This is a genomic window from Amycolatopsis sp. TRM77291, from assembly GCF_054166285.1.
On record NZ_JBSZHF010000001.1, the window covers coordinates 5,817,619 to 5,873,836 of the forward strand.

At 68.7% G+C, this 56,218-nt stretch carries 56 protein-coding genes and 1 pseudogene (2 of these 57 running past the window's edge); 21 read left to right on the forward strand and 36 right to left on the reverse strand.

Annotation, left to right across the window (positions count from 1 at the left end; genetic code table 11):
• Positions 1–833, reverse strand: the 5' portion of a protein-coding gene (locus tag ACXIZN_RS26635; RefSeq protein ID WP_457957613.1) for a glycosyltransferase family 4 protein. The gene continues 262 nt to the left of window position 1, outside the view; only the first 833 of its 1,095 coding nucleotides appear in the window; the start codon lies at positions 831–833; its stop codon lies off the left edge, out of view.
• A 78-nt stretch (positions 834–911) separates the two neighbouring features.
• Complete coding sequence (locus ACXIZN_RS26640; protein ID WP_457957614.1) at positions 912–1,700, reverse strand: inositol monophosphatase family protein; 789 nt, start codon at positions 1,698–1,700, stop codon at positions 912–914.
• 18 nt (positions 1,701–1,718) lie between these two features.
• Here ACXIZN_RS26640 and ACXIZN_RS26645 point away from each other — a divergent pair, with 18 nt between their 5' ends.
• The gene (locus tag ACXIZN_RS26645; protein WP_457957615.1) at positions 1,719–2,414 is read left to right on the forward strand and encodes a creatininase family protein; all 696 of its coding nucleotides are present in this window, start codon (positions 1,719–1,721) and stop codon (positions 2,412–2,414) included.
• On the opposite strand, the pseudogene ribA reads toward ACXIZN_RS26645, so the two are convergent.
• The 6 genes and pseudogenes from ribA to ACXIZN_RS26675 form a co-directional block, all read right to left on the reverse strand.
• Positions 2,370–2,954 (reverse strand): annotated as a pseudogene (ribA, locus tag ACXIZN_RS26650) (GTP cyclohydrolase II); the annotation flags it as partial. The gene ACXIZN_RS26645 and the pseudogene ribA overlap by 45 nt on opposite strands.
• The gene (locus ACXIZN_RS26655) at positions 2,848–3,960 is read right to left on the reverse strand and encodes a lysylphosphatidylglycerol synthase transmembrane domain-containing protein (RefSeq protein ID WP_457957617.1); all 1,113 of its coding nucleotides are present in this window, start codon (positions 3,958–3,960) and stop codon (positions 2,848–2,850) included. The pseudogene ribA and the gene ACXIZN_RS26655, both read right to left, overlap by 107 nt.
• A complete protein-coding gene (locus ACXIZN_RS26660) occupies positions 3,957–4,775 on the reverse strand; it encodes a methyltransferase domain-containing protein (RefSeq protein WP_457957619.1) in 819 nt (272 codons plus the stop codon). The genes ACXIZN_RS26655 and ACXIZN_RS26660 overlap by 4 nt, the downstream gene beginning before the upstream one ends.
• A complete protein-coding gene (locus ACXIZN_RS26665) occupies positions 4,772–5,839 on the reverse strand; it encodes a glycosyltransferase family 4 protein (RefSeq protein ID WP_457957621.1) in 1,068 nt (355 codons plus the stop codon). Before ACXIZN_RS26665 ends, ACXIZN_RS26660 begins: the two co-directional genes overlap by 4 nt.
• A complete protein-coding gene (locus tag ACXIZN_RS26670; RefSeq protein ID WP_457957623.1) occupies positions 5,836–6,234 on the reverse strand; it encodes a 6-pyruvoyl trahydropterin synthase family protein in 399 nt (132 codons plus the stop codon). The genes ACXIZN_RS26665 and ACXIZN_RS26670 overlap by 4 nt, the downstream gene beginning before the upstream one ends.
• Positions 6,235–6,255: 21 nt before the next feature.
• Entirely contained in the window at positions 6,256–7,236 is a 981-nt protein-coding gene (locus tag ACXIZN_RS26675; RefSeq protein ID WP_457957625.1) for a zinc-dependent alcohol dehydrogenase, read from the reverse strand.
• Positions 7,237–7,296: 60 nt separating this feature from the next.
• Between ACXIZN_RS26675 and ACXIZN_RS26680 the strand changes: the two genes are divergently transcribed.
• Positions 7,297–7,992 carry a CDP-alcohol phosphatidyltransferase family protein gene (locus tag ACXIZN_RS26680; RefSeq protein WP_457957627.1) on the forward strand — a complete coding sequence of 232 codons (696 nt, stop codon included), beginning with the start codon at positions 7,297–7,299 and terminating at the stop codon, positions 7,990–7,992.
• Here ACXIZN_RS26680 and ACXIZN_RS26685 read toward each other — a convergent pair whose 3' ends face one another.
• From ACXIZN_RS26685 to ACXIZN_RS26700, 4 genes are all read right to left on the reverse strand, one after another.
• Positions 7,993–8,355, reverse strand: coding sequence for a tautomerase family protein (locus tag ACXIZN_RS26685; RefSeq protein WP_457957628.1), 363 nt, complete (start codon positions 8,353–8,355; stop codon positions 7,993–7,995).
• A gap of 1 nt (position 8,356) precedes the next feature.
• The gene (locus tag ACXIZN_RS26690) at positions 8,357–8,920 is read right to left on the reverse strand and encodes a TetR/AcrR family transcriptional regulator (RefSeq protein ID WP_457957630.1); all 564 of its coding nucleotides are present in this window, start codon (positions 8,918–8,920) and stop codon (positions 8,357–8,359) included.
• 418 nt (positions 8,921–9,338) lie between these two features.
• Positions 9,339–9,920, reverse strand: a complete 582-nt coding sequence (locus ACXIZN_RS26695) for an Rv1733c family protein (RefSeq protein WP_457957631.1) — start codon at positions 9,918–9,920, stop codon at positions 9,339–9,341.
• Positions 9,921–10,020: 100 nt separating this feature from the next.
• Positions 10,021–12,597, reverse strand: coding sequence for an EAL domain-containing protein (locus ACXIZN_RS26700; RefSeq protein ID WP_457957633.1), 2,577 nt, complete (start codon positions 12,595–12,597; stop codon positions 10,021–10,023).
• A 134-nt stretch (positions 12,598–12,731) separates the two neighbouring features.
• Here ACXIZN_RS26700 and ACXIZN_RS26705 point away from each other — a divergent pair, with 134 nt between their 5' ends.
• The 3 genes from ACXIZN_RS26705 (at position 12,732) to ACXIZN_RS26715 (ending at position 15,312) form a co-directional block, all read left to right on the forward strand.
• Entirely contained in the window at positions 12,732–13,883 is a 1,152-nt protein-coding gene (locus tag ACXIZN_RS26705; protein ID WP_457957634.1) for a beta-ketoacyl synthase N-terminal-like domain-containing protein, read from the forward strand.
• 81 nt (positions 13,884–13,964) lie between these two features.
• Entirely contained in the window at positions 13,965–14,630 is a 666-nt protein-coding gene (locus tag ACXIZN_RS26710) for a DUF998 domain-containing protein (RefSeq protein WP_257488889.1), read from the forward strand.
• Positions 14,631–14,685: 55 nt separating this feature from the next.
• Complete coding sequence (locus ACXIZN_RS26715) at positions 14,686–15,312, forward strand: AAA family ATPase (RefSeq protein WP_457957636.1); 627 nt, start codon at positions 14,686–14,688, stop codon at positions 15,310–15,312.
• Between the two features lie 134 nt (positions 15,313–15,446).
• On the opposite strand, the gene ACXIZN_RS26720 is transcribed toward ACXIZN_RS26715, so the two are convergent.
• From ACXIZN_RS26720 to ACXIZN_RS26740, 5 genes are all read right to left on the reverse strand, one after another.
• Complete coding sequence (locus tag ACXIZN_RS26720; RefSeq protein ID WP_457957638.1) at positions 15,447–16,601, reverse strand: 4-hydroxybenzoate 3-monooxygenase; 1,155 nt, start codon at positions 16,599–16,601, stop codon at positions 15,447–15,449.
• A 72-nt stretch (positions 16,602–16,673) separates the two neighbouring features.
• The gene (ligD, locus tag ACXIZN_RS26725) at positions 16,674–17,621 is read right to left on the reverse strand and encodes a non-homologous end-joining DNA ligase (RefSeq protein ID WP_457957639.1); all 948 of its coding nucleotides are present in this window, start codon (positions 17,619–17,621) and stop codon (positions 16,674–16,676) included.
• A gap of 71 nt (positions 17,622–17,692) precedes the next feature.
• Positions 17,693–18,208: a lytic polysaccharide monooxygenase auxiliary activity family 9 protein gene (locus tag ACXIZN_RS26730; RefSeq protein ID WP_034317732.1), complete on the reverse strand. Its 516-nt coding sequence runs from the start codon at positions 18,206–18,208 to the stop codon at positions 17,693–17,695.
• 211 nt (positions 18,209–18,419) lie between these two features.
• Positions 18,420–21,026, reverse strand: coding sequence for a CHAT domain-containing protein (locus tag ACXIZN_RS26735; protein WP_457960599.1), 2,607 nt, complete (start codon positions 21,024–21,026; stop codon positions 18,420–18,422).
• A gap of 87 nt (positions 21,027–21,113) precedes the next feature.
• Positions 21,114–21,287, reverse strand: coding sequence for a hypothetical protein (locus tag ACXIZN_RS26740; protein ID WP_457957641.1), 174 nt, complete (start codon positions 21,285–21,287; stop codon positions 21,114–21,116).
• A gap of 367 nt (positions 21,288–21,654) precedes the next feature.
• Here ACXIZN_RS26740 and ACXIZN_RS26745 point away from each other — a divergent pair, with 367 nt between their 5' ends.
• Positions 21,655–22,287, forward strand: coding sequence for a hypothetical protein (locus ACXIZN_RS26745; RefSeq protein ID WP_034317729.1), 633 nt, complete (start codon positions 21,655–21,657; stop codon positions 22,285–22,287).
• 37 nt (positions 22,288–22,324) lie between these two features.
• Positions 22,325–22,627, forward strand: coding sequence for a hypothetical protein (locus ACXIZN_RS26750; RefSeq protein ID WP_457957643.1), 303 nt, complete (start codon positions 22,325–22,327; stop codon positions 22,625–22,627).
• Positions 22,628–22,685: 58 nt separating this feature from the next.
• On the opposite strand, the gene ACXIZN_RS26755 is transcribed toward ACXIZN_RS26750, so the two are convergent.
• The gene (locus tag ACXIZN_RS26755) at positions 22,686–23,144 is read right to left on the reverse strand and encodes a hypothetical protein (RefSeq protein WP_457957645.1); all 459 of its coding nucleotides are present in this window, start codon (positions 23,142–23,144) and stop codon (positions 22,686–22,688) included.
• Between the two features lie 156 nt (positions 23,145–23,300).
• On the opposite strand from ACXIZN_RS26755, the gene ACXIZN_RS26760 reads away from it, so the two are divergent.
• Both ACXIZN_RS26760 and ACXIZN_RS26765 read left to right on the forward strand, forming a co-directional pair.
• Complete coding sequence (locus ACXIZN_RS26760; protein WP_457957647.1) at positions 23,301–24,197, forward strand: ABC transporter ATP-binding protein; 897 nt, start codon at positions 23,301–23,303, stop codon at positions 24,195–24,197.
• Complete coding sequence (locus ACXIZN_RS26765; RefSeq protein ID WP_457957649.1) at positions 24,187–25,011, forward strand: ABC transporter permease; 825 nt, start codon at positions 24,187–24,189, stop codon at positions 25,009–25,011. Before ACXIZN_RS26760 ends, ACXIZN_RS26765 begins: the two co-directional genes overlap by 11 nt.
• Before the next feature lie 59 nt (positions 25,012–25,070).
• On the opposite strand, the gene ACXIZN_RS26770 is transcribed toward ACXIZN_RS26765, so the two are convergent.
• The 3 genes from ACXIZN_RS26770 to ACXIZN_RS26780 all read right to left on the reverse strand — a co-directional run bounded on the left by ACXIZN_RS26770 (position 25,071) and on the right by ACXIZN_RS26780 (position 27,126).
• Complete coding sequence (locus ACXIZN_RS26770) at positions 25,071–25,928, reverse strand: aldo/keto reductase family oxidoreductase (protein ID WP_457957651.1); 858 nt, start codon at positions 25,926–25,928, stop codon at positions 25,071–25,073.
• Between the two features lie 86 nt (positions 25,929–26,014).
• Positions 26,015–26,683 (reverse strand): TetR family transcriptional regulator, encoded by a 669-nt coding sequence (locus ACXIZN_RS26775; RefSeq protein WP_457957653.1) that lies wholly within the window; start codon positions 26,681–26,683, stop codon positions 26,015–26,017.
• A 29-nt stretch (positions 26,684–26,712) separates the two neighbouring features.
• Entirely contained in the window at positions 26,713–27,126 is a 414-nt protein-coding gene (locus ACXIZN_RS26780; protein ID WP_034317710.1) for a PGPGW domain-containing protein, read from the reverse strand.
• A gap of 142 nt (positions 27,127–27,268) precedes the next feature.
• Here ACXIZN_RS26780 and ACXIZN_RS26785 point away from each other — a divergent pair, with 142 nt between their 5' ends.
• Entirely contained in the window at positions 27,269–27,610 is a 342-nt protein-coding gene (locus ACXIZN_RS26785) for a YciI family protein (protein WP_457957654.1), read from the forward strand.
• Between the two features lie 270 nt (positions 27,611–27,880).
• On the opposite strand, the gene ACXIZN_RS26790 is transcribed toward ACXIZN_RS26785, so the two are convergent.
• Both ACXIZN_RS26790 and ACXIZN_RS26795 read right to left on the reverse strand, forming a co-directional pair.
• A complete protein-coding gene (locus tag ACXIZN_RS26790; protein ID WP_457957656.1) occupies positions 27,881–28,465 on the reverse strand; it encodes an FMN reductase in 585 nt (194 codons plus the stop codon).
• On the reverse strand, positions 28,462–29,535 hold the full coding sequence (locus ACXIZN_RS26795) for an LLM class flavin-dependent oxidoreductase (RefSeq protein WP_457957658.1): 1,074 nt from the start codon (positions 29,533–29,535) through the stop codon (positions 28,462–28,464). Before ACXIZN_RS26795 ends, ACXIZN_RS26790 begins: the two co-directional genes overlap by 4 nt.
• A gap of 135 nt (positions 29,536–29,670) precedes the next feature.
• Here ACXIZN_RS26795 and ACXIZN_RS26800 point away from each other — a divergent pair, with 135 nt between their 5' ends.
• Positions 29,671–31,095 (forward strand): glycoside hydrolase family 76 protein, encoded by a 1,425-nt coding sequence (locus ACXIZN_RS26800; RefSeq protein ID WP_457957659.1) that lies wholly within the window; start codon positions 29,671–29,673, stop codon positions 31,093–31,095.
• Here the strand turns inward: ACXIZN_RS26800 and ACXIZN_RS26805 are convergent.
• Positions 31,079–31,972, reverse strand: coding sequence for a hypothetical protein (locus ACXIZN_RS26805; protein ID WP_457957660.1), 894 nt, complete (start codon positions 31,970–31,972; stop codon positions 31,079–31,081). The two genes, ACXIZN_RS26800 and ACXIZN_RS26805, sit on opposite strands and share 17 nt — an antisense overlap.
• Positions 31,973–32,250: 278 nt before the next feature.
• Here ACXIZN_RS26805 and ACXIZN_RS26810 point away from each other — a divergent pair, with 278 nt between their 5' ends.
• Both ACXIZN_RS26810 and ACXIZN_RS26815 read left to right on the forward strand, forming a co-directional pair.
• Positions 32,251–34,302: a DNA gyrase/topoisomerase IV subunit B gene (locus ACXIZN_RS26810; protein WP_457957661.1), complete on the forward strand. Its 2,052-nt coding sequence runs from the start codon at positions 32,251–32,253 to the stop codon at positions 34,300–34,302.
• Positions 34,303–34,331: 29 nt separating this feature from the next.
• Positions 34,332–36,818: a DNA gyrase/topoisomerase IV subunit A gene (locus tag ACXIZN_RS26815; protein WP_457957663.1), complete on the forward strand. Its 2,487-nt coding sequence runs from the start codon at positions 34,332–34,334 to the stop codon at positions 36,816–36,818.
• A gap of 419 nt (positions 36,819–37,237) precedes the next feature.
• Here ACXIZN_RS26815 and ACXIZN_RS26820 read toward each other — a convergent pair whose 3' ends face one another.
• Genes ACXIZN_RS26820 through ACXIZN_RS26840 form a run of 5 tightly spaced genes read right to left on the reverse strand, consistent with a single transcriptional unit; the run spans position 37,238 to position 41,814 of the window.
• Positions 37,238–38,455 (reverse strand): acyl-CoA dehydrogenase family protein, encoded by a 1,218-nt coding sequence (locus ACXIZN_RS26820; protein ID WP_457957664.1) that lies wholly within the window; start codon positions 38,453–38,455, stop codon positions 37,238–37,240.
• The gene (locus ACXIZN_RS26825) at positions 38,452–39,321 is read right to left on the reverse strand and encodes an SDR family oxidoreductase (protein ID WP_126737102.1); all 870 of its coding nucleotides are present in this window, start codon (positions 39,319–39,321) and stop codon (positions 38,452–38,454) included. The genes ACXIZN_RS26820 and ACXIZN_RS26825 overlap by 4 nt, the downstream gene beginning before the upstream one ends.
• Positions 39,322–39,332: 11 nt before the next feature.
• Positions 39,333–40,175: a MaoC/PaaZ C-terminal domain-containing protein gene (locus ACXIZN_RS26830; protein WP_457957666.1), complete on the reverse strand. Its 843-nt coding sequence runs from the start codon at positions 40,173–40,175 to the stop codon at positions 39,333–39,335.
• Positions 40,172–40,603, reverse strand: a complete 432-nt coding sequence (locus ACXIZN_RS26835) for a type II toxin-antitoxin system Rv0910 family toxin (protein ID WP_219145707.1) — start codon at positions 40,601–40,603, stop codon at positions 40,172–40,174. The genes ACXIZN_RS26830 and ACXIZN_RS26835 overlap by 4 nt, the downstream gene beginning before the upstream one ends.
• 17 nt (positions 40,604–40,620) lie before the next feature.
• A complete protein-coding gene (locus ACXIZN_RS26840; RefSeq protein ID WP_306856045.1) occupies positions 40,621–41,814 on the reverse strand; it encodes a lipid-transfer protein in 1,194 nt (397 codons plus the stop codon).
• 116 nt (positions 41,815–41,930) lie between these two features.
• Between ACXIZN_RS26840 and ACXIZN_RS26845 the strand changes: the two genes are divergently transcribed.
• Positions 41,931–42,638 carry an RraA family protein gene (locus ACXIZN_RS26845; protein WP_457957668.1) on the forward strand — a complete coding sequence of 236 codons (708 nt, stop codon included), beginning with the start codon at positions 41,931–41,933 and terminating at the stop codon, positions 42,636–42,638.
• 72 nt (positions 42,639–42,710) lie between these two features.
• Here ACXIZN_RS26845 and ACXIZN_RS26850 read toward each other — a convergent pair whose 3' ends face one another.
• Positions 42,711–43,526, reverse strand: coding sequence for a ThuA domain-containing protein (locus ACXIZN_RS26850; RefSeq protein WP_457957669.1), 816 nt, complete (start codon positions 43,524–43,526; stop codon positions 42,711–42,713).
• Between the two features lie 124 nt (positions 43,527–43,650).
• Here ACXIZN_RS26850 and ACXIZN_RS26855 point away from each other — a divergent pair, with 124 nt between their 5' ends.
• Positions 43,651–44,535, forward strand: a complete 885-nt coding sequence (locus tag ACXIZN_RS26855; RefSeq protein ID WP_457957671.1) for a LysR family transcriptional regulator — start codon at positions 43,651–43,653, stop codon at positions 44,533–44,535.
• 260 nt (positions 44,536–44,795) lie between these two features.
• Here ACXIZN_RS26855 and ACXIZN_RS26860 read toward each other — a convergent pair whose 3' ends face one another.
• Together ACXIZN_RS26860 and ACXIZN_RS26865 are read right to left on the reverse strand one after the other, a co-directional pair.
• Positions 44,796–45,590 carry a DsbA family protein gene (locus ACXIZN_RS26860; RefSeq protein WP_457957673.1) on the reverse strand — a complete coding sequence of 265 codons (795 nt, stop codon included), beginning with the start codon at positions 45,588–45,590 and terminating at the stop codon, positions 44,796–44,798.
• A 2-nt stretch (positions 45,591–45,592) separates the two neighbouring features.
• Positions 45,593–46,081 (reverse strand): MauE/DoxX family redox-associated membrane protein, encoded by a 489-nt coding sequence (locus ACXIZN_RS26865; protein ID WP_257489770.1) that lies wholly within the window; start codon positions 46,079–46,081, stop codon positions 45,593–45,595.
• Between the two features lie 91 nt (positions 46,082–46,172).
• Here ACXIZN_RS26865 and ACXIZN_RS26870 point away from each other — a divergent pair, with 91 nt between their 5' ends.
• Together ACXIZN_RS26870 and hrpB are read left to right on the forward strand one after the other, a co-directional pair.
• Positions 46,173–47,000, forward strand: a complete 828-nt coding sequence (locus ACXIZN_RS26870) for a glutamate ABC transporter substrate-binding protein (RefSeq protein WP_457957674.1) — start codon at positions 46,173–46,175, stop codon at positions 46,998–47,000.
• Positions 46,997–49,390 (forward strand): ATP-dependent helicase HrpB, encoded by a 2,394-nt coding sequence (gene hrpB / locus ACXIZN_RS26875; protein ID WP_457957676.1) that lies wholly within the window; start codon positions 46,997–46,999, stop codon positions 49,388–49,390. Before ACXIZN_RS26870 ends, hrpB begins: the two co-directional genes overlap by 4 nt.
• Here the strand turns inward: hrpB and ACXIZN_RS26880 are convergent.
• On the reverse strand, positions 49,375–50,163 hold the full coding sequence (locus ACXIZN_RS26880; RefSeq protein WP_457957677.1) for an ion transporter: 789 nt from the start codon (positions 50,161–50,163) through the stop codon (positions 49,375–49,377). The two genes, hrpB and ACXIZN_RS26880, sit on opposite strands and share 16 nt — an antisense overlap.
• A 135-nt stretch (positions 50,164–50,298) precedes the next feature.
• Between ACXIZN_RS26880 and ACXIZN_RS26885 the strand changes: the two genes are divergently transcribed.
• From ACXIZN_RS26885 to ACXIZN_RS26895, 3 genes are read left to right on the forward strand one after another with little or no spacing between them, the layout of a single operon-like run.
• Positions 50,299–51,216: an ABC transporter ATP-binding protein gene (locus ACXIZN_RS26885; RefSeq protein WP_257488917.1), complete on the forward strand. Its 918-nt coding sequence runs from the start codon at positions 50,299–50,301 to the stop codon at positions 51,214–51,216.
• A complete protein-coding gene (locus ACXIZN_RS26890; protein WP_457957679.1) occupies positions 51,213–52,247 on the forward strand; it encodes an alpha/beta hydrolase family protein in 1,035 nt (344 codons plus the stop codon). The genes ACXIZN_RS26885 and ACXIZN_RS26890 overlap by 4 nt, the downstream gene beginning before the upstream one ends.
• The gene (locus ACXIZN_RS26895; protein ID WP_457957680.1) at positions 52,244–52,990 is read left to right on the forward strand and encodes an ABC transporter permease; all 747 of its coding nucleotides are present in this window, start codon (positions 52,244–52,246) and stop codon (positions 52,988–52,990) included. The genes ACXIZN_RS26890 and ACXIZN_RS26895 overlap by 4 nt, the downstream gene beginning before the upstream one ends.
• Positions 52,991–53,200: 210 nt before the next feature.
• Here the strand turns inward: ACXIZN_RS26895 and ACXIZN_RS26900 are convergent, their stop codons facing one another.
• Positions 53,201–53,746 carry a TetR/AcrR family transcriptional regulator gene (locus tag ACXIZN_RS26900; protein ID WP_457957682.1) on the reverse strand — a complete coding sequence of 182 codons (546 nt, stop codon included), beginning with the start codon at positions 53,744–53,746 and terminating at the stop codon, positions 53,201–53,203.
• 43 nt (positions 53,747–53,789) lie between these two features.
• On the opposite strand from ACXIZN_RS26900, the gene ACXIZN_RS26905 reads away from it, so the two are divergent.
• Complete coding sequence (locus ACXIZN_RS26905; RefSeq protein WP_457957684.1) at positions 53,790–54,911, forward strand: FAD-dependent monooxygenase; 1,122 nt, start codon at positions 53,790–53,792, stop codon at positions 54,909–54,911.
• On the opposite strand, the gene ACXIZN_RS26910 is transcribed toward ACXIZN_RS26905, so the two are convergent.
• Positions 54,856–55,530 carry a response regulator gene (locus ACXIZN_RS26910; RefSeq protein WP_457957686.1) on the reverse strand — a complete coding sequence of 225 codons (675 nt, stop codon included), beginning with the start codon at positions 55,528–55,530 and terminating at the stop codon, positions 54,856–54,858. The genes ACXIZN_RS26905 and ACXIZN_RS26910 overlap by 56 nt on opposite strands.
• A protein-coding gene (locus tag ACXIZN_RS26915; RefSeq protein ID WP_457960600.1) for a histidine kinase crosses the window boundary here: on the reverse strand, positions 55,505–56,218 show its final stretch. The gene runs 891 nt beyond the window's last position; 714 of the gene's 1,605 nt are visible here — the last part of the coding sequence; the start codon falls outside the window, past its right edge; its stop codon occupies positions 55,505–55,507. The genes ACXIZN_RS26910 and ACXIZN_RS26915 overlap by 26 nt, the downstream gene beginning before the upstream one ends.

Genomic DNA, 56,218 nt, shown 5'->3' on the forward strand with positions numbered 1-56,218 from the left:
ACGGGGATCCCGCGCGCGAGCGCCTCGGCGACGACCAGCCCGGACGTGCCGCCGCGTGCGGGCAGCACGAGCAGATCCGCGCCGTCGTAGACCAGGTCGAGGTCGTCCGGCGGCTGGATGAGGCTGATCCGGGAACCGAGCCCGAGCCGTTCGACCGTCCAGCGCAGCTCGTCGACATACGCGGGATCGTGCTGTGTCGCACCGGCGAACACGCATTTGAACGCCAGTTCGTCGACCATCGAAAGCGCGCGGATGAGCACGTCCTGGCCGTGGCGCGCGGTCATGGGGGCGAGACACAGCAGCCGGGAGACGCCGTCGGCCCCGGCGGCGAGCGGCGCCGCGTCCGTGCCGGGTGTCGCGACGTAGACCCGTGTCGGGTCGAGTTCGTGCCGGTCGATCAGCTGCCGCGCGAGCCACGGCCCGGTGGCGACGATCATCCCCGTCAGTCGCAGGGTTTCCCGTTCGCACGCATCGAGTTCGGCGGCCTGCGCCGGATCGAGCGCGGGGTCGTCGGCGAGCGGCCGGTGGACCAGGACGGCCAGCCGCAGCCGCCGCGCGTGCGGGACCACGATCTCCGGTACCCCGCAGGCGACCGTGCCGTCGATCAGGACGACGGTGTCGTCGGGCAGCGCGGCGAGCGAACGGGCCAGTCTCGACCGGGACAGCGGACCCGGCATCGGCCATTCGCCCGCGATCGGCAGTTCCAGCAGCGGAAGACCGGTGGCCGGGAGGTTCTGGCACATCCGGCGGTCGTATTCACCGCTGACGTCCTCGGTCTCACCCGGCAGGACGAAGACGACCGGTTCGGTCACGCGGACATTCGAGGTGAACACGGTTACCTCCAGATGCGGGCGCCTTACCGGTAGACACGGATGCGGCGCCCGTCCGGTTCAATTCCCGCGTGACGAAGTTCAGCCCGCCGCGCGCGCCATCGCGGCGACGATCTCGTCACGCAGCCCGGCACCGACCGCGATGGTGGCCGCCGAACGCACCGTGTGGTCGCCGCCGTCGGTGTCGACGACCACTCCCCCGGCCTCCCGTACCAGCAGGACACCCGCCATCGTGTCCCACGGCTGGTTGGAGAGGATGACGCTCGCGTCGAGTTTGCCGTCCGCGACCCAGGCCAGGTCGATCGCCGCGGAGCCGAGGAAGCGGACCCGCTGCACGCGGCCGCCGAGTTCCGCCAGCAGCGCCATCCGGACGCGGTTCTTGGCCTCCGCGCCCTCGCCGAGCGCGAAGTCGCCGATACTCACGATCGCGTCGGACAGCTCCGTCGCCGTCGACGCCCCGAGACGCTCTTCGCCCGCGTACGCGCCTTGCCCCTCGACAGCGGTGTACGTGACGTCGAGGAACGGCAATGAGATCGCCGCGACCGTGCTCTTGAGACCGTCCACGAGCCCGAGCGAAACGCCGCACAGCGGGATGCCGCGCGCGAAATTCGCCGTGCCGTCGACCGGGTCGAGCGCCCACCAGAGGTCCTTGTCGCCCTCGTGCCCGCGTTCCTCGCCGAGGATGCCGATCTCCGGCGTCTCGCTGGCCAGGAACTCGCGGACGGCGTCCTCGACGGCGAGGTCGACGTCGGTCACCATATCGCGATCACCTTTGGCGGCAACGGAAAACGACGTCATCGAGCGGATGATCCCGGTCGCCTTGGCAACGGCCTCGCTGGCGACGGACAACAATGCGGCGTGGTCGGTCATATGGGTACCGTAGCCGGAATGGACCTGTTCCCGACGGCCACGACGGCCGACGAAAGCGCCCGCGGCGCCGAGGTCGCGGTGCTGCCCGTCGGCAGTTTCGAACAGCACGGCGCGCATCTCCCGCTCGCCACCGACGCCCTGATCGCGACGACGATCGCCGGCGCCATCGCCGCGGCGTACCCGGTATTGCGGCTCCCGCCGATCACCATCGGCTGCTCGCACGAACACGCGGACTGGGCGGGCACGGTCAGCGTTTCGGCCGCGACCCTGTACGCCGTGGTGAACGACGTCGCGGCCTCCCTGCACCGTTCCGGCGTGCCGAAACTGGTGCTGGTGAACGCGCACGGCGGCAACTACGTGCTGTCCAACGTGGTCCAGGAGTCGACGTCGCCGATGGCGCTCTTCCCCGGTGTCGAAGGCTGGCAGGCGGCGCACGACGCGGCCGGGCTGGAGACGTCACTGGACAGCGACATGCACGCCGGGGAGCTGGAGACCTCCCTACTGCTGCACGCGCACCCCTCGCTGGTCCGGCCCGGTTTCCCCGAGGCGGATCACCTCGCCGACGACAGGCGGCACCTGCTCACGGTGGGCCTGCGCCCGTATTCGGAATCCGGGGTCGTCGGGCGGCCTTCGCTGGCGACGGCGGAGAAGGGACGGCTGGTGCTGGAGTCACTGGTGGAGAGCTTCGGGGACACCCTGGCCGCTCTCGGCTGACTCGATCAGGTCCAGATGCGGCAGGAAGTGGTGCATCCGCTCCTGTTTCGTCCGCAGGTACCGCAGGTTCTCGTCGTTCGGCGTGACCAGCAGCGGCACCCGTTCGCTGATCCGCACCCCGTGCCGTTTCAGCTGGTCGACCTTCGCCGGGTTGTTGGACAGCAACCGCACGGACCGCACCCCGAGGTCGTTCAGGATCTCCGCCGCGGCACGGTAGTCGCGCGCGTCCACCGGCAGGCCCAGCGCGATGTTCGCTTCGACGGTGTCGAGCCCTTCGTCCTGTAGCCGCATCGCCTTCAGCTTCGCGAGCAGGCCGATCCCGCGCCCTTCGTGTCCTTGGGCGTACACGAGGACCCCGGCCCCCTCGTCCACGATCGCCTGCAGCGCGGCGGCCAGCTGGTCGCCGCATTCGCAGTGCATCGAGCTGAAGACGTCACCGGTGAGGCACTCCGAATGGACCCGCGCCAGCGGGCCGGAGGTCGCGATGTCGCCGTGCACCAGCGCCATCTGTTCGGTGCCGTCGGCGTCCAGATACCCATACGCGCGGAAGACGCCGTATCGGGTGGGCAGCCTGGTCTCCACGACCCGCTCTACGGTCATCGGGTTTCTCCTCTGTTCGGTGACTCCTGACGGAACGCACGAGCAGGACGCCCGCACCGGGAAGGCTGGAGAAGAGCGCGAGCACGCCGTAGACGACGGCCACGGTGACGCCCTGCGCCGAACCGAGCCCCGCCGCGCCGAACAGCAGCGCGCAGACCCCTTCGCGCGGGCCCCAGCCGCCGATGTTCAGCGGCAGGCCCATCGCGAGCAGGGCGAGGATCATCAACGGCAGCAGGTCGACGGCCGGCGCGGTGACCCCGGCCGCGCGCGCGGCGACGACGAACAGCGCGAGATGCCCGGCCAGGGTTGCGGCCGAAAGCAGGCTCACCCCGGGCCAGGTCTCCTTGGTCAGCAGACCGAGCCGGACGTCGGCGAGGGTGACGGCGAAGCCGCGGCGCCACTTCGATCCACTGTGGATCCACCGTTTCCCGGCCGTCATCCCGGTGACGATCAGGGTGAGCGCGAGGGCGAGCACGACGATCCCGGCGCCCGTGACGACTCCGTCGATCGGCGGGGGCACCACGGAAGGCGCGCTGAGCACGACGGCGACCGAAGCGCCGATGACCGCGATCTGCCCGGCCGTGCGCTCCAGCACCACCGCGCGGACGCCGCGCGGGACGTCACCGGTTTCGCGGCCGTGCTGCACGGCCCGGTCGACGTCGCCGAGGACGCCCGCCGGCAGGACACCGTTGAGGAACAACGCGCGGTAGTACTCGCCGACCGCGCTCGGCAGCGACAACCGCAGGCTGAGCCGCCGCGCGACCAGGCACCAGCGCCAGGCGCTGAAAACCGTGGTGGCGAAACCGATCCCGAGCGCGGCGGCGATCCCGCCCGCGTCGACCTCGCGCAGCCCGGCCAGGAACGCGCCGGTGCCCAGTTGCCAGACGAGCGCCCCGAGGATGCCGAGCGCGCCGAGGATCCGCAGCCACGGCCAGAACCGTTTCACGCGGGCACCACCAGCAGATCCTCGTGCTGGATCACCGCGTCCAGCTCGCCGGCCGCGCACTGCGCGAGCCGCCACCGCAGGTAGGCGTCCCCGTCCGCCGCCAGCTCCGGCCGCTGTTCGCAGGCGGCGCCGACCCAGCCGGTGAGCCATTCCGCGGTCAGCGCGGCCTGGTCGGCCCCGAGCCGCCATGGGCTGGGAGCGCGCCGCACGGTGGCGCCGAGCCGTTCGAAGACGCCGAACGCGACATCCACCGCGTCGGGACCGAGCAGCCACCGCCCGTCGGTCACCCGGCGCTGGTGCGCGTTGAAGGCGTCGGAGATCTCGATGTCGAACTTGTCCTTGGGCGACAGCACCACCCGGCCCGAAACGCTCAGCGTGAACAGGACCGCGCAGCCCGCTTCGACGCAGGCCTCCGCCAGCCGGGACAGCTCCTCGGCGGTGAGCAGGTCGAGCAGCGCCGACGCCGCCACGAGCGAGGTCCCGGCGAGGTCCTCCGCGCGCAACCCGGTGATGTCACGCTGTTCGGTGACGACCGTGACCTCGCTGCCGTCCAAAGCGTGGTCCGGACGGCTGGTGCGCGCCTGCGCGTGGGTGAGCAGATCGGGGTCGCGGTCGTGCAGGATCCAGCGCTGGCGGCCGGGCAGCCGCAGCGCCAGCCAGCGGCCGAGCGAACCGGTGCCGCAGCCCAGATCCCGGATGACGACCTCTTCCTTTTCGCGCAGGAACGCACGCACCGGCTCGATCAGCTCGGACGCGCGGGCGGCGGCGTCGGCGTCCTCACGCAATTGGAGCCAGCTGGGGGCGTATTTGGTCATGCCGCCGTCCTTTCCCTCAGCAGTACGGCGGCGACACCGCGGGCCGTCTCGTCCCAGCCGGTCAGCGTCTCGCGGCGAAGGCGGGCGGAGGCGCGAAGCCGGTCACGCAGTTCGGGTTCGGTGAGCCAGCTGCGGAGGGCCGCGGCCAGCGCGTTGACGTCCTCGCCGGGGACGAGCATCCCGGGCACACTGCCGTCGGAGGCCTGGCCGAGAGTGTCCGGCAGTGCGTCGACGGCGGTCGTCAGCACGGGAACACCGTGGGCGAGCGCCTCGGTGACGACCATCCCGTAGGTCTCCGCGCGTGACGGCAGCACGAGAAGGTCCGCGGCCGCGTACGTCGCTTCGAGAGCTTCGCCCGATCGCGGGCCGACAAGGGTGAATCGATCGCCGAGCGCATGTCGCCGCAGGCGTTCGACGTAGCGGGTCTCACGGGGAATGGCACCGACGCACTCACAGGTCCACGGTAGATCTTTGAGCGACTTCAACGCGTCCGCTAGCGTGCCCTGTCCTTTGCGCGGAGTCACGTTGGCGACGCAGACCAGCCGCGTGCCATCCAGGCTCCCGGAAGCGACTTCGGCCTTGTCCACCCCGGGCGGCACCACATGCACACGGTGCGGGTCGAGGTCGTGGTGCTCGATCAGCCGTCGCGCCGCCCAGGCGCTGGTCACGACCACGGCCTCGACCGCGGTGAGCGTCTCCCGTTCCAGCCGGTCCAGCTCGGCGGCGCGCGAAGGCGACAGCCCCGTCTCGTCGGCCAGCGGGAGATGCACCAGCACGGCGATCGACAGCCGCCGCGCGGCGGGCGCGATCACCTCGGGCACCCCGCAGGCGACCAGCCCGTCGAGCAGGACGGCCGAACCGTCGGGCAGTCCGGCGAGTTTCCGCGCCAGCACGGTGCGCGCCTCGGTGTCGGGCCGCGGCCAGTTCCCGCGCACGGCGATCTCGTGGACCTCCATCCCCGCCGCGAAGAGGCCGTCGCACAGCCGCCGGTCGTAGACGTTGCCGCCGCTGGGCGCGCTCAGGTCGTCGATGTCGTTGGGCAGGACGACGTGGAGGCCGGTCACAGCGCACGCTCGTAACTGGCCCACGCGATATGGGATTCGTGCAGCGAGACGGTGAGGCTTTCGAGCCCGCGCGCCCCCTCGCCGAGCGCTCCCGTGTGGACGCGGTCGGCGATCCGGTCCGCGATGACCTTGGCGAGGAACTCGGTCGAGGTGTTGATCCCGGCGAACTCGGGCACGTCGTCCAGGTTGCGATAGTTCAGGTCGGCGAGCACCGCTTTGAGCTCTTCGGTCGCCTTTCCGATGTCGACGACGATGTTGTCGGCGTCCAGTTCGGACCGGCGGAACGTCGCGTCCACCAGGAAGGTCGCCCCGTGCAGCCGCTGTGCGGGGCCGAAGACCTCGCCGCGGAAGCTGTGGGCGACCATGACGTGGTCGCGGACGGTGATACTGAACAACGGACCTCCCGGATCGAGCCTTTAACGCGTGTCCTCCATCTGATAGGTCACACGGAGGCAGAGCGTTCCTGGTTCATTCGCGGCCAGACGCGGCAAGACGTCCGGTAGTTCGCGGAACTGACATTCCCCGCTGACCAGCACTTCGAATCCTGGATCGGCGAGAAGACGCAAAGCGAGCGCCAAGCGGTCGGCGTAGCCCCGGTTCAGCCGCCGGGACGGCGAGACCATGCCGACCTGGCTGCTGCGGATCGTCAACCGTCGCGAATGGAAGTTCTCGCCGAGCGGCACACTGACGCGGCGGTCGCCGTACCAGCTCAGCTCGATGACCTCGCCTTCCGGCGCGAGCAGCTCCAGTGACCGCGCGAGCCCCGCTTCGCTCGCGCTCGCGTGCACGACGAGATCACAGTCGCCCAGCGCGTCCTCCGGTGTCGAGAAGTCGACACCGAGCGCTTCGGCGATCTTCGCGCGCTCCGGATCGACGTCGATCAGCTGGACCCTGGCCGCAGGGAAACCGGAGAGCAGTTTCGCGACGCTGCTGCCGACCATGCCGGCACCGACCACGGCGATCCGGTCGCCGAGTTTCGGAGAGGCGTCCCAGACGGCGTTGACCGCGGTCTCGATCGTCCCCGCGAGGATCGCGCGCTCCGGCGGGACCCCGGGCGGCACCGGCGTGACGGCCGACGCCGGGACGACGTAACGCGTCTGGTGCGGGTAGAGGCAGAAGACCACCTGCCCGACCAGTTCTTCCGGACCACGTTCGACCACGCCGACATTGAGGTATCCGTACTTCACGGGCCCCGGGAAGTCGCCTTCTTGGAACGGCGCGCGCATGGCCGCGTGCTGACTCGGCGGGACCTCGCCGCGGAAGACGAGCGTCTCGGTGCCCCGGCTCACGCCCGTGCACAGGGTGCGGACCAGCACTTCGCCGTCGCCGACCGGAGGGAGCGAGACCGGCCTGAGCTCACCGTCACCGGAACCACTGAACCAGAAGGCGCGTTCCATCGTGTCCTCTCATGTCGGACCCTGGAAGCGGGGTCACCGCCACCATAACGAGGAGGCCTCGTGATCAACCCCGGAGTTTTCCTGGGGGTCCTCGTCCAGCTGGCGCTGCTGGGGACGCTGGACGCCGTCGCCGGGCTCGGCCCGCTGGGCTGGCTCGCCGGTGCGGCCTACGGCCTCGCCGTGGGCGGATTCCTGACCTACGGCCTGAACCGGAGCACCGCGCGCTCCCTCGGCCCGGCCGACGCCGTCACGCTCGCCCGGTCCGGGCTGGTCGGCTGCGTGACCGCGCTCGTCGTCGACACCGCGGGCCGGGAGATCGTCGCGATGGTCGTCCTCGCGTCGGTCGCGCTCGCCCTGGACGCCGTCGACGGCCAGGTCGCGCGCCGCACCGGGACGGCGTCGCCGCTGGGCGCGCGGTTCGACATGGAGGTCGACGCCTATCTGATCCTGATCCTGAGCGTGGTCGTCGCGCAGTCGCTGGGCCCGTGGGTGCTCACGATCGGCGCGATGCGCTACGTCTTCGTCGTCGCGGGCAGGCTGTGGCCGTGGCTGAACACGCCGCTTCCACCGAGCATGGCGCGCAAGACGGTCGCGGCGGTCCAGGGGATCGTGCTGGTCGTGGCCGCGTCGGCGATCCTGCCGCTCTGGGCCGGTTTCGTGGTCACGCTGGGCGCGCTGGCGCTGCTGACCTGGTCGTTCGGGCGCGACACGTGGTGGCTGCTGGAGCAGCACGCCTTCACCGCCGCGCCGGCCTGATCACGCGTACTGCGCTTCGCCGTTCCCGATCGACCAGTCGACCGGATTGTTCTCGGTGATCGTGACGAGCACGTTCCGCGGCGCGGCTCCCGCGTACTCCTCGGCGAGCTCCGCGATCCGCCGGTAGAGGGCCTTCTTCTGCTCGTCGGTGCGCCCCTGCCGCATGGTGATCGCGACGTACACGACCCCTTCGTCGCGGTGGATCCCCAGGTAGTCGTCGTATTTCAAGGCGCTCTGGCCATTGAGGACCTGGAAGCGGTCGTCGTCCGGGATGCCGAGCGTTTCGACCATCGCGTCGTGGACGGCGTTGCCGAGGGCTTCGAGCTTGCCGGTCCCGATGGCGTCGATGCGGACGAAGGGCATGTCAGTTCTCCTTGGTGGCGAGCAGGCCGAGTGCGCCGTCGACGGCTTTCGCGAACACGTCCGGGGAGCCCGCGGCGCGGGCGAGGATGTAGCCGCCCTGCAGCGTCGCGACCAGCGCGGTCGCCGTGGCGAGCGGGTCGAGCGACCGGTCGAGCTCGCCGGCCGCGCGACCCTCTTCGAGCAGCTCGGCGATGCGGCCGGTGAGCCAGCCGAAGAACTCCTCGACCGGCTTTCGCAGCTCCGCGTCGGCCATCACGTCGGGATCCTGGGCGAGCCTGCCGACCGGGCAGCCCTTGAGCACGGCGCGTTCGCGGCGCAGGTAGACGGTGAGGCGCTCGACGGCCGAGCCGGGGCCGGTGAACTCGGCCTCCGCCCTGGCGCGCAGATCTTCGGCGCTGCGGGCGATCGCGGCGAGCGCGAGTTCGGATTTGCCCTGGAAGTGGTGGTACATGCTGCCCTGGCCGGCGCCGGAACGCTCCTGGATCGCCTTCGGGCTGGTGCCGACGTAGCCGCGCTCCCACAGGAGCTCGCGGGTGCTCTCGATGAGCTTTTCCCTCTTGTCCACACCCTGGACCGTACCTACTAGTAGGTACATAGATCAAGTGGGAGCAAGGGACCTTTGCTACCACTTTCACGAGAACCCGCAGGTCAGGGCCCAGGTCTCCGCATTTAGCCGACCAACTGCGTCCCCCCGCGAGGGCCGACGGCCGTGAAGGCCTCCTTCCCTACCCTCGGAGTAGGCAAGGAGGCCTTCACGGACAGCGAGATCGCACAGGCGCCCCACGCGCCACCCTAGGCGCGTGAAGCCCATGCCCAGGTACATGAAGGCCCCCTTCCTTGCGCCTAAGTACAGCAAGGGGCCTTCATGTACCGCCGGATCGCCACAGCCGCCCCAGCGACCTCAAGCCTCCGACCCGACGCACGTGAAGCCCCCTTCACACGGCTCAGCCGAGGGGACTCGACCTTCACACGTGTCCCAAGCCTCAAGATCGCGAGTCCTGCCCGAACCGCTCCCACTCCCGGTCCCAGGCCGCCCACCGCGCCCGGTTCAGCAGACATCGCGCGAGCAGATACCCCGCCGCCAGCAGCGTCACCGCGGCCAGCCACGCCCCGACCCCGACGCCGATCCCCGAGCTGGCCGCGTCCAGCGGCATCACCGGCGGCTCGACCACGGCGCCGGACTCGTCGAGCCACACGGTCACCGCGTCCCCCGCCGACGCACCGAGATCGGCGGCGACACGCGCCTCCTGGAAGTCCCCGTCCGGCAGCGTCCACCGCGCCGCCACCGAAGCCGTCTCCGCGGAGGGCATCCCGTCGACGCCGATACGCGCCGGCGGAGCGTCCTCGAGCAGGAACGCGGTCGTCGAGTGCCGCGAAACCGTCTCCACCGCCGAACGCTCCATCATGGCCGCGTACGCCTCCGAACCGGCCGCCGCGGCCAGCGGCACACCGAGCAGCGCGATCAGGACACCGAAGACGAGGATCGCCGCCTCGGCCCGGTCCGAGCCGCGAGCGAGCGGATTCCGGCCGAGGTGGATCCGGCGCCACAGGTACAAGAGCGACACGACGGACCTCCTTCACCGGGTAAGCCTGCGCCGGAAGAAGCCGTCGCGACAGGAGGCTTTGGTCCCGCATCCGGTACCACGTCCACAGTGGCCGCCCGGTTCATCGCACGACGTGTTCGTACGCGCGCTTCAGGTCCTCGACCCGGCCCGGCGGCGCGACGAGCGGCCCTTTCGCCCAATCGCAGCCGAGTTCGTGCAGGACCTCCAGCTGCCGCGCGGTTTCGACCCCTTCGGCGACCACCATGAGGTCGACGGCGTGCGCCATCGCCATGATCCCGGCGACGATCGGCTCGGCGTCGCTCGACCTGCCGAGATCGGCCACGAACGACCGGTCGATCTCGATCACGTTCAGATCGAGGCGGCACAGCTGGGCGAGCGAGGAATAGCCGGCGCCGAACCGTTCCGCGGTCACGCGCACGCCGGTCTTCCGCAGCGCGTCGACCGCGTCGGCCGCGTCCTTCAGCGCCGTCTCGTCGACGTCGAGGCTCAGGTCCTGCGGCCCCAGCCCAGCTGCCTCCAAGGTTGTCTGAACCACTTGCAGCAAGGTGGGATCGCCCAGTTGGCGGACCGAAAGACTCACATTCACATTACAGTGCACACCATGATCGGCACGCCATCGAGAGATCTCGCGGGCGGCCTTGGCGAGGACCTCCGCCCCGATGACCGTCATGAGATCGCCTTCGTCGGCGATCTCCGCCAATTCCGCCGGATCGATCGGCCCGCGTTCCGGGTGCGCCCAACAGGACTTGGCCTTCACCGCGACCATGGCACCGGTCCGCAAATCGACGACGGGCTGATAAACGGTCTCGACCAGGCCTTCGGCGACGGCGTTGCGCAGATCCTGCTCCAGTGCGAATCGGTCTTGTACTCGTTTCCGCATGATCGGCGCATAGAACGCATATCGGCCGGGCCCGAATGTCTTTGCCTGATACATCGCCAGATCGGCGTCTTCCAGCAATTCGTCGGCACTGCGCCGATCGCCCGGTTCGGCGATCACTATTCCAATACTCGTATTTATATGCAGTTCGCGGCCGTGCACGGTGAGCGATTCGGCGAGCCGCCGCTGGAGATGGTCGGCCAGCGCCCGTACTTCGGCGGCTTCGGTATAACCGGTGGTGATGACCAGGAACTCGTCCCCGCCGAGCCGTCCGACCAGGTCCGAAGGCCCGGCGGCGGCCCGCAGCCGGTCGCCGACGATGCGCAGCACCTGGTCGCCGACGGTATGACCGAGCGAATCGTTGATGATCTTGAACTTGTCGAGGTCGATGAACATCACGGTGGTCGTATGCGCCGGGTCGGCGTTCGTCCGGCGCAGGTGGTTCAGCGCCAGCGTGCGGTTCGCGAGCCTGGTCAGCGGGTCGTGGGTGGCCTCGTAGGCCAGCCGTTCGCTGATCGCCCGCCGCTCGGTGATGTCGGCGAAGGACGTCAGCACCGAGGGCACGCTCTGCCCCGGCGCCATCAGCGGGCCGGAGGTCAGCGAAAGCCATCGATGGGCGCCGTCGCGCCGCCGTACCTGCACGACCCGCCCGGTCTCGACCTTCCCGGAACGTCTCACCCGCGCGGACGGCAGATCGTCGACGGGCACCGGGGCGCCGTGCTCGTCGTGCAGCCGCAACGTCCGGCTCTCCAGGCCGACCAGGGATCCCGGCGGCACCCCGGCGATGCGGTGCGCCGCGGAGTTCGCCAGTTCGATCCGCCCGCTAGGGCCGACCAGCAGCACTCCTTCGTCGAGCGTCTCGACGACGGTGGCGAATTCGGCCTCGGCCCGGCGCTGCGCGGTCTCGTCGGCGCACAGCAGCACGTAACCGTCGAACATCTCGGCCGCGGACACCCGCACCGCCAGCGCCGTTCCGTCGGCGCTGTAATGCGTGGCCTGCACGACACCGCCCGCGGCGACGACCTGCCGGGGACTCATCGGCGCGCCGACGACCTCGGCCACCGGAACCCCGATGACCTGGTCGAGATCATGGCCGTAGACGGCCTCCGCCGCCGGATTCCAGCTGGTCACCAGCCCGTCTGGAGAGGTCGCGATGATCGCGTCGCTCGCGTGGCCGACCAGCGCGGCCTGAAACCGCAGACCGGCCTCGGCCGCCTTCTGGGTGGTCAGGTCGCGCATGATCACCTGGTACGCGGGTTCGCCCTCCCACGTCGTGAGCACCGCCTGCGATTCGACGGTGACCCGCCTGCCCTGCAGGGTCCGCAGCGTCATCTCCGTCGGCTCGCTGAACGAGCCCGGCGAGACCAGCGAGCCGATCCGCGCCAGCAGCGCGTCCTGCGAGCCGGCGTCGACCAGATCCGTGATGTGCATCCCGATGATCTCGGTCGACACGTTCGCGCCGACGAAGCGCATCGTGGCCGAGTTCACGAAGACGACTTTGCCCCGCTGATGGACACAGATCCCGTAAGGGCTCGCCTCCACCATCGTGAGGTATTGCGTTCCCAATGCGCCGCCGTCGGAATTTTGCTCCAAAAGGCGGTACCCCTGACCGAGAAAGGCGAGCGCGGGTTCGCCGCGCTGATCCCTCTCGGCGGACAACTCGGTCAGCAGACGGACGAGCGACGCGTGCCGGCCGGGTTTTCCCACCGTGCGGGTCGCGGTGCCGTTCGCTGGCGAGGAATCCTGATCCGAGGGCCGGTGGGTGTCGGGAGTCCCACCGTCGAGATCGTCAGGATCCATCTGATCCAAACCCCCTACTCGACTGATGTAGCTTCCGATTAGATCACTAAATCGACGTAGCCGTCCTCCCTGGACAGCTGATCGGTGCGGCTATTCCACCCCAGCGTTGACTGAATGTAGTTGAAGGGAAACACGTGCGGAGCAAAACAGACATCTGCGGCATCGGCGCCGTAACCGCCTACGGCTGGGGGCGCGAATCACTGTGGGAGGGCCTGGCGAGCGGCGTCCCCTGCGCCCAATTCACCGAAGGCTTCGGGGAAACCCCGGATCAGCCGGGCTGGGTCGCCCACGTCCCCGAGGGCGGCCGCGCCAGGGACGGCAGCCTGCACGCGCGCGCCCTGCTCGCCGCGGCGCGGGAAGCGATCGAAGACGCCGGCGCGCGGGGCTGGACGCCAGGACGCCGGGTCGGCGTCATCTCCGGCGGCGTCCGCGAGGACCTGCGCACCTGGGACCGGCTCACCGAAATGGGCGAGCAGCTCATGTACCGGCGCGAATTCATCGGCATGATGCCCTCGACACCGATCGCGACGCTCATGTCGGAGTTCGGTTTCCACGGCCCCTCCATGGCCACGTCCGCCATGTGCGCGACCGGCAGCGCCGCGGTGCTCACCGCGAAGATGTGGCTGGACGCCGGCATGGCCGACGACGTGGTCGTGGTCACCACGGATCTGTCCGCGACCAGGCCGATGGTACGCAACTTCGTGCACTGCGGGGTGGCGATCACCGACGTGCCGCCGCTCGACGCGTGCCGTCCTTTCCAAGAGGGCACAAGGGGTTTCACCTTCTCCGAGACCGCGGTCGCGGTGGTCCTGACCCAGCGGAAGACCGAGTCGTACGCGACGCTGCGAGGCGGCGCCATGACCCACGAGGCGCATAACGCGATGGCGCTCGACCCCGATCCGTCGAACGCCATCGCGGCCGTGACCGGGGCGCTGGAGAACGCGAACGCCGCGCCGTCCGACGTCCGCTACCTGAACGCGCACGGGACGGGTACGAAACTCTGCCACCGCACGGAATCCCGGATCCTCGAAGCGGTCTTCCCCCGGGACACCGAGATCTACTCGATCAAACCGCTGACCGGGCACAGCCAGTCGGGCAGCGCGCTGACCGAGATCGCGACGATCTGCCTCGCGGCCGAGCGGGATCTGGTCCCGGCGCCGAAACCGGTGGCGGACGGGCATTCGCAGCTGATGGACGGGCCGTCCCGGCCGGAAAGCGGTCTCACCGTCAAGACGTCGATCGGGATGGGCGGCTACGTCGCGGCTGTCGTGCTGGAGACCGCCTAGCGAGCAATTCGATAACACACGGTCTCTCCGTCGTCACGAGCTGTCATTATGTAGCGACAAGCTCTGAGCACGGAGGCGATCATGGGCCCGCGAGCGGCGACCGACAACCTCGTCCACAACTACCTGTTCCTGCGGCGTGCCATCGGTTTCCTCGGGACCGGGCTGCCCTTCGTGCTGATCTTCGGGAAGCTGCTCGTCGACGGCGGCGGCCTGCTCAACTCGATCAGCGGGTACTACTACTCGGGAATGCGGGACGTGTGGGTCGGCGTCATGTGCGCCATCGGCGTCTTCCTGTTGTCTTATCGGGGTTACGGCCGGGTCGACGACATCGCCGGGAACATCGCGGCCGTGGCCGCCGTCGGAGTGGCGCTCTTCCCCACCACACCGGCGAACGGCGACCGCACGGACGAGATCATCGGCCTGCTGCACCTCGGCTTCGCCGCGGTCTTCTTCCTCACCTTGGCGTTCTTCTGCATCGTGCTGTTCACCAAGTCGGACAAGGAGATCCCCGGCGGCCGCAAATCCGAGCGGAACCGGCTGTACGTCGCCTCCGGCGTGATCATGCTGGTGTGCCTGGCGTTGATCGTGCTGTGCGGGCTGGTCTTCGACGAGCTGACGAAGGACCTGTACCCGGCGCTGTGGCTGGAGTCGATCGCGATCCTCGCGTTCGGTGTCGCGTGGCTCACCAAGGGCGGGACGCTGCTGCCGGACAAGCCGGTGACGGCGGGGACCCGGGTGACCGCCTGACCTGCGCCGCCGAAGGTAAAGGAACCTTTGCCCTCGGCCGGGTCGTTGACGCCTTATGACCGATCGCATCGCATTCCGCCTCGGCCGCCGCGACCTGCTGGTGGTCGCGGGGATCCCCGGGGCCGGCAAGACCACCCTGCTGTCCCGGGCGGCGACCGGCGCCCTACCCGTGCTCGACTCCGATCAGGTCCGCGCGCGGCTGCGTGAACGACTGCCGCCCGCGCTGCCGTACCGGTTCTACCGGCCGGTGGTCCACCTCTGGCATCGCGCGCGGGTCGTCCGGTTCGCGCTGGCCGACGGCGGCCCGGTCATCGTGCACGAGCCCTCGACCCGGGCGACGACCCGCGGGCTGCTGGCCCTGCTCGGCCGGGTGAGCCGCCGCCCGGTCCGGTTGCTGTGGCTCGACGTCACCCCGGAAGACGCCCGCGCGGGCCAAGTCGCGCGCGGGCGCGTCATCCGGCGGCATTCGTTCGCCCGCCACGTCAAAAGGGCCGAGAAGGTGCGCCGGGCGCTGCGCGACGGCTGGGTGCCGTCCGGCTGGCGCGGTGCGCGGATGGTGACCCGCGAGGCCACCGGGGCGCTGCGTTTCGTCACCGAGGAGGAGCCGGGGAGAGAGCGCTCAGGCGACGTCCGGCTCCTTCGCGTCGAGCGGCCCGCGGCACCCGCCGTCCGCGCCGGCTAGCGGTTCCGGCTCGGGTTCTTCCACGGGCACGGGGCGGTTCGGGTGCGGGTTCAACGGCGTCCAGCGGATTCGTACCGGCATCGTCGTCCGTCCTTTCCCTCTTCACCGGAATACGGACGCGACGGGCGATCGGTTCAGATACCCACGTAGTTCTCGGCGAAGAAGTCTTGGTGCGCGCGGGAAACCCGCAGGCTCTCCAGCCGCGCGTCGCGCAGTGCCCGCTGGAAGACGGCCTCGTCGTCGTATCCTGCGGGGCCGTGCAGGAGGTTGATCATCCAGAGGGAGAATTCCTGCGCGCGCCAGATCCGGGGCAGGCAGTCGGCGGAGTAGCGCTCGAGTGCCGTCGTGTCGCTCTCGATGAGGGAGTCGATCAACGCGTGCGCGAGGATCTCGGCCTCCATCAACGCGAGATTCGCGCCCTTCGCCGCGGCCGGGCTGATCAGGCTCGCCGCGTCCCCCGCGAGGAACAGGCTCCCCCGCTGGATCGTGTCCATCACCCGTGACGCCATGTCCACGATCCGGCGCTCGATGATGGCGCCGCGTTTGAGCTCGCCGTAGCGGTCGGCCCGCATCCGCAGCCGCAGTTCGTCCCAGATCCGGTCGTCTCCCCAGTTCTCCGGGTCCTCACCGCGCGGTACTTCGAGGTAATAGCGCGTCACCGTCGGTGTCCTGGCCATATGCCCGGCGAATCCGCGTTCGTGGATCGCGTAGCCGATCGCGGACATGCTCGGTGGCGCCTCGGCGAGGATCGCGAGCCACGAGATGTCGTGGTCCCGCCGGAAGACCCGCGCCGGCACGGATCTCAGCGAGATCCCGCGCCTGCCGTCGCAACCGGCGATGTACTTGGCACGCAAGAGAAGATCGTCGGCGATGACCGTCGCGTCCATCCCCGACACCGAGCTGACCTCGGCGCCGAACCTGATCTCCCCGCCACGGGCGAGGAATTCCGCGATCAGGTCGGCGACCAGGAACTGTTGCGGATAGACGGTGTGCACCTCACCGTTTCCGAGCTCGCTGTACTTGAGCTCGAATTCGGCCTGATCATTGCGAAAGGCACAGGTGTCGTGCCTCAGGCCGTTTTCGAGCAGCCCATCGGCGAGCCCGTTCTCCGTGAGCACGCGGACACTGTTCGCGGCGAGAAAGCCCGCCCTGGCCCGGTTTTCGACGTGCTCCCGGCTCCGGCGCTCCAGGATCACGCAGTCGATTCCGGCGGCCCGTAACAGGTTTCCCAGCACGAGCCCCGCCGGACCGGCCCCCACGATCACCACGTCGGCATCGATCTTCCCCACGAAAGGCCCCCAGTACCTTCGCCCGCCCCAGTGCGGTCCAAGGTACACAAAACGCCGTGGCGTCGCGGGCGTTCAGTCCTTCTGAGCGCGCGCCCTCGCCCTGCGTTTCCCTTCGTGCATCGCCACGACGCGGGCGATCGGAATCGTGTGCCCCTGCTCGACGAGCTCGGCGGGCAGTGTCTGCGGCTCCGGCATCGACTCGGCCCACGGGTCCTTGTCCCCCAGGAGCCCCGGCGCCGTGTGGACGGTGAAATCGGCGGGGACCACGTTTTCGAGTTCCGCCCAGGCCACCGGGAACGACACCGTCAGCCCCGGCCGCAAACGGGGGCTGTACGCGGCCGCGACCGTGTTCCCGCCCGCCCGGGTCGAATCGAGGAAGACCTTCCCTTCACGTTCTTCCACGATGTACGCGGTCGTCGCGACCGCCGGATCGACCTGCTCCGCGCGGGCGGCGAGGGCGCGGGTCGCGGCCGCGACGTCTTCGAAGCCCTGTCCCGGCGTCAGCGGGACGAAGATGTGCACGCCCTTGGAGCCACTGGTCTTCACCGCTCCGGCGAGCCCGGAGTCGGAAAGGGCCTGCCGCACCAGCATCGCGGCCTTCACGACGTGGGCGAAATCGTCCCCGGCGGGCGGGTCGAGGTCCAGCACCAGATGGGTGGGGCCCGCGTCGGCGTCCACGGTCATCAAGGTCGGGTGGTATTCGACGGCGCGCTGGTTCGCGAACCACAGCAGCGTCCGGCGGTCGTCGCAGAGCGCGTACGACACCTGCCGTTTCGACTTCTCCGCCCACATCTCGTACCGCTTCACCCAGCCGGGCGTGTATTTGGGCAGATTCTTCTGCATGAACGGGTCCTGGCCGCGGAGGATGCGGATGACCGAAAGCGGTCTGCCCTCCAGGACCGGGAGCATGCGGCCCGCGACGGCGTCCAGATAGTCCACCAGGTCACGTTTGGTCGCACCCTCGAACAACGGCTGGTCGAGGTTGGTCAGCTTGACGCCGTCACGCTCCTCATCGCTCATGAGGTGAGCGTGGCACAGAAAATCTCGTGAGTGGTAGTGACGACGTCACTACCACTCACGAGGGTCGGCATCTAGCTGATGTTGGCGTCGATGCAGGCGTAGAACGCGTTCGCCGTGTCGTAGACGTTCCAGCGGGCGAGGATCTTGTGCCGCCCGCTCTGCTGCAGGTTCACGCTGTGGGTGACCGTGGCGCCCGGCTGCGCGCCGCCGTCGTTGAAGCTGGCGACCTTGGCGCCGTCGACGAAGTACTCCCAAGTACTCGTGCGGTGGCGAGCCGTCAGCGTCCACCGGAACGTGGTGGTACGGCCGAGGGAATGCACCTTCCAGCCCTTGCTGTCGTCGTTGAGGTCCGCGAAACGGCCGACGCCGCCGTTACAGCTCATGAGCCCCTTGGGGCCCTCGACGCTTTGCGGCTCCCATTTGATCGAGCCACAGGAAACGGTGTTCTGCGCGCACTGCGCCTGCCTGCTCGCAGGCGAGGAAACGTAACCGTGCGCGTTGGCGGTGCCCGCCGGGATCGCGACCAGGGCCGCCGGCACCATCGCCGCACCGGCCGCCAGGGTCAAAAGCCGTCGTTTGAAGCTCATGCCTACCCCTTTCCCATCTCTACACCCACCGCGGACTCGAGATTCCTGGGTCACAGCGAGCGAAATACCAATGAAGGTCGGGACACATCCGCCGAAACGCCGAGCGAGCGAATGTGGTCTAGACCATAATTGGTTCAGACGACTCGGTCAAGAGTAACCAACCGGGCACTTGGAGTCGTGAAGATCGAACAGGGGTTGTCAAGCCGGACGTTCAGCCCGCACCCAAACAGACGAACGGTCGCCGGAACGGATCAACGGCGATGGTGTCCGCCAACGCCGTTGACGGCCCGGCCCCTTCGGCGAGTCCGCGGTGGTAGTCGTCCATCGCGGCCGCCGCCGCTTCGTCACCGACTCGGCTCAACGGCGCGATCACCGTGCGCGAACCGCTCGCGAGCAACGCGCTGGCGAAACCGAGCACCTCGTCGCCGGGCCGGATCCGGTTCAGCGCCAGTTCACAGGCCGCGAAGACGACTTGCGCCGGAGGCTGCGCGAGCCCGGCCATCTCGTGCGCGAAGAGCGCGCCGTCGGCCAGTTCCAGCCGGGAGAACAAGGCGTTCTCGGGTTCGTGCGCGCCGTGCGCGGCGATATGCGCGAGCTTCGCGCCGTCCAGCGCGCGCAGGACGGAGGACACCGTCGCGTCGGGTCCGGCCAGCGTATGCGCGGCCCGGTAGTGCGTGGCGAGTTTGTCCAGCTCACCCCTGGTCCCGACGAGGCCGGGCCCGCGGACGAGGACGACGTTCCGCGCGCGGGAGATCGCCGAGCGCTCCGCGCCCAGCCACGCCGTCGCCGAAGGAGCCACGACGATCGGCCGCGACCGCAGCGCCGGCAGCACTCCCCAGGGAACGGCGAACAGCGGACCGGTCGGCACGACGACCAGACCGCGGTCGCCGAGGAGCGTTTCGAGCGGCCGGATCAGCTGGCCGTCCAGCCGTTCGGCCTGTTTGCGCGCCGAAGCCAGCACCGACTGGACCAGTGGCGCCGGCAACCTGTCCGGAGCGAGGGCGTCGAGATCGACGTTCAGCATCCGCGCGGCCTCCGCCGCCCGCTCGGCCGAACCGAGCCGCACCAGCTCGCACCGCCCGCCGACGACGACCACCGCCACCAGGTCGTCGTCCGACGACGCGAAACTCACCAGCGCGCGTCCGCCCAGCTCGCCGGCCACCTCCGCGAGCCGCGCGACCGGCCGTGGCCTGCCCCAGCGCCCGGTATGCCAGCCGAGCCGATGCGCCTCGCGCAACCGCTCGGCGTGCTTCGCACGCAAGGCCGCCGTCGGATGGCCGTCGTGCTGCGCCTGGTGGATCGCCTGATCAAGCCCCCGGACCTCGCCGACCCGCTCCGCGAGCTCCGGATCGGCCGCCACAACAGGTTCGTACCGGTAACTCTGGGCGCGCGTCCGCTCCGTCCAGCCGAACAACCGGGCCGCGTCTGCGCGCTCCAGCACGATCTTGACGGCCAGATCCGCCAGCTCCCGGCCGTGCAGCGCCGTCCCGGACACCAGCTCGATGCCGCCCATCCGGTCGCGGACCCGGTCGAGCTCGGTGAGCCCGGCGCGGATCTCGGCCAGCGCCCTGCTCTTGTCCCCCTCGGCCACCGCGAGTTCCGCGCGGCAGAGCCTGCGCAACATCCGATAATCGACGGAGGTCAGCCGCCCCGGCCGCGGAATCCGCTCGAGCAACTCGGCGGCACGTTTGTGCTTTCCCTTGCGCAGCTCGACCCGGACGGCCAGCATCCGCGCCAGCGCCGCCTGATCGGCGAGCCTCGGCATCGGCATCCCGTTCGCCGCGCGCAACGCGCGAGACGTCAGGGTCGGCGGGATCACGTTGGTGCGCAAGGCTTCCTGGACGTCGGCGCGGAGGCCGACGATGGTCGCGTTGGCGACGCAGGTCTGGCAGCCCCAGCGGAGCATCCGGCGGCGTGCGGACGCGGCATACGAGCGGGCGAGTTCGAGATCGTCGCTCATCAGCGCCGCCGACGCGCGATACAGCTCCACATCGGCGAGATCCCGGCTGATACTTCGTTGCGCGCGCATCGCCGGCAGCACCTCGTCGAGGTGTCCTCCGGCTTCTTCGGCGAGCCCCGCGGTCAGCAGTGCCTGGGCCTGCGCTAGCCGCAGAAGCGGAGGCGCCTTCATGTCGAGCGTGCGGTAGAGGTGTTCGCACTTGGTCAAGACGCGCAGTGCCGCGGGCACGTTCCCGACCCTGAGCTCCAGCGAGCCGAGCGGCCTCATCACGTCAGCGGCCTGCGCCTTGAGATCATGCCGCTCCGCGAGTTCGATGGACCGCGTCAAGTCGTCACGCGCCTTGCGCACGTCGCCCAGGCGGGTATTCGCCAGTCCGCGTGTCGCCAAGGTGCCCAGATAAGGCCCCAGCAACGGAGCCGGGTCCTCGGCGGATGCCAGAGCGACGTTCTTCTGCCCGATGGACGAATCGAAATAGGCCAGGCTCTCTTCGTTCCGGCCCGCGGCCATGAGCAGGAGAGCGTAATTATGGTCCAGCTGTCCTCCGAGTTCGGCACGCAGAAGCGGATCGGACACGGATTCGAGCAAAAGCCGAACTTCGTCGAGGCCGGCGATGCCCGCCCTGACCTCACCCGCGGTTTCGGACGAGAGCGCCACGATGGTGCAGGTGAGGCGGATCCTGGTCGCCAGCCAGTCATCGTGATGTTCGGGGTCGACCGGCCGAATCGAATCGAGCAGCGCCAGGCCGCGGCGGAGCAGCCGGACACCTTCGCGCTGACGCGCCGAGCACGCCGCATCGACGCCGGCTCGATGCAATTCACGAGCTTCGCGGATGACGTCAGGTTGCTTCAGCTCAATCACGGGCACAGAACTATGACAACACACTTAGTAGCCGAAAGAAGCCCGGCCGCTGAGCGACTCCGCGACCGGGCCCGTTTCGACACCGGATCAGGGCGTGGGCGGCGGCGTCTGCACGCAGCCACCCGAGCATTCCAGCAGCTTGTCCCGGTGGTGCTCGCAGTCCGGGCTGTGCTCGTGGTGCGGCAGGTCCGGCTTGGGCTGAGCCGGATCGACCGGCTCCTCTTCGCCGATGGGGTCCTTGACGTCCGTAGGCGTCGACATTTGACGATCTCCTCCCCTGATGATCTTCCTTTGTCGTACCAGGCAGCCTCGATTACGACGGCCCCCTCTGTCGCAGGCCCTCTTCCTGCGAACGGGGCAATAGTGCCACAACGGAGCAGTGATCGGGAGTTTTTACCTACACTGAGTCATCGTCGGCACCCGAAAGAGGGACGCCTACTTAGCAAGCCTCACGAACTCCGCCGAATGGCCCCACCGGCCCGCGAGAGTGCGGCGAATCGAGGTCATTCCACTGCGCCATCCGGCCTAAGATCCAAAAATTCTTGCGGCACAAGGGTTTCCGGTCCGAAAACCGGGGAACTCACGGCCTGTCGGGGGTTGACCGGCGAAACATCCGGAGGAGATAACGATGCCCACGTGGTTGGTCATCATCATCGTCATCGCCGCGATCCTTGTGGTGGGCGCGGCCGCTTGGTTCGTCGTCGCGGAACAGCGCAAGCGGCGATTGCGAGAGACGTTCGGGCCAGAATACGACCGTGCGGTCGAGGAGCACGAAAACCCGAGGGAAGCCGAACGTGAGCTTTCGTCGCGGGTGAAACGACATTCGGATCTCGACATCCGGCCGCTGCCGGAGACCACAAAGGACCGGTACGCCCAGGAATGGGCGCTGATCCAGGAACAGTTCGTCGACCGCCCGTCCGGTGCCGTCGTCGAAGCGGACCGGGTGCTGGTCTCCTTGATGGCCGAGCGCGGCTACCCGACCGAGGGGTACGACCAGCAGCTCGCGGATCTGTCCGTCCGGCACGCGAACGCGTTGCGGCACTACCGCGCCGGGCACGACACACTGGTGCGCCACAAGGAATCGGAGATGTCCACAGAGGACATGCGTGAAGCGATGAAGCACTACCGCGAAGTGTTCGAAGATCTGTTGACCGATGCCGGCGAAGGAGCGGAAAGCCATGGAAAGCAGGCCCCTGGAAACCGAGGGAACGGAACGCGTCGCGGGGACGACGGATCGGCTCGGCGAGGAACGGACCGCTGACGGCGAAACCGGGCAGGCTTTGAGCACCGAGGATCTGGTGGCCACGGAACCCGAGCGCACCGACGATGACGAAGCGCAGACGTTGTTCGCCGACACCGACGTCGACCGGTTCCGCGAGAGCTGGCAGGGCATCCAAACGGCCTTTGTGGACGATCCGCGGCGGGCGGTCAAGGAGGCCGACGAACTCGTCGCGGTGGTGATCCAGAACCTGGCCACGACGTTCGCGGACCACAAGAAGGAACTCGAATCCGCGTGGAGCCAGGGCGAACCGGCGACCGAAGACCTCCGGATCGCGCTGCGGCGCTACCGGTCGTTCTTCAACCAGTTGCTGAGCGCTTAGGGAGAAACCTCGCGAGTGGTAAGGACGGTTCTAACCGTCCTTACCACTCGCGAGTCTTTCAGGCCCCGGTGGTCGATCCGGGCCGCACGATCATCAGCACCGTCACCACGGCCCAGAGCAGGTTGAACATCCCCGTGTACATCGCCACCCGCCCGGCCGTGACCGGTTCCGACGGCGGCTCCGCGCCCAGCGCGGCGAGGATCGCGTTCTGCCCCGGCAGGACGAGCAACGCCAGCACGCCGGCGGCGGCCGCGGTGAGCACGATCGACACGATCACCCACATGTCACCGAAGACCCGCATACTGCCCGCCGTCGCCAGCCCGAAGAACGGCACCGCGATCCCGAGGATCGCGTAGACGCGGCAGATCCGATTGAGCGCGCGAAGCACGGACAGTCCGGAACCCGGTTCGGCGTAGGCCTTGCGCGCGGCGGCGGGGAACATGCTCGCCGCGACGGTGACCGGGCCGACCGCGATGACGGCGGCGAGCACATGAAGAATCAGAAGGACTTTCGACACGCCATCGAGCCTATGATCGTCGCCCCGGCCTCCGGTACCGGTGTTTTCGACAGATGTCGCAGGATTCCGGCCATCCGGCTACGTCCGCCGACGTACGCGGAGTGCCGCCTGTGAACGGATGTGGTGACGGCCTCACCCGGGACACCATTCGTCACCATGAACCTTCCCGTGGACACAGACGAACTCACGAAACGGTACGGCGAGCAGCTCGCCGTCGACCGGATGAAGCTGACCGTGCTGCCCGGCGAGATCTACGGCTTCCTCGGGCCGAACGGCGCGGGCAAGACGACGACGTTGCGGATGCTGCTGGGGCTCGTCCGGCCGACGTCCGGCAGCGTCCGGTTGTTCGGCAGGCCGCCCGGCGATCTCGGCGGGGTCGGCGCGCTGATCGAATCGCCGGGCTTCTACCCGTATCTGTCCGGTTCGGACAATCTCAAGGTGCTGGCCCGGTACAGCGGAACGGATCCGCGCCGCGTCGGCGAGGTGCTCGAAATGGTCGACCTCACCGATCGCGGCAAGGACCGGTACTCGGCCTACTCACTCGGCATGAAGCAGCGGCTCGGTGTCGCGGCGGCGCTGCTGAAGGATCCGCGGTTGCTGATCCTCGACGAGCCGACCAACGGGCTCGACCCGGCCGGGATGGCGGACATGCGGGTGCTGATCCGCAGGCTCGGCGCGGAGGGCTGCACCGTGCTGCTGTCGAGCCACCTGCTGGGCGAAGTGCAGCAGATCTGCGACCGGGTCGGTGTCGTCTCGCGCGGGCGGCTGGTCGCGGAGAACACGGTGGCCGAACTGCGCGGCGGCACGGTGCTGCACATCGAAACCGACGAGGTCATGCGCGCCGCGGGTCTGGTGCGGCGCTGGATCGGCGCGGAGAACGTGCGTGCGAGCGGGACCGGACTCGACCTGACGGTCGACCCGGAACGCGCGTCGTGGCTGAACCGCGAACTCGTCACGGAAGGGATCGCGGTCCGCGAACTGCACGTCCGTGAACGGGATCTGGAGCAGGTGTTCTTCGAGCTCACCGGAGAGGTGGCGGATCATGTGGGGTAGTTGCGGCGCCGAGCTGGCGAAACTCGTCCGGCGTCCGGCGAACTGGTTCATGCTGGGGATCGCGGTCGTGCTCGGGCTGACCTTCACCTATCTGCTGCCGCTCGCGGGCGCGGCGGGTTCGTCGAGCGGGGCGCCCGGTACGGATCGGGGGCTGGCGGCGACCCTTCCGGCGAACCTGGTCGGCAATTCGATCGGCGGGCTTCCGGTGTTCCTCGGGGCGATCCTGCTGGTGGTCGGGGTGCTGGCCGTCGGCACCGAATACGGCTGGAGCACTTGGAAGACCGTGCTGACCCAAGGGCCTTCGCGACTGACCGTCTACAGTGGAAAGTTGTTCGCGCTGGCCGTCGCGTCGTTGACCGTCGTGCTGACGAGCTTCGCGACCGGCGCGGTCACGAGCGCGCTCATCGCCTCTTCGGAGGGCGAGCCGATGAACTGGCCGTCGTTCGGCTCGCTGCTGACGGGGATCGGCGCCGGCTGGCTGATCGCGATGACCTGGGCGGCACTCGGGGCGGCGCTCGCCATCGCGATGCGCGGGGTGGCGCTGCCGATCGGGCTCGGCCTGGTGTGGCTGCTGGTGGTCCAGAACCTGCTGTTCGGCGTCGCGGCCCCGCTGGTGGACTGGGTCGGCACGCTCCAGCTGGCGCTGCCGGGAGCCAACGCCGGTTCACTGGCCGCGTCGCTGGGCGCCTCGGGCGCGACGCCCGGCGTCGGGGAACTCGTCGGTGCCTCACAGGCGACGCTGGTCGTGGCCGGCTATCTGGTGGCCTTCGCCGGTCTCGGCGGCTGGCTGCTGCGGCGCCGGGATGTCCTCTGAAAGTCCGTGAAGGCCTCCTTCCCTACCCTCAAGGTAGTGAAGGAGGCCTTCACGGACTGCTAGGCGAGGGCGTCGAGATCCGCGACGACGTCCGCGGGCAGCTCGAGTTTCGCGGCGGCGACGTTCTCGTGCAGGTGCAGCAGCGACGACGTACCCGGGATCAGCAGGATGTTCGGCGACCGCTGGAGCAGCCACGCGAGCGCGACCTGCATCGGCGTCGCGTCGACCCGGCGGGCGCAGTCGTCGAGGACACCGGACTGGAGCGGCGTGAACCCGCCGAGCGGGAAGTACGGCACGAACGGGATGTTGATGGCCGCGAGGGCGTCGAGGAGGCCGTCGTTGGCGCGGTTCGCGACGTTGTACTCGTTCTGCACGCAGACGACCGGCGCGATGGCGCGGGCTTCCTTGACCTGTTCCGCCGAGACGTGGCTCAGGCCGAGGTGCCGGATGAGCCCCTGCTGCTGGAGTTCGGCCAGCACCTCGAACGGCTCCTTGATCGAGACCGGGATCGGGAAGACACCGTGCTCCCCCGCGAGCCGCAGGTTGACCACGTCGAGGACGTCGAGGCCGAGGTTGCGCAGGTTGTCGTGGACCGCGGAGGTCAATTCCTCGCGCGAGAGCGCCGAAGGCCAGCCCTTGTCCGGGGACCGCTTCGCGCCGACCTTGGTGACGATGTGCAGGTCGTCCGGGTACGGGTGCAGCGCCTCGCGGATCAGCTCGTTGGTCGTGTGCGGACCGTAGAAGTCGCTGGTGTCGATATGGGTGACGCCCAGCTCGACCGCCTCGCGGAGGACGGCGATCGCGGCGTCGTGGTCGCTCGGCGGCCCCCAGATGCCGGGGCCGGACAGCCGCATGGCGCCGTAGCCCATCCGGCTCACGGTGAGATCGCCGAGGGTGAGGGTGCCGCCTGGGCTCATGGTCGCTCCTTGTGCAAGTGGGTTCGGCTCACCTTATGCAGGCTCGCCCGTCCTGGCGCGTGCGGGAAGGGAGCAAGGGACCTTTGCTACCACTCGGGGCCCTGACCTGCACGAACGGCCAGACCGACGAGCTGGTTCGCCAGTCCTTCGGTGAGCCCGTCGACGAACATCGCGTGGCCGGCGGGCATCCCGCGCTCGGCCAGGACCGTCGCCACGGCCTCCCCTGGGTTCGCGTAGGGCCACAGCCCCGCGACGAGGATGAAGACGGCCTTCGCGAAGTACCCGGCCGCTTCGGCGTCCAGCGGGGCATGGGCGCGGACGAGGCCGGCGAGCCGTTCGGTCCGGTCGGCCGCCCTGGTCTTGAACGCCCGGGCGGTCTCCACGGAGATGTTGCGTTCGAGCACGGCGGCCATCGTGCTGATCAGCTCGCACAGCAGGCGCTGCCGCGAGATCGACGTCGCGATGACGGCCGCGACACGCTCGTAGCCGGAGCCGTCGAGGTCGCTCAGCTCGCCTTCGAGCTCGTCGAGCCACGCGACCCAGACCGAGTCGAGGACTTCCAGGAAAATCGCCTCGCGGCTGTCGAAGTACCGCAGCACGTTCGACTTCGCCAAGCCCACCCGGTCGCTCAGTTCCCGCAGGCTGATCCGGGAGACGGGCCGCTCGGACAGGAGTTCGCGCGCCGCACCGAGGATCGCCGCACGCCGGGCCTCGACCTGTTCCGGCCGCCGGGCGCGCTGGAAGTCGGGGGCCACGCGCCGCACGGTACCAGGCCACCCGGCTGTTATTCGGTCTTCGCGGCCCTCCTGGCCTGCACCCGCTTGTAGCTCCAGATCAGCAACGCGAACAGGATGAGCCCGGACAGGATCAGGCTCGATCCGGTGCTCCAGCCCCCGAGCGGCAGACCCGGCACGAGTCCCCAGACGACCCCCGCCGCCAGCAGGCCCAGCCCCGCCAGCACCGAACCCGCGATGCGCAGCGGCGACGAGACGCTGTCCTCGGCCGCCTTCATCGCCCTGTCGCGGATCGGATCGACGTACTTCTCCACCACGGGGAACTCCGAGGCCAGCACGAGCAGGCCCGCGAGCACGAGCAGCAGGCCCGGCCCGGGCAGCACGAGGAGCGCGATGCCGACCAGCAGCAGAACGCCGCCCGCGATCAGGATCAGGACCTGCTTCACGGGTTTTCCGATGCCCACCGTCTTCTCCTCGCCGTCGTCCTTTCGTCGATTGTGCCGGTCGCGCCGGGAACGCGCTGGTCCGACACGTTCGGGTCATGACCTGTCGGTGGCGGACGAGCCCGTTCGTCGGGATGGTGACCAGGCTCAGACAGGAGGACCGATGCGCTACATGTTGCTGATCTGCGGAAGCCCGTACCCCGGCGCGGACGAGAGCGAAGAACCACTGGACGAAAAGACGCAGGCGTGGGTCGACGAGATGACGGCTCGCGGGGTCCGGCTGTCCGGCAGCAGGCTCCGTTCGGCGGCCACCGCGACCACCGTCCGGCGCCGCGACGGCGAACTGCTCGTCTCGGACGGGCCGTTCGCGGAGACGAAGGAACAGATCCTCGGCTATGACCTGATCGAGTGCGCCGATCTAGACGAGGCGATCGAGATCGTGTCGAAGCATCCGGTCGCCGAGTTCGCGACCATCGAGATCCGGCCGATCTGGCCGTCCCCCTGACTTCGGCCTCGTGTCACCGCGAGTGAGGGGTGTGTGGATATAGAGACATTCAACGTCCCTATATCCACACACCTCGTCGTGAGCGGACCGGTCACGAGGGACTGTGTGGATTTCTGGTCACCCGACGCACCAATAACCACACAGTCGGCATCCCGGGGCGGACGTCACGCTTACCCACCCTCGAGATCCGGCCACTCCCTGAACACACCTCGTGAGTGGCAAGGATGGTCTTAACCGTCCTCGCCACTCACGAGAGCAAAGGTCCCTTGCTCACTCCCCCGCGCGCAGCAGCTGCTCGAACGGCACGAACCCGCTGTCCGGAGCCGCGGCCGTCCCCTCCGACGACAGCCGGGCGGCGAACTCCCGCCCCGCCCGCGAAGCCCGCGTGTCGAGATCCCCTGGAGACGCCCAGTCCGACGAAGCCGCGTACACCGCCGTCGCGACAGGCTCGGCGCGAAGGTAGGCGAAGAGTGGACGCAGCGCGAAGTCGAGCACCAGCGAATGCCGCTCGGTTCCGCCGGTGGCGCCGATCAGCACCGGCTTCCCGTCGAGCGCCTTCTGGTCCAGCACGTCGAAGAACGACTTGAACAGCCCGCTGTACGACGCGGTGAACACGGGCGTCACGGCGATCAGGCCGTCCGCGGAGGTCACCGTGTCGATGGCCGTCCGCAGGGCGGGCGAAGGGAAGCCGGTCAGCATGTTCTTCGTGACGTCGACGGCCAGGTCCCGCAGTTCGATCACCTCGATCCGCACGTCCGGCAGCACCGAACGCGTGGCCGCGGCGAGTTTGTCCGCGAGCAGCCGCGTCGAGGAGGGCTGGCTCAACCCCGCGCTCACCACTGCGATCGTCGTCATGCCAGCACCTCCAACCGGGAAGCGTGAGTAGGCGCCTCGGGAACGTGCGCCGGGCGGAGCGAGTCGAGTTCCTTGCGCAGCACCGGAATCACGTGCTCGCCCAGCAGGTCGAGCTGTTCCAGCACGGTCTTCAGCGGCAGGCCGGCGTGGTCCATCAGGAACAGCTGACGCTGGTAGTCGCCGAAGTGCTCGCGGAAGGTCAGCGTCTTGTCGATCACCTCCTGCGGGCTGCCGACGGTCAGCGGCGTCTGCTCGGTGAACTCCTCCAGCGACGGCCCGTGCCCGTACACCGGCGCGTTGTCGAAGTACGGCCGGAACTCCCGCACCGCGTCCTGCGACTTCGGCCGCAGGAACACCTGGCCGCCAAGGCCGACGATGGCCTGGTCCGCGTTGCCGTGCCCGTAGTGCTCGTACCGCTCGCGGTAGAGGTTGATCAGCGCCTGGAAGTGCTCCTTCGGCCAGAAGATGTGGTTCGCGAAGAACCCGTCGCCGTAGTAGGCGGCCTGTTCGGCGATCTCCGGGCTGCGGATCGAACCGTGCCACACGAACGGCGGAATCCCGTCGAGCGGCCGCGGCGTCGAGGTGAACTCCTGCAGCGGCGTCCGGAACTTGCCGGACCAGCTGACCACGTCCTCGTGCCACAACCGGTGCAGCAGGTGGTAGTTCTCGATGGCCAGCGGGATGCCCTGGCGGATGTCCTGCCCGAACCACGGGTACACCGGGCCGGTGTTGCCGCGCCCCATCATCAGGTCGACGCGGCCGTCGGCGAGATGCTGCAGCATCGCGAAGTCCTCGGCGATCTTCACCGGGTCGTTCGTGGTGATCAGCGTGGTCGAGGTGGAGAGAATGATCTTCGACGTCTGCGCGGCGATGTAGCCGAGCATCGTCGTCGGCGAAGAAGGCACGAAGGGCGGGTTGTGGTGCTCGCCGGTCGCGAAGACGTCGAGGCCGACTTCTTCGGCCTTGAGCGCGATGCGCACCATCGCCTTGATCCGCTCGTACTCGCTGGGCGCCTCCCCGGTGGTCGGGTCGGTCGTCACATCGCCCACCGTGAAGATTCCGAACTGCATGACCTGCTCCCTGGGCCGGGGTTACGTTGCTTGAGCGTTCAACCTCACGCGCGCAAGAAGTATTCCAGACCATCGGCGCGAGCTGAAAGGGTGACTTGATCGGCCCCGGAAGTGACCGCCCCCACACTCGAATCCATGTGGCTCACCTCCCTGCTTGTGACAACGTTGACATTCGCTCTCACGCCGGCCACCACCACTCCCGAACCCACCGTCGCGGCGACGATCTGCGCCAAGTACTGCGACAGCCGCGACCCCGCACTGGCCACCGGCGAAAGAAGACCCGGCACCGTGTCCGTCTGGGGCCGCGGCATCACACTGCATCTCAGCGACGGCGACGACATGGGCTGGGGCAGCATCGGCGACGGCGACCCCGGCGACGAGGTCTGGCTCGACCGCTCCTTCGACGGCGGCCGCACCTGGGCGGGCGACAGCCGGATCGGCGATACGAAGATCCCGTCCGGTCAACGCGGCTGGCGGACCCTGATGTTCAACGTCGACGACCCCGCCACCCACCGTTTCGGCGCCCTGCGCGCCTGCGGAAAAGCGAGCAACCGGCCGGAAATCGCCTGCACGCCGTGGTTCCGCACCACGGTCGCCGCGAACTCCCGCGCCGAGGCCGCCGCCACCGCGCTCATGCAGTTCTACGACAACGGAACCGGGCTCTGGCAGACCACCGGCTGGTGGAATTCGGCGAACGCGCTCACCGCGATCCTCGACTACAGCACCCGCACCGGCTCGCGGAACTACCACTACGCCATCGCCAACACCTTCGACCGCAACCGTGGTGACAACTTCACGAACGAGTACATCGACGACACCGGCTGGTGGGCGCTCGCCTGGATCCGCGCCTACGACCTGACGAAGGACCGCCGATACCTCGACACCGCCGTCATCGCGGCGAACTACATGTACTCCTACCGCGACGGGACCTGCGGCGGCGGGCTCTGGTGGTCGACGGCGAAGACGTACAAGAACGCCGTCACCAACGAGCTCTACGTCAAGGTGGCCGCGTCACTGCACAACCGGCTCCCCGGCGACACGCTCCAGCTCGCGCGGGCACGCGAGGTCTGGGACTGGTTCCGCGCGAGCGGCATGATCAACGGGAGCGGTCTGGTCAACGACGGCCTGAACTCCTCCTGCGCCAACAACGGGCAGGCCGTCTGGAGTTACAACCAGGGCATCGTCCTCGGCGCGCTGGTCGAGCTGAACCGCGCGACCGGTGACGCCGCCCTGCTCACCACGGCCCGGCGGCTCGCGGACGCCTCCACGACGACGTCACTGCTGCATTCGAACGGGATCCTGCGCGATCCGTGCGAGTCCGGTGACTGCGGGGCCGACGGGCCGTCCTTCAAGGGTGCATACGCCAGGGGGCTCGGCGAGCTGGACCGGGCGCTCGCGGGCAGGCCGTACCGCGCCTACCTGACGCGGCAGGCGAACGCGACGATCGCGAACAACCGCACGTCGCTCGATCAGCACGGCCTGCGCTGGGCGGGGCCGGTCGACAAGATCGACGCCGCCCGTCAGCACAGCGCGCTGGAGGTCCTCACAGCAGCCCTCTGAGCACCGGGTCCGGAACGTGAAGCCAGGCGCGGACCTCGGTCTCCTTCTCGTGCACGAGCACCTGCCGGTAGCTCATCGTGTCGAGACCGGGGCCGCCCTGGTCCTGGACGTCCTCGTGGAACCGGTCCGAGACGAGCACCACCACGGGCGACCCGTCCGGCGCTTCGGCGAGCGCGTCCCGCAGCACCCTCGAATCGAGCAGCCGCGCGAGGAGCACCTTCGGCCGTCCTGTCACGCCGTACTCGTCGAGCGTGATCTCACCGGCGTGGATCGCCACCCGCACCCGGATCCGCAGGCCGGGCTCGGTGGCGACGTTGTACCTGGCCAGTTCCGCGGTCAGCCGTGAGAGGAGCGGATACACCAGGCGGAACTTCGGGAAATGCGGCGGGACGACGACGATCATGCCGTCCCCGGTATCGCGTTTCAGGCAGGCGTCCCAGGCGATCCCGCTGGTCTCGAAGGCTTCGGCCAGCATGCCGAAGAGCATCCTCCGGACCTGGACGAAGACTTCGCTGCTGCGCCCGACCTGACCGAATCCGGCGATGTCGATCGAGAACAACCCGCAGTGCATGCCGGACTCGACCCACGCCGTCGGCGGCGGGTAGAGGATCTTCCTCCGCAGCAGCGCGAGGTGCACACAGGCCACGGTGATGAACACGATCGTGCCGAAGAACCAGGCGAACGAGAGCACCACCTCCGACTCGCCCTCCGCCGCCGCCCGCTCCAGCAGGAACGTCATCCCGACCGCGATACCGCCATAACCCAGCACGAACAGCCACAGGACGGCGCGCCGCAACCGGATCGCGGCGTGCGCCACCGGTAACAGCGCGAGTATGCCGAACGACCCGACGACCACCACGAAATACCAGAGACTCACGACGCGTTGTGCGGTCGAGACGCGTGTGGGACCGGTTCCGACGGCCACGTTCTTCCCCCCGTCACCGTGTGACACCGGGAACGATAACGCCTCATCCAAGCCCGGAGGAAGCCGCTTTCCCCAGCCGTGACCCGGCCATCGGGACGGCGTGATCCGCCACACCCGGGGCTCGGGAGGACGAAGCTGTCGGAGGGGACGGATATCCTCCAGTACGGTGTCGCGTTGAACACCACCTCCACGAGCTAGTTCGCGAGCCATGACTCCAGGAGAAGTACCCAGTGACTGCTGAGACCCTGTACGGGGCCGACGACCTGACGCATCTCGAGGGTCTGGAAGCGGTCCGCAAGCGCCCCGGGATGTACATCGGTTCCACCGACAGCCGCGGCATCAACCACCTGTTCTCCGAGGTCGTGGACAACTCGACCGACGAAGGTGTGGCGGGTCACGCCACGAAGATCGTGGTCACCCTGCACGCCGACGGCAGTGTCCAGGTGGACGACGACGGCCGCGGCATCCCCACCGGCACGCACGCCAAATCCGGTCTGTCGGGCGTCGAGCTGGTACTGACGAGGCTGCACGCGGGCGGCAAGTTCGGTGGCTCCGGCTACAAGACCTCCGGTGGCCTCCACGGCGTCGGCGCCTCGGCGGTGAACGCGCTGTCGCATCGCTTCGACGTCACGGTGAAGCAGAGCGGCAAGGTCCACCAGATGTCGTTCGCGCACGGCGTCCCCGGCGTGTTCGACGGGCCCGGCCCGAAGGCGAAGTTCACCCGCAAGTCCGGGCTGAACATCACCGGCAAGATGAAGCGCGGCGAGCGTTCCGGCACGTCGATCCGGTACTGGTACGACTCGCGCTACTTCGAAAGCGGCGCCGCGCTCGACGTCGAAGGCGTCCGCGCGAAGATGCGCAACACCGCTTTCCTCGTCCCCGGCGTCACGTACGTGCTGCGCACCGCCGTCGACGATTCGATCAGCGAAGAGACCTTCCACTTCCCCAACGGCCTCGCCGACATGGTCGATTTCCTCGCCCCGGACAGCGAAAAACCCGTCTGCGGCACGCTGATCATCAACGGTGAGGGCACGTACAAGGAGAACGCGGCCGACGCCAGCGGGGTCATGCAGTCCAATGTGGTGCGTCACGCGGAGGTCGAGGTCGCGCTGCGCTGGGGCACCGGCTACGAGCGCACGGTGGAGTGCTTCACCAACACCATCCGCAACGTGCACGGCGGCACGCACCGCCGCGGTTTCGACCGCGCGGTGCTGAAAGCCTTGCAGGACGCCATTTCCAAAACCCGCGGGCTGCTCAAGCCCAAGGAGGAGATGCCGACCGTCGAAGACGTCCTCGAAGGGATGACGGCGGTCGTCCACGTCCGGCTGCCCGAGCCGCAGTTCACCTCGCAGACCAAGGACGAGCTGTCCACCGCGGGCATCACCCGCGTCATCCAGGGCGTCGTGGACAAGCACATCCGCGCCTGGACCGAAGAGCGCAAGACCAAGTCCGAGGCGAAGATCGTGCTGCAGAAGGTGGTCGACGCGGCACGCGTCCGGCTCACCCAGAAGCAGCAGAAGGACGCCGCCCGGCGCAAGACCGCGCTCGAAGGCGCGGCCATGCCGCCGAAACTGGTCGACTGCCGCACCACCGGCGTTTCCCGCAGCGAGCTGTTCCTCGTCGAGGGTGACAGCGCGCTCGGTTCGGCGCGGATGGCGCGCGTGTCGGAGTACCAGGCGCTGCTTCCCTTGCGCGGCAAGATCCTCAACGTCCAGAAGGCGTCGCTCGGCGACACCTTGAAGAACGCCGAGATCGCCTCGATCGTGCAGGTGCTCGGCGCGGGCAGCGGGCGCACGTTCGACCTGTCGACCATGCGCTACGGCCGGGTGATCCTGATGGCCGACGCGGACGTCGACGGTTCGCATATCCGCACGCTGCTGATCACCCTGTTCGCCAAGTACATGCGGCCGGTCATCGAGGACGGCAGGCTCTACGCCGCCATGCCGCCGCTGCACAAACTGGTCACCAAGGGCCGCAACCCGGAAACCCACTTCACCTTCACCCAGAAGGAGATGGAGACCAAGTTCGCGGAGCTGGAGCGGGCGGGCAAGCAGATCGTCACGCCGGTGCCGCGGTTCAAGGGTCTCGGCGAGATGGACGCCGACGAACTGTGGGACACCACGATGAACCCGGCCACCCGCTCGGTCCGCCGGATCACCCTCGACGACGTCGAAGCCGCGGAGAACGCGCTCGAACTGTTGATGGGCGAGAAGGTCGAACCCCGCCGCAACTGGCTGGTCGAATCCTCCGACCGGGTCGACCGCGAAGCCATCGACGCCTGATTTCGCTGCTATTCAAGGAGCTTTGAGCAATGGCACGCCGTAAGGGCACCACCACCAAGGTCGACCCCTCCGCGTTCGACAAGCCCGGCGCGAACGTCTTCGACAACTCGCTGAAGACGGAGATCGAGGATTCGTACCTGGAGTACGCCTATTCGGTCATCCACTCGCGGGCGCTCCCGGACGCGCGAGACGGGCTGAAGCCGGTGCACCGCCGGATCATGTACTCGATGAACGAGAACGGCTACCGGCCTTCTCACGCGTACGTGAAGTCGTCCCGCGTGGTCGGCGACGTGATGGGCAAGTACCACCCGCACGGCGACACGGCGATCTACGACGCCATGGTCCGGCTGGCGCAGGACTTCTCGCTCAACGTCCCGCTGGTGGACGGGCACGGCAACTTCGGCTCCCCCGACGACGGCCCGGCCGCCTCGCGGTACACCGAGGCGCGGCTGTCCGCGGAAGCGATGCTGCTGGTCGGCGAGCTCGGCGAAGACACCGTCGACTTCCGGCCGAACTACGACGGCTCGCTCGAAGAGCCGTCGGTGCTGCCGGCGGCGTTCCCGAACCTGCTGGTCAACGGCACGTCCGGGATCGCGGTCGGGATGGCGACCAACATGATCCCGCACAACCTGTCCGAGGTCATCGGCGCGGCGCGGTGGCTGATCAACCACCCGAACGCCACCCTCGACAAGCTGATGGAGTTCGTCCCCGGTCCCGACCTGCCGACCGGTGGTTCGCTGCTGGGACTGGACGAGGTCCGCCGCGCGTACGAGACCGGCCGTGGTGTGGTGCGGATGCGCGCCAGCGCCGAGACCGGCCCCCTGGAGGGCAGCCGAGGCCGTCAGGCCATCACCATCACCGAGCTGCCGTACGGCGTCGGCCCGGAGAAGGTGATCGAGAAGATCACCGACGAGGTCAACAAATCCAAGCGGCTCACCGGCATCGCCGACGTCAAGGACCTCACCGACCGCGAGAACGGCACCCGGCTGGTCATCGAGTGCAAGGTCGGCGTGAACCCGCAGGCGCTGCTGGCGGACCTGTACCGGCTCACGCCGCTGGAGCAGTCGTTCGGCATCAACAACCTGGTGCTGGTGGACGGGCAGCCGCAGACGCTGGGGCTCAAGGCGCTGCTGGAGGTCTTCCTCAGCCACCGCTACGAGGTCGTCACCCGCCGCACGCGGTACCGGCGCCGCAAGCGCGAAGAGCGCCTGCATCTGGTCGACGGCCTGCTGATCGCCCTGCTCAACATCGACAAGGTGATCAAGCTGATCCGCGAGAGCGAGAACGCCGCGGCCGCGAAGGACGGCCTGATGAAGCGGTTCAAGCTCTCGGAGATCCAGGCGACGTACATCCTGGACACCCCGCTGCGGCGGCTCACGAAGTACGACCGGATCGAGCTCGAAGCCGAGCAGGACAAGCTGCGCGAGGAGATCGCCGAGCTGTCGAAGATCCTCGACGACGAGTCGGTGCTGAAGAAGGTCGTCTCGGCCGAGCTGGCCAAGATCGCCAAGGACCACCCCACCGAACGCCGCACCGCGCTGATCGACGGCGACCTCAAGGAGGTCCTCGCCGCGTCGAAGCCGTCGGGTCCGCTGGAGGTCGCCGACGACCCGTGCCAGGTGATCCTTTCGGCCACCGGGCTGGTCGCGCGGACGGCGGCGGAATCGGAGGAGGCGTCGGAGGTGCGGCGCCGCAACGGCCGCGTCAAACACGACTCGGTGTCCGCGGTGGTCCATTCGACCGCCCGCGGTCAGGTGCTTCTGGTGACGAACCGCGGCCGCGCGTTCAAGACCGATGTGCTGCCTCTGCCGGTGCTGCCCGAGCAGGCGGGCACGGTGTCGCTGCGCGGCGGGATGGCCGCGAAGGAACTGGTGCCGCTGGAGAAGGGCGAGCGCGTCATCGGCTTGGCCCCGCTCGGCGAACAGGCGGCCGGCTCCCCGGGCCTCGCGCTCGGCACGAAGCACGGTGTCGTGAAGGTGTGCGCGCCGGAGTGGCCCGTTCGCTCGGACGAGTTCGACGTGATCAGCCTGAAGGACGGCGACGAGGTCGTCGGCGCCACCTGGCTCACCGACGGCGAAGAGACGCTGGCGTTCCTGTCGTCCGAAGCGTCACTGCTGCGCTATCCGGCTTCGCTCGTGCGGCCGCAGGGACTCAAGGGCGGCGGCATGGCCGGGATCACCGTGCGCGGTGAAGCGGAAGTGGTCTTCTTCGGCGCGATCCGCACCGACGACGCCGAACACGGTGAGCCGATGGTCGTCACCGCGACCGGCGCGAGCGTGAAGGTGACCCCGTTCAGCGAGTACCCGGCCAAGGGCCGGGCGACCGGTGGTGTCCGGGCGCAGCGGTTCCTCAAGGGTGAGACGCGGCTGGTCGTCGGCTGGATCGGCCCGCGTCCCGCCGGCGCCTCGCGCACCGGTGACCCGGTGGAGCTCCCCGAAGCCGACGTCCGCCGCGACGGCTCCGGCCACGCCCACCCCGGCCCCGAGGTCGTCGGTCACCTCATCGAACGGGACTAACCCCCGCCCACCCCGCACTCACGTGCTCGAAGCCGTAACTCGCGTGATTGGAGCCGGAACTCACGCACCACCTGAGTTCCGCCTCCAATCACGCGTGATACGCCCCCACGCNCCCGAGGTCGTCGGTCACCTCATCGAACGGGACTAACCCCCGCCCACCCCGCACTCACGTGCTCGAAGCCGTAACTCGCGTGATTGGAGCCGGAACTCACGCACCACCTGAGTTCCGCCTCCAATCACGCGTGATACGCCCCCACGCACGCGAGTTACGCCCCCAATCACGCGAGCTGGCCACTCAATCACGCGTGCCGTCCGCCCGATCACGCGAGCCAGCCCATCGGTCACGGGGCAGCCGACTTCCCACGTGGTAGCAAAGGTCCCTTGCTCCCCCGCCGCCCGCGCCCTCCGCATTCAGAGGACTAAACGCGAGGGCCCAGGAGGCCCTTCGCGATGTGTGTCACCTGGATCTCGTTGCTTCCCGCGTAGATCATCAGCGACTTCGCGTCCCTCGCCAGCTGCTCCACCCGGTACTCCGCCATGTACCCGTTCCCGCCGAACAGCTGCACGGCCTCCATCGCCACCTCGGTGGCCGCCTCCGACGAGTACAGCTTCATCGCCGAAGCCTCGGCCAGCGTCGGCATCTTGCCCGCGCGCAGGGTCTCGATCAGCTGGAACACCATGTTCTGCACGTTGATCCGCGCGACCTCCATCTTCGCCAGCTTGAGTTGGATCAGCTGGAACCGGCCGATCTCCTGGCCCCACAGCTTCCGGTTCTTCGCGTAGTCCACGCAAAGCCGGTGACACTCGTTGATGATCCCGAGCGCCAGCGCCGCGACACCGATCCGCTCGACGGCGAACCCGGACTTCACCTCGGCCTTGCTGTCGCCGTCGCGGCCGGTCTCGGATTCGCCGAGCAGCCGGTCCCTCCCGAGCCGGACGTCGCTGAAGAAGAGCTCGCCGGTCGGCGACGACATCATGCCCATCTTCTTGAAGGGTTTGCCCTGCGTGAGCCCCGGCATGCCCTTGTCCAGCACGAACGTCAGCACCTTGCGGTCCCGCAGGCCTGAGCCGTCGTCGAGCTTCGCATACACGATGATCGTGTCGGCGTAAGGCCCGTTGGTGATGAACGTCTTCTGTCCATTGAGGACATATTCGTCACCATCGCGCCGCACCGACGTCTTCATCCCGCCGAAAGCGTCCGAGCCCGAGTCCGGTTCGGTGATCGCCCACGCGCCGACCTTCTCGAACGTCGCCAGCCCGGGCAGCCACCGTTCCTTCTGCGCCTGTGTGCCCTTGGTCAGGATCGTCTGCGCGGTCAGCCCGATGCTCACGCCGAGCGAGGCGACGATGCCGAGGCTGACCCCGGCCAGTTCGCTCACCGCGATGAGCGCCATCGCCTCCTGCCCACCGAACGCCAAGCCGCCACCCGAACCGGACCCGCGCTCCTTCGACAGCAGTTTCGACACCGATTCCCGCGCGAGCGCGTCGATGCCGAAGGACGCGAACATCTTGCGGATGATGTCGTACGGCGGCAGCGTCCCGCTTTCCAGCGCGTCGAGATGCGGCCGGATCTCCTTGTCGACGAACTCGCGGATCGCGTCCCTGATCAGCAGTTCGGTCTCGGACCACTCGATCACGGGAGCCTCGCCGCGATGTCGTCGATCTCCCAGGCGGCCTCGGTTTCGATCACCTTGACGTCGTGCCAGCCCGCGAGTTCGGAGATCGCGCCGCCCTGCACCGCGAACACCTTGCCGGTGAGCGGGCATTTCTCGGTCGCGAGGTAGGCCACCAGCGGCGAGATGTTCGCCGGGGAGAACGCGTCGAACTCCCCTTCCTCGACCTCCTGTGCGAAGATCGCGCCCATGCCCGGTGTCGCCAGGGTGAGCCGCGTGCGCGCGATCGGCGCGATCGCGTTGACCCGGACGCCGTAGCGTTCCAGTTCCTCGGCGGCGACCAGCGTCAGCGCGGCGATACCCGCCTTCGCCGCGCCGTAGTTCGCCTGCCCCGCGTTCGGCAACGTGGTCCCGGACGCCGACGCGGTGTTGATCACCGAGCCCGCCACCGGTTCGCCGGCCTTGCTCGCGCTCTTCCAGTACGCGGCCGCGTGCCGCAGCACCGCCGCGTGCCCCTTCAGGTGTACCGCGATCACGGAATCCCATTGGGACTCCTCCAGTCCCGCGATGAACGCGTCGCGCAGGATGCCCGCGTTGTTCACGACGACGTCGAGCCTGCCGAACTCGCCCACCGCCTGCGCGACCAGTTCCTCCGCCCCCGCCCAATCGGCGACGTTGGCCGTATTCGCCACGGCCTGCCCGCCCGCCGCGCGGATCTCGTCGACGACCTCCTGCGCGGGCCCGGTGTCGCTGCCGCTGCCGTCGTTCGCGCCGCCGAGGTCGTTGACCACGACGCTCGCGCCCTCCCGTGCGAACAGCAGCGCGTGCTCGCGGCCGATCCCGCGTCCGGCGCCGGTGATGACGGCGACCCGCCCGTCGAGTGCTCCCATGGCTTTTGCTCCTACTCCGCGAATTCCGCGAGGCCGTCCTTGATCACGACGGTCTCGCCGACGGTGGTTTCGAACGCGTAGCTCCCGGCACCCGCGCTCCAGATGGACGTCGTCAGGTCCTGTCCGGGCAGCACCGGTTTGGCGAATCGCACGGCGAACCGCTTCAGTCTGTCCACATCGGACCCGGCTACTTCGGTCAGCAACGCCCACGAAGTGAACGCCATGGTGCACAGCCCGTGCGCGATGATCCCTGGCAGCCCCGAATCCTTCGCGACCTCTTCGTCGAGATGGATGGGCATGGGATCGCCGGCGGCGGGCGCGTACCGATAGGTCTGGTCGTCATCGACGTGCTGGCTGACCTTCGCCACCGGCGCCCGCGCACGCAGGTCTTCGTCGAACTTGTGCTCCGGCCCGAGTTCGCCCCGCGTCTCGCCGGTGTCGAACCCGCGCACGAACAGGGTCACGTACTGCTCGTTGACCAGGTCGCCGCCCTCGGTCCGGCATTCGAGGTGGATGGTGCCGCGGGTGCCGTTCTTCAGGCCTTCGTAGCCGGTCATCCGCGCCCGTGACACGAGCTTGTCGCCGGGGCGGATCGGCCGGTGGAACCGGAATTCCTGCTCTCCGTGCACGATCCGGCCGAACAAGCCGACCGGGACGACCTCGAGCGCGGGTTCCATCAGCGACTCGAACACCGGCACGATCGCGAACACGGGGCTCGCGACGTCCCCCGCGAGATGCGCCGGGATCGGGTCGTTGGTGGCCTTCGCGTACTCGATCAGCCGCTCACGGGTCACCTCGAACCTGGACTCGTCGGTCCACCTGCCGAGCCCGCCGGGGTCGAACCGCTCGGTCACGAGACCAGCGCCTTGAAGTTCTCGAGGGAGGCGTCGAGGTTCTTCTTGCCGTCCTTCTCGACGGCCTTGCCGAGCGCGCCGACGATCATCTGGCCGGCGAACTCCGCGTCGATGCTGGCGAGCGAACCTTCGCCGGACGCCTCCACCGACAGCTCGAACTTGACCTTCACCCCGGCCATCCCGGTCCCGGAGATCGCCAGCTTCGACGGCGCTTCGAACTCGTCGACCGTCCAGGTGATGGTGTTCGGCATCCCGAGCATCGTGACGACCTCCGAAGCCTGGGCGCCCTTGGAGAACTCGGCCGGGACCTCGCCCTTCCACTTGGTGTGGATGGTCAGCCACTTCTCGAAGTTGTTGGGGTTGGAGAACTCCGCCCACACCTTGCCGGGAGCGGCCGGGAGTTCGACGGAGGCACTGATCTTGCCCATGGTTCTTCCTTTCGGGATCAGCGCTCGGCGCGCTGGTAGGCGGTGACGACGGCGGCGCCGCCGAGTCCGATGTTGTGCTGCAGCGCGGCCTGGACGCCGTCGACCTGGCGTTTGTCCGCGGTTCCGCGCAGCTGCCAGGTGAGTTCGGCGCATTGCGCGAGGCCGGTGGCCCCGAGCGGGTGCCCCTTGGAGATCAGCCCACCGGACGGGTTGACGACCCACTTCCCGCCGTAGGTGGTGTCCCCGGAGTCGACGAGTTTCCCGGCCTCCCCCTCGGCGCACAGCCCGAGCGCTTCGTAGAGCAGGAGTTCGTTGGCGGAGAAGCAGTCGTGCAGTTCGATGACCTGGAAGTCCTCCGCGCCGAGCCCGGCCTGGTCGTACACCTGGCGGGCGGCCTGGACGTTCATGTCGTAGCCGATGATGTTCTTCGCGGTGCCGTCGAAGGTGCTGGCGAAGTCGGTGGTCATCGCCTGCCCCACGATCTCCACGGCCTGCCCCGCCAGCCCGTGCGAGTCCACAAAGGACTCGCTGGCGAGGATCGCCGCGCCCGAGCCGTCCGACGTCGGTGAGCACTGGAGCTTGGTCAGCGGATCGTAGATCATCCGCGAGTCCAGGATGTCCTGCAGCGAATAGCTTTCCTGGAACTGCGCGTACGGGTTGTTCACCGAGTGCCGGTGGTTCTTCTCGCCGATCTTGGCGAAGTGTTCGGCGGTGGTGCCGTAGGTCTTCATGTGCTCGCGGCCCGCCGCGCCGAACATCCACGGCGCGGGCGGGAAGAGCACTTCGGAGATCTCCGCGAGCGCCTGGATGTGCCTGCCCATCGGCTGCTCGCGGTCGTCGTAGGTCGAGCCGAGTGATCCAGGCTGCATCTTCTCGAAGCCGAGCGCGAGCGCGCAGTCCGCGCGGCCGCCCCGGATCGCCTCCGCGGCCAGGTACAGCGCGGTCGACCCGGTCGAGCAGTTGTTGTTGACGTTGACCACCGGGATCCCGGTCATGCCCAGTTCGTAGACCGCGCGCTGTCCCGAGGTCGACTCGCCGTAGACGTAGCCGACGTAGGCCTGCCGCACCTCGTCGAACGAGATCCCGGCGTCTTCGAGCGCCTTGGTCCCGGACTCCTTGGCCATCTGCGGGTAGTCCCAGCCCTCGCGGCGTCCGGGTTTCTCGAACTTCGTCATGCCCACGCCGACGACGTACACCTTGTTGGCCACCACGACGCTCCTTGTCGTTGCTGTTGAAACTGAAGATACAGACAGGACTGTATTTATCAACCCCTTACATACAGGTCTGCACGGATGTTACCTAGGGCACGTGTCGCTAAAGTCGGGGTATGGATCTCGAGGAGCTTCGGCAGCGGTTCTCCCTGCTGACCACCGCGCATCTGACCGACGGCTGCGTCCGCGCCGGCGTCCCGGTCCGGTGCGCGCCCGCCGGTACGCACGCGGTCGTGCCCGGCGGCCGCGTCGCCGGGCGGGTCACCCCCGCGCGGCACGTCGGCAGCGTCGACGTCTTCCTGGAGGCGTACGAAATCGCGAACCCCGGCGACGTCCTGGTCGTCGACAACGGCGGCAGGCTCGACGAGAGCTGTGTCGGAGACCTCGCGGTGCTCGAAGCCGAGGCTGCCGGGCTGAGCGGCGTGGTCATCTGGGGGCTGCATCGCGACACCGCGGACATCAGGAAGATCGGGCTGCCGGTATTCAGTCTCGGTTCGATCCCGACCGGTCCGCTCTCGGTCACCGCCCGCCCGGACGACGCGCTCGAGTCGGCCGTCGTCGGCGAGTGGACGGTGACGCGAGAGGACCTCGTGTTCGGCGACGAGGACGGCGTCCTGTTCGTCCCGGCAGGCCGGGCGGACGAGGTCCTGGACCGCGCCGAGGGCATCCGCGACACCGAGCGGCTCCAGGCCGACCGGATCCGCGCCGGCGAGTCGCTTCGCGAGCAAGTGCGCTTCGCCGACTTCCTCACGGAGCGCGCGAAGTCGCCTTCGCTGACGTTCCGGCAGCACCTGCGGGCGGTCGGCGGCGCCATCGAGGAGTAGCAAGGGACCTTTGCTACCGCCGGAGGCCCTGACCAGGGAAAATACGTCCCGGTCGGGCCTCCGGCGCCGGGTTTACGACGTCTTCGAGCCACCCAGCCACAGCAGACCGTCGACGACGAAGCGGTTCTGCACTTCACTGCCGAAGGTCGACGAAAGCGGCTGGTTCGTCTCGTAGTTCATCTTGTTGTGCCCGAAGTTGGCGTACAGCATCTTGTACTTGGTGTTGACCCAGAGGATCGGGTAGTACCCGCTGTACCAGGACTGGTTCGGATCGGTCCCGAGCGGGAAGCTCACCGGATCAACCGAGGCGAGGATCCGGATGTCCGGGTTCTTCCACAGGTCTCTGTTCCAGGCATACCACTCGCTCACCGACGAGGTGAAGGTCGCAGGCAACCGCGTGGTCGACGGATGCGGCCGGTTCTCCACCTTCAGCGTCGCCGTCGTCGGGCCCCAGGTGTTGGACTTGAACGCACCCGTGCCGAGGAATCGGTTGTGGTACCAGTCCCAAGTGGACGGATTGGTGTTGAACGCCGCCACATGGAAGCCGAAGAACGCGCCGCCCGCGTTCACGTACCGCTCGAAGCCCGAACGCTGCGACGGGGTCTGCGGAAGGTCGTCCAGGAACAGCACGACCTGGTACTGCGATGGTTGCAGCGAGTTCAGCCGGTTCCAGTCATTGGTCGCGGTGTAACCGAAGTTGTGCTGCGAAGCGGTTTTCGGGAACCACTGGTTGGCTTCCTTGACGAAACTGATGTGCGCCGGGTCGTAGGTGCCGTTGTAGAAGGCCAGCACCTGGAACGCGGGTGCCGCCTGTGCCGTCACCGGCGCCAAGGCCAGTGCGAGACAGGAAACGAACAGCAGAGCGAGCTGGACCGCGATTCTCCTCATACTCACCATCCATGCCGGGAGTGCGTAAATTCATATCTTGAATTAATGCCTGACAAACCGCTAGACCTGCGGAAAAGTCGGTTCCCGCTGACCGGCACCGAGCCGTATCGATAACCTGGGGATTATGGAATTGCGGGACATCGAGATCTTCCTGGCGCTGGCCGACGAGCTGCATTTCGGCCGCACCGCGGAACGCCTGCACGTCTCGCAGGCGCGGGTGAGCCAGACGATCAAACAGGTGGAACGCCGGATCGGCGCGCCGCTGTTCGCCCGCACCAGCAGGCGGGTCCGGCTCACGCCGATCGGCGAACGGCTGCGGGACGACCTCGGCCCCGCCTACCGAGCGCTGCACGAAGGCATCGACCGCGCGATCGCGGCCGGGCGCGGGATCGGCGGCGTGCTGCGGCTGGGTTTCGAAGCACCCGGCGTCGCCGACCTGATCGAAGACCTCCTGGACCGCTTCCGGCAGCGCTACCCGGACACGGAACTGCTCATCCGCGAAGCCGATTTCGCCGATCCGATGGCGATGCTGCGTTCGGGTGAGATCGACGTGCTGGTGACCCTGCTTCCGGCCGACGAGCCGGATCTCACCACCGGACCGGTCGTGCACACCGAACCGATGGTGCTCGCGGTGGCGTCGAAACACCCTTTCGCGCGGCGGAAGTCAGTGACCCTCGACGACCTCGCCCGCGACACCGTCCTTCGCGCGGCGCATCCGCCGGAGCCGTACTGGATCGAGGAGCCTCGGCAGTGGCTGACGCCGGCCGGGCACCTCGTGACCCGGGGCAAACCCTTCGCGACCTTTCAGGAACTGCTCGCCGCGATCGCCACCGGCGCCGGCATCTGCCCGCTCGCCGCGCACGCGCGGGAGTACTTCAGCCACCCGCGAATCCGCTTCGTGCCCTTCGCCGGCTCTCCCGACGTCGAGTGGGGCCTCGTCTGGCCGCGCTCCGCGGAGACGGCCCGCGTACATGCCTTCGCGAGCGTGGCCTCCGCCTCACGCCCCTGACCTGCGAAAAGGGAGCAAGGGACCTTTGCTACCGCCCGAGAGGGTGTGTGGAGATAGGGACGTTGACTGTCCCTATTTCCACACACCCGCACCGTGACCGTGTGGATTCCGGGACGACAGCTGTCCCGAAATCCACACGGTCACCTGCGGAAAGAGAGCAAGGGACCTTTGCTACCACCCGCCGACCCCGCCGACCCCGAACAGCGTGAAGGCCCCCTTCCCTCGGCTCAGCCGAACGAAGGGGGCCTTCACCAAGCGAGCTAGCCGGTGACCTTCTGCACCCAGTCCTGCTCCAGCTTCACGACCTGCCCGTTCGCCGTCACGGTCGGCGTGCCGAAACCGGGCCCGTTGCCGAAGTCCTGCTGCAGCGACGGGTCCGTCGAGATCTTCTTGTACGCGTCCTGGATCTCCTGGTCGTAAGCGCCGCTGTTCACCTTGAGCGCGAAGGCCGGGTCGGTGATGCCGACGTCCTGGCCGAGCTTGATCAGCTGCGCCTTGTCGAACCCGCGCCCGCCTTCCTCCGGCTGATCCTTGAACAGCGCGTCGTGGAAGGCGACGAACTTGCCCGCGTCGGCCGCGGCGAGCGAGGCATTGGCGGAGTCCAGCGAGTAACCCGGCGGGTCGGAGCGCTGGTTGAGCATCGGCAGCATGTGGTACCGGACCTGCAGGGTCCCGTTGTTCACCTGCTCCTCGATCTGTCCCTTGAACGACTCTTCGAACTGCTTGCAAACCGGGCAGAGGAAGTCGGCGTAGATGTCGATCGTCTTCTTCGCCTCGGGCTTGCCGACGACCACGGCCGCCCCCTCGCGCTTCTCGACGACACCGGGCGCCGAGGCGGTCGGCTGCGCTCCGATCACCTTGCCCTCGGTGCTGTCCTTGCTGGACGTCGTCCAGATCACGCCACCGATCACCAGCGCGGCGAGCACGACCACCGCGACGGTGATCGCGACGACCTTCTTCTTGTCGCCGCCCGCGACGCCCCTGGCCTGTGCCACCGAGCGCGACGCGGTCTGCTGCTGCTTGCGTTTCCGAGCGTTGCGCTCAGCTCCACCCACGATTATTCGTTCCCTTCAGCGATACCCACATAGTCGTCGTCGGCGGGGGCCCCGGAGTTCCCGAGCCAGCCGTCCACCGACAGCCAGGTCCGCGGCCGCACGATCAGCCACACACCCAAGAGCGCGAATCCGAGGTCCCTGGCGATCTCCTGCGGATACTGCGTCTGATCCGCGGCGATCTGACCGCCACCGCCGAAGCAGCCGCAGTCGATGCTCAGCCCGCGCGCCCAGGATTGGGCGATGGCGGCGATGAGCACCGCGAGCAGCAGCACCGACAGCACCGACACCCACCGGGTCACGAATCCGGCGAGCAGGAACAGGCCGAGCGCCAGTTCGACGAGCGGCATCCCGATCGCGACCGGGCGGACGAGCCCGTCCGGCAGGACGTCGAACGCCTGGACCGCGATGTAGGTCTGCCCCGGATCGCTGATCTTCAGCGCTCCGGAGACCAACCAGACGGCGGCCAGTCCGAGCCGGGCGAGTGTGCCCACGGCGTCGAGTACGACTTGGGGCGGTCTACGCACGGGCCTAGGCTAACCGCCGACCCTGAGAACAATGTGAGGCGGCGGACGGAGGCACCCGATGAGGGGACACGCGCTGCTGATGGCCTGCTTGATGCTGGTCACAGCGGCGGCCTGCGGCGAAGAGGCCGGTCCGTCGGATTCTCTCGTCGCGCGCGCCGTCGCGTCCAACAAGCTCACCATCGGCATCCGCTTCGACCAGCCGGGGCTTTCGCGAAGGACGATGGACGGCCGCTACGTCGGCTTCGACGTCGACGTGGCGAAGTACGTCGCGAGCGAATTGGGGGTCGACGAGGATCACATCACCTGGCACGACAGCAGGCCGTCGTCCCGCGAGACGGACATCACCTCGGGGATCACGGATCTGATGGTGGCGACCTACTCCATCACCGAAAAACGGAAACAGGTCGTCGGTTTCGCCGGGCCCTATTTCGACACGGGCCAGGATCTGCTCGTCCGCCTCCGGTCGACCGACATCACCGGCCCCGAGAACCTCAACGGCCGCAAGCTGTGCGCCGTGGGCGGCACCACCTCCGCCGAACAGGTGCGCGACAAGTTCGCGCAGGCCGTCCAGCTCGTCGAGTACCCGCGCTACCAGGACTGCGTCACGGCTCTCCTCGCCGGGCAAGTGGACGCGGTGACCACCGACGACGTCATCCTCGCCGGTTACGTGGCGCAGAACCCGGAGCTGCTGCGAGTCGTCGGCAAGCCGTTCTCGAAGGAGAAGTACGGTGTCGGCCTCCGCAAGGAAGACACCGAGGGGCGGGCGGCGGTGGCCAAGGCGATCCAGAAGATGATCTCGTCCGGGGAATGGCTCGAATCGCTGAACCGCAACATCGGCCCCTCCGGTTACCGGATCCCGCCTCCGCCGCAGGTCACCGAGAAGTGACCCTTCCCGATCTGCCGGTTCGCGCCGTCCTGCCCGAACTCGAAGCCGCACTCGACGCCCACGGCACCGCCGTGCTCGTCGCGCCCCCGGGGACCGGCAAGACCACGTTGGTGCCGCTCGCGCTGGACAACGGCGAAGGCCGGGTGATCGTCGCCGAACCGAGGCGGCTGGCCGCGCGGGCCGCGGCGGCGCGAATGGCTTCCCTGCTGGGCGAACGGGTCGGTGAGACGGTCGGCTATTCGGTCCGCGGGGATCGGAAGGTTTCGTCTTCGACTCGGATCGAAGTGGTGACGTCGGGTTTGCTCGTCCGGCGGGTACAGGGTGATCCCGAACTGAGCGGGGTTTCGACCGTCCTGCTCGACGAATGCCACGAACGCCATCTCGACGCGGATCTGCTGCTCGCGCTGCTGCTGGACGTGCGCGCGGGACTGCGGGACGACCTGCGCCTGCTCGCGACGTCCGCCACCGTGGCGTCCGGTCGGCTGGCGGCCCTGCTCGGCGACGCGCCGGTGATCACCGCGGTGGCGAGGACATATCCGGTCGACGTCTCGTACTCCCCGCCGGCGCGCGGCGAGCGGATCGAGGCGACCGTCGCCAGGGTGATCCACAAAGCACTGTCCGAAGGGGACGGTGACGTGCTCGCCTTCCTGCCCGGCGCGGGAGAGATCGCCAGGGTGAGCGGCCTGCTCGGCGGCCTCGACGCCGACGTGCTGCCCTTGCACGGACGGTTGTCGGCGGCACACCAGGACGACGCCCTGCGCCCACGCGCCCGCCGCCGGGTGGTGCTCTCGACGTCGGTCGCCGAGTCCAGCCTGACCGTGCCGGGTGTGCGCGCGGTGGTGGACTGTGGCCTGTCCCGCGTGCCCAGGGTCGATCATCGGCGTGGCCTGCCTGGGCTGGCGACGGTACGCGTGTCCGCCGCGGTCGCGGAACAGCGCGCCGGCCGGGCCGGACGTGAGGCACCGGGCCGCGCGTACCGGTGCTGGGCGGCACATGAACAGGGCTCTCTGCCCGCGTATCCCGAGCCCGAGATCCGGACGGCCGAGCTGGCGCGATTCGCTTTGGAACTCGCGTGCTGGTCCACTCCGGACGGATCCGGCCTGGCCTGGTGGGATCCGCCCGGCGAGGGCGCGCTGGCCGCCGGTCGCGCGTTGCTGACCACGCTCGGGGCGACCGCGGAAGACGGCACGGTGACCGAACGCGGCCGGAAGATGGCCGCGCTGGGCCTGCATCCGCGGCTGGCAAGGGCGTTGCTGGACGGCGCGGCGCGGACCAACGCGCGTTCGGCGGCCGAAGTCGTCGCGCTGCTGGACAGCGGCGGCACACTGACCGACCTCGAAGCAGAACTGCGGCGGGTGCGCGGCGACGAGCGCTGGAAGCGTGACGTGCGAAGGCTTTCCCGGCTGGTTCCCGACGGCGGCAACGCCTCCGATCCGGCACTGGTCGTGGCGCTGGCGCATCCCGAGCGGCTCGCGCGACGGCGTTCCGCGGGGACACCGGTGTACCTGATGGCAAGCGGAACGGCCGCCGAACTCCCCCGCGGGAGCGGGCTGGCCGACGTCGAATGGCTGGCGGTGGCCGAAGCGACCCGGGATCCCGGCCGCGCGCAGGGGATCATCCGTCTGGCGGCACCCGCCGACGAAGACCTCGCCGTGCGCGCCGCACCGAATCTGGTGTCCTCAGTGGACGAAGTGCGCTGGTCTTCGGGTGACGTCGTCGCACGGTCGGTGCGGCGGCTCGGCGCGATCACGCTCTCGGAGAAACCGTTGCGCTCGCCCGCACCGGACACGATCCGCACCGCGCTGCTGGACGGGTTGCGCGCCGAAGGGCTCGGCCTGCTGCGCTGGACCGAGGACGGCAAGCGGCTGCGCGAGCGACTTTCCTTCCTGCATCGCGTGCTGGGCCCGCCCTGGCCCTCGGTGTCCGAGACGGATCTTTTGTCTACTTTGGACAGCTGGCTCGACCTCGGCTCGGCGCGTCGCCGATCCGATCTCGCCGCACTGGACGCCGGCGCGGCGCTGCGCGGGCTGCTGCCCTGGCCGGAGGCGTCGCGTTTGGACGAACTGGCACCGGACCGGCTGGAGGTACCGTCGGGCTCGCGGATCAGGATCGACTACTCGGGTGAACAGCCGGTGCTCGCCGTCAAACTGCAGGAGACCTTCGGCTGGCTCGCGACACCGAAACTGGCGGGCGTCCCCGTCGTGCTGCACCTGCTCTCCCCCGCGGGACGGCCCGCCGCGGTCACCGCCGACTTGGAATCGTTCTGGCGCAACGGTTACGCGGCCGTACGCGCCGATCTCCGCGGGCGCTACCCGAAGCACCCGTGGCCGGAGGACCCGCTGAACGCCGCGCCCACCCGGCGCACTTCACGAGGTCAGTCCATCAACTGATGCTGAGGCTTGGTCGGCAACTGTGACGCCAGCTCCTCGTCATCCTCGCGTTCGTTCAGCCCCAGCTGCACCGCGCTGCGGATCTGCTCGCGGTTCTCGCGCACCACATGCGCGAAGAATTCGTCTATCCGCGGATCGGTCAGCACTTCGAGGATCACGCGCATCGCGGTGTCGATCACCGAACGCACCACTTCGTCGTGGAACGGCAGTTTCGAAAGCCGCCCGGCCTGCCGATCGTTCTTGAGCTTCTCCGCGATGATCCCCCGCAGCAACGTCTGGTTCTCGCCGAGTGAGCGTGCGAGGTTCTGCGGATAGTTCCCCGTTTCCAGCACCTTGACGACCTCGTCGAGCACCGCGATCGTGATCGGTTTCTTGATCGCGAGCACGATCGGCCGGGAAAGGCGTTCGACCAGGCGCTGCGTGAACCGCTCACCGAACGCGCGATCGGCGGTGCGCGCGAGCCGGACCAGCACCACGATGATCCGCAGCAGCCGGAACCCGCGCAGCGCCGGATGCGCGATGGGGATCATGCCGAGGATCTCGTACCAGTTGCGCAGCGGGAACCGCTTCTCCCAGCCACTTCGCCGCCAGCGCCAGAGGAATTCCAGCGCGAAGATCCCGCACACCGTCGTGTCGATGACGAAGACACGATGCGCCGTCTCCTCCGAATGAGGGAAGAACGTCACGTAGGCGAGCAGCCCGACGGAGAACACGGCGAGCACGAGCATCACCAGGTCGAGCGGATTCACGCGCCGTTGTTCGCGGGTGGTCATGGCGCCGATTGTGCCTTTCCGCGGCGACTCGTGCCGAGCGGCACCTGCCGAAAGTAAGGGGTGGCCGATGACTTCGGGGCACTGCGCCCGGGTGCCCCCGCGCCGGAGGATTCAGGGACACGAAGGAGGACGCGGATGATCACGCTTCGAGGACTCACGAAGCGCTATGGCGAGAAGACGGTGGTGGACGGGCTGACCTTCGCCGTCGAACCGGGCAAAGTGACCGGTTTCCTTGGACCCAACGGCGCGGGCAAGTCGACGACCATGCGGATGACGCTCGGCCTCGACGCGCCGAGCGCGGGCGAGGTCCTCATCGACGGCAAGCGATACGAGGACCTGCGATTCCCGTTGCGCGAGGTGGGCGCGCTGCTGGAGGCCAAGGCGCTGCATCCCGGCCGGAGCGCGGGCAAGCACCTCCTGGCGATGGCGCGCAGCAACGGGATCCCGGCGAGCCGGGTGGACGAAGTGCTCGCGACGGTGGGCCTCACCGACGTAGCGGGCAAACGCGCCGGGACGTTTTCCCTCGGCATGGGGCAACGACTCGGGATCGCCGGTGCCCTGCTGGGCGACCCGGGCGTGCTGATGTTCGACGAGCCGGTGAACGGCCTCGACCCCGACGGCGTCCGCTGGGTGCGGCAGCTGATGCGTCTCCTCGCGGAGGAGGGCCGCACGGTATTCGTGTCGAGCCATCTGATGAGCGAGATGCAGCTGACCGCGGACCGGCTCGTCGTCATCGGCAAGGGAAAGCTCCTCGCCGACGCGCCGGTCGACGAGTTCATCGCGGGCAATTCGCGGACGTCGGTCGTGGTGCGGGTGCCCGCTCCCGCCGACCTGCGTGTCCTCGAACAGCGCCTCCGCGCACTCGGCGCGACCACGGAATCCGATCAGGACGAGCTGCTCGTGCACGACCTGCCCGTCCACCTCGTCGGTGACGCGGTGCACGAACTCGGGATCCGCGTGCACGGGCTGGCCGAACGGACCGCGTCACTGGAACAGGCGTACATGGAACTGACCGCGTCGTCGGTCGAATACGGAACGGGAGTCGCGGCGTGAAATCACTCATCGTCATGGTGGCGGTGATCGCCGGCCTGCTGGGGGTGCCGGCGGCCGCGTCGGCGGCACCGGAACTGTCGCTGCCCGCTCCGGGCGGCCCGCTCCCGATCGGGCTGCGCACGCTGCACCTCACCGATCAGCGGCGAGCCGACCCTTGGGTGCCGGAGAAGCGGCGCGAACTGATGGTCAACGTCTGGTACCCGGCCGTCCCGATCGGGCGCGCGCCGCTGTACATGACCAACGCCGAGTCCGCGGCGACCGTCGCCGGGCGGAAACTCGACCTGCCGCCGGACGCCCTGAGCAAGGTGCGGGTCCACTCCCGCGAAAACGCGCCCGCGCTGCCCGGACGACGTCCGCTGGTGGTGCTCTCACCGGGGGCGGGCAACAACCGGATCACCCTGACCTCGGTCGCCGAACACCTTGCCACGCAAGGCTTCGTGGTCGCCGGGATCGACCACGCCTACGAAGCGTGGGCGACGGAATTCCCCGACGGGCTGCGCCAGTGTGTCGCTTGTGGACTCCCTGGTGAGCCGTGGCCCGCCGCGATCGCGAACCGCGCCGTGGACACGACGTTCGTCGTCGACACGCTGCTGAAGGACCGGCGCTGGTCGATCGACGCGACGAAGATCGGGATGGCCGGGCACTCCGCCGGCGGTTCGGCGACCGCCGCCGCGATGGCCGCCGACCGGCGGATCAAGGCGGGCGTGAATGTCGACGGTCCGTTCTACGGCACCATCTCGCTCGACCGGCCGTTCCTGCTGCTGACCAGCCCGACCGGCGAGAAGTACTTCCGGGCGTCCTGGAACGAGACCTGGCCGCGGCTCACCGGGCCGAAGAGGCAGGACCTGGTCGAGAACAGCGGTCATTCGTCGGTGACCGACGCCGCGATCCTGATCGACCAGCTGGGGCTACGGCCGCACCTCCCGCCGTCCGAAATCGAGAACCAGTACGGATCGATCGGCTCGCGGGAGGCGCTGAAGTTCTTCCGCGCCGAGCTGACCGGTTTCTTCAAGCAGTGGAGCGCACGATGAACGCGATCTCTTCGGAATGGACCAAGTTCTGGTCGGTCCGGTCGACCTGGTGGTGCCTGATCAGCGGGCTCGGCCTGATGCTCGCCTACTCGGCGGCGCTGGGTTTCGCGCTGCAGAACGGCAGCGACCGGCCGATGGCCCCGCACGCCGTGGTGACCGGAGCGGCGTTCTACCTCACGCAGTTCGCGGTGGTCGCGCTGGCGACGCTGTTCATGACGAGCGAGTACGCCAGTGGCAGCATCCGCTCGACCCTGCAGTGGGTCCCGGTGCGGAACCGGGTCCTCGTGGCGAAATCGGCCGTCCTGCTGCCGGTGCTGTTCGGCTTCGGCGTGCTGAACACCCTCGCCGGTGTGGCCATCTCTGCGCCGCTGATCCCCGCGCCGGACTCCTCGGTGGGCGAGGTCCTCGCGACCGCGGCGGGCATGGGGGCCTACTTCGCCCTGCTGGGTCTGCTCTGCCTCGGCCTGGGGACGGCGCTGCGCTCGACGGCGGGGACGATCGTGACGGTGTTCGTGCTGCTGGTGATGATCCCGATGTTCGCCGGCTCGCTGGGCTGGGAAGACCTCGTGAACTACTTCCCGGGCTTCGCGGGTGTCAACGCGATGGTCACGCCGGGGCAGCCGAATCCGATCTTCGGCGGTGTCGCGCCCTACGCGCCTTGGGTCGGCGTCGCGCTCTGTGCGGCTTGGGCGGCGGCTGGGCTGGTCACCGGTTCCACGGTGCTTAGGCGCCGGGACGCCTGAGGGGGAGCAAGGGACCTTTGCTACCACGCGGGGCACCCGGGCACGTCGCGAAAGCCACTTTCAGGACGTCAGATGTCCCGAAAGTGGCTTTCGCGACATCCTCCGTTCCAGACCGATGAGGGTGCTGGAGCCCTCCCGGCCAAGCGATAGCAAAGGTCCCTTGCTCTCTTTCCGCAGGTCAGAGCCCCAAGCGGTAGCAAAGGTCCCTTGCTACCCCGCCACCCCGAGCCCAGCCAAAACCTCCCGCGCCCCTCGCGTCAGCTCCTCGAGCCCCGGCGGCCGCAGCGAACCCGTCCCGGCCAGCGCGTCGAAGACCGTCCCCTCCAGCCACGCGACGAGCACCCGCGCGTGCCGGTCCGGCTCCGCCGATCCGCACGCGGCGAGCACCTCCGCGCACCGCCGCCGGATGACCAGCCCGCCCCGGTCGTAGGCCTCCCGCAGCTCCGGCCGCCGCGTCGCCTCCAGCGCGAATTCGTATCGCGCGAGCATCCGCGTCCGCCCGTTCGTGATCGCCGAGTGGGCGAACCCCGCCACGTACTCGGCCAGCCGTCCGGGTGGCGGATCGAGGGTGACCTCGTCGAGTTCGATCATCCGCGAGATCGCCAGCTCCAGCAGCGCCGCCCGCGTCCGCGCGTAGTACGAGGTCGAACCCGCCGGCAGCCCGGCGAACCGGTCGACGGCGCGATGCGTCAGCCCCCGCATCCCCTCGGCCGCGATGACCTCGATGGCCGCGTCCCCGATCGTCGCCTTTCGCACTCTACAAGTGTAGTAGTACTCTACAAATGTAGAGGAGGTCGACATGCGCAAAGCGATCGTGATCGGCGGGGGAATCGGCGGACTGAGCGCCGCCATCGGGCTGCACGGCATCGGCTGGGAGGTCACCGTCCTCGAACAGGCGCCGGAGCTCACCGCCGTCGGCGCGGGCATCTCCCTGTGGCCGAACGCCCTGCGCTCACTCGAAACGCTGGGCGTTCGCCTCGCCCGGCAACAAGAACAATCCTCCGGCGGACTCCACGACCGCGACGGCCGCCGCATCACCCGGTGGGACGCCGAGGCGTTCCGCCGTCACCACGGCCGTCCGCTCGCCGCCATCCACCGCGCGGATCTCATCGGCGCGCTCCGCGACGCCCTGCCCGAAGACTGTGTCCGCACCGGCGTGGAGGTCATGAGCCTCGACGATCTCGACGCCGACGTCATCGTCGCCGCGGACGGGATCCACAGCATGGCCCGCAAGGAACTCTGGCCACACCACCCCGAACCGGTGTACAGCGGCAGCACGGCCTTCCGCGCGGTGACCGCCCTCCCTCACCCGGCAGACCTCAGCACGAGCTGGGACGACGGGGCCGAGATCGGCGTCATCCCGCTGCACGACGGCCGCGTCTACTGGTGGGCGAGTTACGTCGCCGAACCGGGCGTCCGGCACGAGGACCCGAAGATGTATCTGCGAAACCGCTTCGGCGGCTGGCACGAACCGATTCCCGAGCTCATCGACGCGACGACACCCGAGACACTGCTCCACCACGACCTCTACCTGCTCGGCACTCCCCTGCCCGCCTACGTCAAAGGGCGTGTCGCGCTTCTCGGCGACGCGGCCCACGCGATGCCGCCGTTCCTCGGCCAGGGCGGCTGCCAGGCGATCGAAGACGCCGTCGTCCTCGCCGCCGCACTCAGCACCACCGAGGACGTCGACGCGGCGCTGAAGAGTTACGACGAGCAGCGCCGCCCGCGCAGCCAATCAGTGGTCAAAGCGTCGGTCCAGGCCGGAAAGATCGGCCCGCAGCTGCGCAACCCGCTCGCCGTGGCCGTCCGCAACGGCGTGTTCCGGCTCCTCCCCGGAGCGCTCACCGCCCGTATCGGCGCCGGCGTCAGCGGCTGGACTCCGCCTGTCCCCCGCCGACCAGCCCCGCCTCGTACGCGGTGATCGCGGCCTGCACCCGGTTCCGCGCGCCGAGCCTGCTGAGGATGGTGCTGACGTAGGCCTTCACCGTGCCCTCGACCACGAACAGCTTCGCGGCGATGTCCGCATTGGACAGTCCCGAACCGAGCAGCGCCAGCACTTCCTGCTCACGCGGGGTCAGTTTGCCGATCAGCGCCTTCGCCTCTTCGGCACGGGAGACCTGATTGCCGGAGAAGCGGGCGATGACGCGCTGCGCGACCTTCGGCGAAAGGAACGCCGCGCCACCCGCGACCGCGTGGATCCCGCCGAGCAGTTCACGGGGGTCACCGGATTTCAGCAGGAAACCGCTCGCGCCGAGGCCGAGCGCGCGTTCGATGTAGGCGTCCTCCCCGAACGTAGTCAGCATGATCACGCCCACCTCCGGCAGCAACCGGCGGATCTCCCCGGCCGCCTTGAGCCCGTCCATGACCGGCATCCGGATGTCGAGGAGCACGACGTCCGGCCTGGTCGCGCGGGCCTGCTCGACGGCGGCGCGGCCGTCCTCGGCTTCCGCGACCACCTCGATCCCGGCGTCCGCGGCCAGGATCGCCGACACGCCGGCGCGGATCATCGCCTCGTCATCGGCCAGCACCACCCGGATCATCCGGGTCCCCCCTTTGCTCATCTTCACTGATCACGTGCTTCGCCACGAGTCTCCCCTCGGCGAAGCACAACCGGTAGGCCTCGTAGTTCAAGTTGAACACGCTGCGCTCGGTGCCGTAGTACTCGCATGTCGCCCCCGCGGGAACCGGCGGCTCCACCGCCCGCGGCCGCGCGATCCGTTGACCGTCGGGCAGGAGGGACGCGATCTCGGCGCGCGTCTGGCCGATCCGGATGCGGTCGTAGTCGCCGCCGGGGAGTTCGGAGCGGTACCACTGGACGAGGAACACCGCACCGCTGATCCCGACCACCAGGCCGAACAGCCCGATCGGCACGACGATCGCCTGGATCAGACTGCGCCGCACGTCCCGGCGCGCACGTTCGAGTTCCCTGGCCGACGTCGACTGCCCCACCTCGGCGTCCATCGCCGCCTGGCTCTCGGGCGATTCCTCCGACGGCGCGGCGTCGTGCGGCAGGGTCGCGCCGACCTCGAATCCACCGTCGTGTGGGCCTGCCCGCAGGGTCCCGCCGACCAGCCGGACCCGCTCGCGCAGGCCGATCAGCCCGCGCCTGCCCGAAGCCCGGCCCGGCAACGGCCCCGCGGGCGGCGCCGTGTTGGTGACCACGACGTCCGTCCGTCCCGCCGACCGCGTCACCCGGACGGTGACGGCCGCCCCCGGCGCGTGTTTCAC

Coding starts and splice junctions, on each gene's coding strand:
- ACXIZN_RS26835 (WP_219145707.1), bottom strand. CDS start 40,603: ATGGGCAAGATCAGTGCCTCCGTCGAACTCCCGGCCGCTCCCGGCAAG.
- ACXIZN_RS26885 (WP_257488917.1), top strand. CDS start 50,299: ATGATCACGCTTCGAGGACTCACGAAGCGCTATGGCGAGAAGACGGTG.
- ACXIZN_RS26870 (WP_457957674.1), top strand. CDS start 46,173: ATGAGGGGACACGCGCTGCTGATGGCCTGCTTGATGCTGGTCACAGCG.
- ACXIZN_RS26785 (WP_457957654.1), top strand. CDS start 27,269: ATGCGCTACATGTTGCTGATCTGCGGAAGCCCGTACCCCGGCGCGGAC.
- ACXIZN_RS26850 (WP_457957669.1), bottom strand. CDS start 43,526: ATGAGGAGAATCGCGGTCCAGCTCGCTCTGCTGTTCGTTTCCTGTCTC.
- ACXIZN_RS26895 (WP_457957680.1), top strand. CDS start 52,244: ATGAACGCGATCTCTTCGGAATGGACCAAGTTCTGGTCGGTCCGGTCG.
- ACXIZN_RS26745 (WP_034317729.1), top strand. CDS start 21,655: ATGCCCACGTGGTTGGTCATCATCATCGTCATCGCCGCGATCCTTGTG.
- ACXIZN_RS26715 (WP_457957636.1), top strand. CDS start 14,686: ATGACCGATCGCATCGCATTCCGCCTCGGCCGCCGCGACCTGCTGGTG.
- ACXIZN_RS26905 (WP_457957684.1), top strand. CDS start 53,790: ATGCGCAAAGCGATCGTGATCGGCGGGGGAATCGGCGGACTGAGCGCC.
- ACXIZN_RS26765 (WP_457957649.1), top strand. CDS start 24,187: ATGTGGGGTAGTTGCGGCGCCGAGCTGGCGAAACTCGTCCGGCGTCCG.
- ACXIZN_RS26815 (WP_457957663.1), top strand. CDS start 34,332: ATGGCACGCCGTAAGGGCACCACCACCAAGGTCGACCCCTCCGCGTTC.
- ACXIZN_RS26675 (WP_457957625.1), bottom strand. CDS start 7,236: ATGGAACGCGCCTTCTGGTTCAGTGGTTCCGGTGACGGTGAGCTCAGG.
- ACXIZN_RS26710 (WP_257488889.1), top strand. CDS start 13,965: ATGGGCCCGCGAGCGGCGACCGACAACCTCGTCCACAACTACCTGTTC.
- ACXIZN_RS26760 (WP_457957647.1), top strand. CDS start 23,301: ATGAACCTTCCCGTGGACACAGACGAACTCACGAAACGGTACGGCGAG.
- ACXIZN_RS26910 (WP_457957686.1), bottom strand. CDS start 55,530: ATGATCCGGGTGGTGCTGGCCGATGACGAGGCGATGATCCGCGCCGGC.
- ACXIZN_RS26700 (WP_457957633.1), bottom strand. CDS start 12,597: ATGGATCCTGACGATCTCGACGGTGGGACTCCCGACACCCACCGGCCC.
- ACXIZN_RS26855 (WP_457957671.1), top strand. CDS start 43,651: ATGGAATTGCGGGACATCGAGATCTTCCTGGCGCTGGCCGACGAGCTG.
- ACXIZN_RS26640 (WP_457957614.1), bottom strand. CDS start 1,700: ATGACCGACCACGCCGCATTGTTGTCCGTCGCCAGCGAGGCCGTTGCC.
- ACXIZN_RS26685 (WP_457957628.1), bottom strand. CDS start 8,355: ATGCCCTTCGTCCGCATCGACGCCATCGGGACCGGCAAGCTCGAAGCC.
- ACXIZN_RS26880 (WP_457957677.1), bottom strand. CDS start 50,163: ATGACCACCCGCGAACAACGGCGCGTGAATCCGCTCGACCTGGTGATG.
- ligD (WP_457957639.1), bottom strand. CDS start 17,621: ATGAGCGATGAGGAGCGTGACGGCGTCAAGCTGACCAACCTCGACCAG.
- ACXIZN_RS26770 (WP_457957651.1), bottom strand. CDS start 25,928: ATGAGCCCAGGCGGCACCCTCACCCTCGGCGATCTCACCGTGAGCCGG.
- ACXIZN_RS26845 (WP_457957668.1), top strand. CDS start 41,931: ATGGATCTCGAGGAGCTTCGGCAGCGGTTCTCCCTGCTGACCACCGCG.
- ACXIZN_RS26645 (WP_457957615.1), top strand. CDS start 1,719: ATGGACCTGTTCCCGACGGCCACGACGGCCGACGAAAGCGCCCGCGGC.
- ACXIZN_RS26795 (WP_457957658.1), bottom strand. CDS start 29,535: ATGCAGTTCGGAATCTTCACGGTGGGCGATGTGACGACCGACCCGACC.
- ACXIZN_RS26790 (WP_457957656.1), bottom strand. CDS start 28,465: ATGACGACGATCGCAGTGGTGAGCGCGGGGTTGAGCCAGCCCTCCTCG.
- ACXIZN_RS26740 (WP_457957641.1), bottom strand. CDS start 21,287: ATGTCGACGCCTACGGACGTCAAGGACCCCATCGGCGAAGAGGAGCCG.
- ACXIZN_RS26825 (WP_126737102.1), bottom strand. CDS start 39,321: ATGGGAGCACTCGACGGGCGGGTCGCCGTCATCACCGGCGCCGGACGC.
- ACXIZN_RS26730 (WP_034317732.1), bottom strand. CDS start 18,208: ATGAGCTTCAAACGACGGCTTTTGACCCTGGCGGCCGGTGCGGCGATG.
- ACXIZN_RS26660 (WP_457957619.1), bottom strand. CDS start 4,775: ATGACCAAATACGCCCCCAGCTGGCTCCAATTGCGTGAGGACGCCGAC.
- ACXIZN_RS26800 (WP_457957659.1), top strand. CDS start 29,671: ATGTGGCTCACCTCCCTGCTTGTGACAACGTTGACATTCGCTCTCACG.